This window comes from Paenibacillus sp. HW567 (assembly GCF_000374185.1).
In the GTDB taxonomy this organism is placed as follows: domain Bacteria; phylum Bacillota; class Bacilli; order Paenibacillales; family Paenibacillaceae; genus Paenibacillus_AQ.
The window spans coordinates 2199861-2257531 of the sequence record NZ_KB910518.1 but is presented as its reverse complement, the minus strand read 5'-3'; the positions used below and the strand labels follow the sequence as shown (position 1 = coordinate 2257531).

At 51.5% G+C, this 57671-nt stretch carries 47 protein-coding genes (2 of these 47 cut by a window edge); 12 read left to right on the top strand and 35 right to left on the bottom strand.

The features are described from left to right. Positions 1–25, top strand: partial view of a putative quinol monooxygenase gene (locus B212_RS0110150; RefSeq protein ID WP_019910549.1) — the end only. It extends 275 nt beyond the left edge of the window; only the last 25 of its 300 coding nucleotides appear in the window; its start codon lies beyond the left edge, outside the window; its stop codon occupies positions 23–25. A 65-nt stretch (positions 26–90) separates the two neighbouring features. On the opposite strand, the gene B212_RS35305 is transcribed toward B212_RS0110150, so the two are convergent. From B212_RS35305 to B212_RS0110135, 3 genes are all read right to left on the bottom strand, one after another. Then, on the bottom strand, positions 91–798 hold the full coding sequence (locus B212_RS35305; protein WP_019910548.1) for an N-acetylmuramoyl-L-alanine amidase: 708 nt from the start codon (positions 796–798) through the stop codon (positions 91–93). A 3-nt stretch (positions 799–801) separates the two neighbouring features. Beyond that, a complete protein-coding gene (locus B212_RS0110140) occupies positions 802–1071 on the bottom strand; it encodes a phage holin family protein (RefSeq protein WP_019910547.1) in 270 nt (89 codons plus the stop codon). 341 nt (positions 1072–1412) lie between these two features. Then, entirely contained in the window at positions 1413–3092 is a 1680-nt protein-coding gene (locus B212_RS0110135) for a hypothetical protein (RefSeq protein WP_019910546.1), read from the bottom strand. A 222-nt stretch (positions 3093–3314) separates the two neighbouring features. Here B212_RS0110135 and kduI point away from each other — a divergent pair, with 222 nt between their 5' ends. Genes kduI through kduD form a run of 3 tightly spaced genes read left to right on the top strand, consistent with a single transcriptional unit; the run spans position 3315 to position 5725 of the window. Next, positions 3315–4148 (top strand): 5-dehydro-4-deoxy-D-glucuronate isomerase, encoded by an 834-nt coding sequence (gene kduI, locus B212_RS0110130; RefSeq protein WP_019910545.1) that lies wholly within the window; start codon positions 3315–3317, stop codon positions 4146–4148. Between the two features lie 34 nt (positions 4149–4182). Next, the gene (locus B212_RS0110125; protein ID WP_019910544.1) at positions 4183–4953 is read left to right on the top strand and encodes a DeoR/GlpR family DNA-binding transcription regulator; all 771 of its coding nucleotides are present in this window, start codon (positions 4183–4185) and stop codon (positions 4951–4953) included. A 16-nt stretch (positions 4954–4969) separates the two neighbouring features. Beyond that, positions 4970–5725: a 2-dehydro-3-deoxy-D-gluconate 5-dehydrogenase KduD gene (kduD, locus tag B212_RS0110120; RefSeq protein WP_019910543.1), complete on the top strand. Its 756-nt coding sequence runs from the start codon at positions 4970–4972 to the stop codon at positions 5723–5725. Between the two features lie 154 nt (positions 5726–5879). Here the strand turns inward: kduD and B212_RS0110115 are convergent, their stop codons facing one another. Together B212_RS0110115 and B212_RS0110110 are read right to left on the bottom strand one after the other, a co-directional pair. After that, on the bottom strand, positions 5880–6686 hold the full coding sequence (locus B212_RS0110115) for an alpha/beta hydrolase family protein (RefSeq protein ID WP_028530726.1): 807 nt from the start codon (positions 6684–6686) through the stop codon (positions 5880–5882). A 94-nt stretch (positions 6687–6780) separates the two neighbouring features. Next, entirely contained in the window at positions 6781–7233 is a 453-nt protein-coding gene (locus B212_RS0110110; protein WP_156830104.1) for a hypothetical protein, read from the bottom strand. 275 nt (positions 7234–7508) lie between these two features. Here B212_RS0110110 and guaD point away from each other — a divergent pair, with 275 nt between their 5' ends. Next, positions 7509–8864, top strand: a complete 1356-nt coding sequence (gene guaD, locus B212_RS0110105; RefSeq protein ID WP_019910539.1) for a guanine deaminase — start codon at positions 7509–7511, stop codon at positions 8862–8864. Here the strand turns inward: guaD and B212_RS34975 are convergent, their stop codons facing one another. From B212_RS34975 to B212_RS0110080, 5 genes are all read right to left on the bottom strand, one after another. Next, entirely contained in the window at positions 8865–9275 is a 411-nt protein-coding gene (locus tag B212_RS34975) for a hypothetical protein (RefSeq protein WP_198015846.1), read from the bottom strand. Positions 9276–9492: 217 nt separating this feature from the next. After that, the gene (locus B212_RS0110095; protein ID WP_019910536.1) at positions 9493–11832 is read right to left on the bottom strand and encodes a glycoside hydrolase family 3 C-terminal domain-containing protein; all 2340 of its coding nucleotides are present in this window, start codon (positions 11830–11832) and stop codon (positions 9493–9495) included. A gap of 30 nt (positions 11833–11862) precedes the next feature. Then, positions 11863–13155, bottom strand: a complete 1293-nt coding sequence (locus B212_RS0110090; protein ID WP_019910535.1) for an ABC transporter substrate-binding protein — start codon at positions 13153–13155, stop codon at positions 11863–11865. 43 nt (positions 13156–13198) lie between these two features. Beyond that, complete coding sequence (locus tag B212_RS0110085; protein WP_019910534.1) at positions 13199–14026, bottom strand: carbohydrate ABC transporter permease; 828 nt, start codon at positions 14024–14026, stop codon at positions 13199–13201. Next, complete coding sequence (locus B212_RS0110080) at positions 14023–14925, bottom strand: carbohydrate ABC transporter permease (RefSeq protein ID WP_019910533.1); 903 nt, start codon at positions 14923–14925, stop codon at positions 14023–14025. Before B212_RS0110080 ends, B212_RS0110085 begins: the two co-directional genes overlap by 4 nt. 150 nt (positions 14926–15075) lie before the next feature. Here B212_RS0110080 and B212_RS0110075 point away from each other — a divergent pair, with 150 nt between their 5' ends. Together B212_RS0110075 and B212_RS0110070 are read left to right on the top strand one after the other, a co-directional pair. After that, on the top strand, positions 15076–15945 hold the full coding sequence (locus B212_RS0110075) for an AraC family transcriptional regulator (RefSeq protein ID WP_019910532.1): 870 nt from the start codon (positions 15076–15078) through the stop codon (positions 15943–15945). Between the two features lie 40 nt (positions 15946–15985). Then, positions 15986–16609, top strand: a complete 624-nt coding sequence (locus B212_RS0110070) for an NUDIX hydrolase (RefSeq protein ID WP_019910531.1) — start codon at positions 15986–15988, stop codon at positions 16607–16609. Positions 16610–16677: 68 nt separating this feature from the next. Here B212_RS0110070 and B212_RS0110065 read toward each other — a convergent pair whose 3' ends face one another. After that, positions 16678–18747, bottom strand: a complete 2070-nt coding sequence (locus tag B212_RS0110065) for a beta-galactosidase (RefSeq protein ID WP_019910530.1) — start codon at positions 18745–18747, stop codon at positions 16678–16680. 185 nt (positions 18748–18932) lie between these two features. On the opposite strand from B212_RS0110065, the gene B212_RS0110055 reads away from it, so the two are divergent. Beyond that, on the top strand, positions 18933–19793 hold the full coding sequence (locus tag B212_RS0110055) for an AraC family transcriptional regulator (RefSeq protein WP_332258145.1): 861 nt from the start codon (positions 18933–18935) through the stop codon (positions 19791–19793). Between the two features lie 96 nt (positions 19794–19889). On the opposite strand, the gene B212_RS0110050 is transcribed toward B212_RS0110055, so the two are convergent. The 6 genes from B212_RS0110050 to B212_RS0110025 all read right to left on the bottom strand — a co-directional run bounded on the left by B212_RS0110050 (position 19890) and on the right by B212_RS0110025 (position 29479). After that, positions 19890–21494, bottom strand: coding sequence for a DUF3502 domain-containing protein (locus tag B212_RS0110050; protein ID WP_019910527.1), 1605 nt, complete (start codon positions 21492–21494; stop codon positions 19890–19892). A gap of 87 nt (positions 21495–21581) precedes the next feature. After that, complete coding sequence (locus B212_RS0110045) at positions 21582–22466, bottom strand: carbohydrate ABC transporter permease (protein WP_019910525.1); 885 nt, start codon at positions 22464–22466, stop codon at positions 21582–21584. A gap of 28 nt (positions 22467–22494) precedes the next feature. After that, positions 22495–23460 (bottom strand): ABC transporter permease, encoded by a 966-nt coding sequence (locus tag B212_RS0110040; protein WP_019910523.1) that lies wholly within the window; start codon positions 23458–23460, stop codon positions 22495–22497. A 110-nt stretch (positions 23461–23570) separates the two neighbouring features. Next, positions 23571–25361: a cache domain-containing sensor histidine kinase gene (locus B212_RS0110035; RefSeq protein ID WP_019910522.1), complete on the bottom strand. Its 1791-nt coding sequence runs from the start codon at positions 25359–25361 to the stop codon at positions 23571–23573. Next, a complete protein-coding gene (locus B212_RS0110030) occupies positions 25358–26953 on the bottom strand; it encodes a response regulator (RefSeq protein ID WP_019910521.1) in 1596 nt (531 codons plus the stop codon). The genes B212_RS0110035 and B212_RS0110030 overlap by 4 nt, the downstream gene beginning before the upstream one ends. A 147-nt stretch (positions 26954–27100) precedes the next feature. Beyond that, complete coding sequence (locus B212_RS0110025; protein WP_084673268.1) at positions 27101–29479, bottom strand: beta-galactosidase; 2379 nt, start codon at positions 29477–29479, stop codon at positions 27101–27103. Positions 29480–29790: 311 nt separating this feature from the next. Here B212_RS0110025 and B212_RS0110020 point away from each other — a divergent pair, with 311 nt between their 5' ends. Then, on the top strand, positions 29791–30687 hold the full coding sequence (locus B212_RS0110020; protein WP_019910519.1) for an AraC family transcriptional regulator: 897 nt from the start codon (positions 29791–29793) through the stop codon (positions 30685–30687). 419 nt (positions 30688–31106) lie between these two features. On the opposite strand, the gene B212_RS0110015 is transcribed toward B212_RS0110020, so the two are convergent. The 4 genes from B212_RS0110015 to B212_RS0110000 form a co-directional block, all read right to left on the bottom strand. Beyond that, positions 31107–31481 (bottom strand): hypothetical protein, encoded by a 375-nt coding sequence (locus tag B212_RS0110015; RefSeq protein ID WP_019910518.1) that lies wholly within the window; start codon positions 31479–31481, stop codon positions 31107–31109. A gap of 2 nt (positions 31482–31483) precedes the next feature. Then, the gene (locus B212_RS0110010) at positions 31484–32044 is read right to left on the bottom strand and encodes a TetR/AcrR family transcriptional regulator (protein WP_028530720.1); all 561 of its coding nucleotides are present in this window, start codon (positions 32042–32044) and stop codon (positions 31484–31486) included. A gap of 171 nt (positions 32045–32215) precedes the next feature. Then, positions 32216–33955, bottom strand: coding sequence for an ABC transporter ATP-binding protein (locus tag B212_RS0110005; RefSeq protein WP_019910515.1), 1740 nt, complete (start codon positions 33953–33955; stop codon positions 32216–32218). Next, positions 33952–35691, bottom strand: coding sequence for an ABC transporter ATP-binding protein (locus B212_RS0110000; protein WP_019910513.1), 1740 nt, complete (start codon positions 35689–35691; stop codon positions 33952–33954). Before B212_RS0110000 ends, B212_RS0110005 begins: the two co-directional genes overlap by 4 nt. Before the next feature lie 159 nt (positions 35692–35850). Here B212_RS0110000 and B212_RS0109995 point away from each other — a divergent pair, with 159 nt between their 5' ends. Next, positions 35851–36717, top strand: coding sequence for a LysR family transcriptional regulator (locus B212_RS0109995; protein ID WP_019910512.1), 867 nt, complete (start codon positions 35851–35853; stop codon positions 36715–36717). A 74-nt stretch (positions 36718–36791) separates the two neighbouring features. Here the strand turns inward: B212_RS0109995 and htpG are convergent, their stop codons facing one another. Continuing rightward, entirely contained in the window at positions 36792–38672 is a 1881-nt protein-coding gene (gene htpG, locus B212_RS0109990) for a molecular chaperone HtpG (RefSeq protein ID WP_019910511.1), read from the bottom strand. Positions 38673–38896: 224 nt separating this feature from the next. On the opposite strand from htpG, the gene B212_RS0109985 reads away from it, so the two are divergent. After that, positions 38897–39361: an AraC family transcriptional regulator gene (locus tag B212_RS0109985; protein WP_019910510.1), complete on the top strand. Its 465-nt coding sequence runs from the start codon at positions 38897–38899 to the stop codon at positions 39359–39361. A gap of 59 nt (positions 39362–39420) precedes the next feature. Here the strand turns inward: B212_RS0109985 and B212_RS0109980 are convergent, their stop codons facing one another. Beyond that, positions 39421–40320 carry a LysR family transcriptional regulator gene (locus B212_RS0109980; protein WP_019910509.1) on the bottom strand — a complete coding sequence of 300 codons (900 nt, stop codon included), beginning with the start codon at positions 40318–40320 and terminating at the stop codon, positions 39421–39423. A 128-nt stretch (positions 40321–40448) separates the two neighbouring features. On the opposite strand from B212_RS0109980, the gene dapA reads away from it, so the two are divergent. After that, on the top strand, positions 40449–41324 hold the full coding sequence (gene dapA, locus B212_RS0109975; RefSeq protein WP_019910508.1) for a 4-hydroxy-tetrahydrodipicolinate synthase: 876 nt from the start codon (positions 40449–40451) through the stop codon (positions 41322–41324). Between the two features lie 54 nt (positions 41325–41378). Here dapA and B212_RS31180 read toward each other — a convergent pair whose 3' ends face one another. From B212_RS31180 to B212_RS0109910, 12 genes are all read right to left on the bottom strand, one after another. Next, a complete protein-coding gene (locus B212_RS31180) occupies positions 41379–42959 on the bottom strand; it encodes a DEAD/DEAH box helicase (RefSeq protein ID WP_019910507.1) in 1581 nt (526 codons plus the stop codon). A gap of 121 nt (positions 42960–43080) precedes the next feature. Beyond that, on the bottom strand, positions 43081–43953 hold the full coding sequence (locus tag B212_RS0109965) for an AraC family transcriptional regulator (protein WP_019910506.1): 873 nt from the start codon (positions 43951–43953) through the stop codon (positions 43081–43083). Positions 43954–43974: 21 nt separating this feature from the next. Further along, positions 43975–45090 (bottom strand): C45 family autoproteolytic acyltransferase/hydolase, encoded by a 1116-nt coding sequence (locus B212_RS0109960; protein ID WP_019910505.1) that lies wholly within the window; start codon positions 45088–45090, stop codon positions 43975–43977. 162 nt (positions 45091–45252) lie between these two features. Continuing rightward, positions 45253–50196 carry a rhamnogalacturonan lyase family protein gene (locus B212_RS35675; RefSeq protein WP_019910504.1) on the bottom strand — a complete coding sequence of 1648 codons (4944 nt, stop codon included), beginning with the start codon at positions 50194–50196 and terminating at the stop codon, positions 45253–45255. 260 nt (positions 50197–50456) lie between these two features. Continuing rightward, a complete protein-coding gene (locus B212_RS0109950) occupies positions 50457–51182 on the bottom strand; it encodes a hypothetical protein (protein WP_019910503.1) in 726 nt (241 codons plus the stop codon). A 126-nt stretch (positions 51183–51308) separates the two neighbouring features. Further along, positions 51309–52268: a helix-turn-helix domain-containing protein gene (locus tag B212_RS0109945; protein WP_019910501.1), complete on the bottom strand. Its 960-nt coding sequence runs from the start codon at positions 52266–52268 to the stop codon at positions 51309–51311. Positions 52269–52435: 167 nt separating this feature from the next. Further along, on the bottom strand, positions 52436–53008 hold the full coding sequence (locus B212_RS0109940; protein WP_019910499.1) for a phosphate propanoyltransferase: 573 nt from the start codon (positions 53006–53008) through the stop codon (positions 52436–52438). Between the two features lie 374 nt (positions 53009–53382). Next, on the bottom strand, positions 53383–54357 hold the full coding sequence (locus B212_RS0109930) for a dipeptidase (RefSeq protein ID WP_232231471.1): 975 nt from the start codon (positions 54355–54357) through the stop codon (positions 53383–53385). Positions 54358–54446: 89 nt separating this feature from the next. Beyond that, positions 54447–54707, bottom strand: a complete 261-nt coding sequence (locus B212_RS0109925; RefSeq protein WP_019910496.1) for a stage V sporulation protein S — start codon at positions 54705–54707, stop codon at positions 54447–54449. A gap of 198 nt (positions 54708–54905) precedes the next feature. Further along, positions 54906–55700 (bottom strand): TIGR00282 family metallophosphoesterase, encoded by a 795-nt coding sequence (locus tag B212_RS0109920; protein ID WP_028530719.1) that lies wholly within the window; start codon positions 55698–55700, stop codon positions 54906–54908. Positions 55701–55753: 53 nt separating this feature from the next. Then, positions 55754–57295: a ribonuclease Y gene (gene rny / locus B212_RS0109915; RefSeq protein WP_019910494.1), complete on the bottom strand. Its 1542-nt coding sequence runs from the start codon at positions 57293–57295 to the stop codon at positions 55754–55756. Positions 57296–57605: 310 nt separating this feature from the next. Continuing rightward, positions 57606–57671, bottom strand: partial view of a regulatory protein RecX gene (locus B212_RS0109910; RefSeq protein ID WP_019910493.1) — the 3' end only. It continues 669 nt past the right edge of the window; 66 of the gene's 735 nt are visible here — the last part of the coding sequence; its start codon lies beyond the right edge, outside the window; its stop codon occupies positions 57606–57608.

The following is a 57671-nucleotide window of genomic DNA, read 5'->3' as shown; positions in this document are numbered from 1 at the left end:
TCGACCAGCGGAGTATAAACGATAATAACAACGGATTCATTCAAAGAGAATATCAAAAAGCCCACCAGCCGAAGCCAGTGGGCATAATCGTTACTTGGTGATATTAACAGTATTGGTCTTAGCATCATACAACACAGTGGCCCCTAATGCCTCTGCTACCGCTCGTGCCGGGGTATAAGTAACGCCACCATCGAGCACTCCATCGGCTACCCTCTTGCCGTTAACTTTAACCGATACGATTACGTCTTTCTTCACTTCATCTACCTCCTTCGATTTGAAAATCGCATATAACCGGCTCCACGGGAATTTGAGACCTGGGCAATAAGGCTTGCGTACCGGATCAACCTGAAAATGCCCGATGACATGTTTCTCGTCAAGCGTAATAGGTTTGCCATACAGCCGCTGAATTTCAGCGCTGATATAGTTGTGCAGCCAGACCGTGGCGGCGAACTGTGCCTCTGTCAGCGTGCCGTCAGTGCCTTCGTGCTCGATACTTACTGTATACTTGTTCGGATTCGTGGGCGACTGCTCTTTGATCAGTGGCGCGGTTGCCTTTGCGATTGAAGCGACTGACAGGCCGTTCGCCCAGGCCATGCGGTCAATCGGCACATACTGATGGATCTCGCCTGTCTTGGATACGCCAAAATGAGCGCTGCTCTGTTCATTGCCTGACGATGTGAACCAGGCATCCATGCTCCCCATGGTCCCGCCGCTAATATGGTCTACAATAGCAATCGGAGCATGACCGTCCCGGCTGCTGCTGTTTGTATGTTGATTGCCTTTTTGGATGATCTGCATTACTTACTCTTCACCGCTTTTCTTGGTTGTCTGCTTAACCAGTTGATTCCCGTAGACCGCCACAGCTCCACACAGAACGCCCTGCAGGATACTGCCAGCCGTAAAGCCCTGAATAATGCATACAACGATGATTGCAACCACAGTAACAGCATAAACGATTGTCCAGTCCGGCACTCGCGGTGTCTGCTTCAAGACGTATCCGATTACCCAGCATACAGCCACCACAATCAATAATTCCGGCTTAATAAAATTAGCTACAGCACTCCATTCCATTCAAATCAGCTCCCCCAAAAAATATTCTTTTCACTCGTCGCTCCGATTGTGCATCAAACCGTTACGCCTGGTCTTTAAGGCCGAACCGCACATCATCAATACCACCCGTTGTAAGCTCCAGATAATCCCCCTTAAAAATAAGTAGTTCCCGGACCGCAAAACACAATCAGAGGGCAAAAAAAAACGCCCCTCTAGGCGTTCGTTCACGCTGATTCTGTTTTGTTGTACGTGCTGATGCCGAGCGTTACATTCATAAACCCCTTTTCTCAAGTTCAGACTTGGCGGCACAAAAAACCCCCATAGGCGCATATTGGCCTACGAGGGTTCTTGTTCAATCTCGATTATCCGCCAATAACAGAATAATGCTCCAAGGAGACCGGACTGCCGTTCAGCAAAGCTCGCGTAGAAGCATCGCCCTCGGCATGTAATTCCAGTAGTTGTCCATTGATAGTGCCGTAGTTAACCCTCAACTCAGCCCCAACATCAAAGGACGGGGCATGCTGCCCCCATTCCTCAGCAAAAGCTGCAAGTCCGCCAACGATTCCCCGCTCCGCAGCCTCCTTAACACTGACCGCCTCAACTGCGACACCTCCCGGCATCCCCTGCACGGAGACCTCCAGGTAATCCCCGCGTTCGAGCAGTTCATAGGAATGCGACAGGTATACTGCAAAATAAACGCCGCCCACATGGCCGAACAACGCGGAAGGCTGCTTAATCCACTTCCCTTTAGGCAGCACACCAATGATTGTATCCTTCTCCCCTTGAGGTACAGGGAATAAAGCAAGAATCGTGTTCTTGTGGTAAAGCACCTCCATATAACGGCTCTGATGGCGGGGATCGCCTTCCCGATAACCTTCCCCGGGGTGAAAAAAGTACAGCCGGTTCACAGCATACTCGGGAGATACCGGCAACGAAAAAGCCCAGCGGAGCTGTTCATTGTCGAATTCCTCAACCCGCTCCCAGATGCCGCCTGCTGCAAAGCTCCCGGTTATATAAGCATAGGTATGAAGCAGCGGTTGAGTCTCTGAAGCTTCAGGAACGACCTTCTGTGTAACCCTTGTGACTTCTACCGGCGACTGGCGGTTCAATGCGGCAGACCGCACCCGCTCCGGGGCTTCATAGAACAGAAATCCGGCATATTCGGTGCGCGGCATGCCTTCAGGAAGCTGGAAATCTCCAAACTGCACATAGTCGTGCAGCACATTGGCGTCCGATGGAACATCATGCGGCCAGCCCCGGGAATGCGCTCCCGCCCAGGCGCCCTGAAGATACCACTGTCCCCGCTCGTTCCACAGGTAATCCAGCATTTCCGCAAGCGTTGCTTTCAGACCGCTGTCCTCCTCCAGTTCCCAAGCGCAGGTGAACGCCTGCACCCAATGCCAGAACCACGGCAGGCTGCCGTACTCCGGCATCCCTTTTTCACGGATGTAAGCCAGTGTGTTCTCCAGGCTCTGCCGCCCGTCCGCAAGCAGCTCCTCGTCATCGAACAGGTTACCGAAGATCAGCTTGGCCGCCGTATATTTGGCTTCATGATGCCCGTAGTAAACCATCGGCTTGCGGAAGAAGCCGCTGCGGTAGATATGCCCGATAGCCGTATGAAAAGCAATCCGCAGTCCGGCACTACACCGGCCTCCGTAATGCTTGTTGAACCAGACGATCAGGCTGCCCATGATCTCCACTGGCAGCTCGTGCGGTGCGGCTTCGCGCGGCACAGGATTCAGCCCCAGCGGCCAATGGCCGTATAATTCCGTGCCGGGCTCCCGATTCTGGAGCAGCACGGTTTCCAGCAAGACTGCTTCTGCTTTGCGGCGGGCCGCCTCCCGCTCAAAAGGCGGCTCAAAATCCGGATCAACAGCAGCCGCAAACAGATAGGAAGCATAATAAAAATTATTGCGCACATCATCGTGGAACCACAGGCCGCTGTCCAGCAGCGGACGGCGTTCGGCTTCAACGGCTATATAATAGATGATTTCATTGTGGCGGGCCTGATAGGCACTCACCGCAGACTTCTGTTCCCCCACTTTCGTTCACCCTCCACCATTTATTGAATTCCAGCATGCTGGAAATTCATCCTCATTTCACCTCTATTGTGCACGCTTTCGGTTCATATAGCAACGTATAATCCCAATAAATAAACTAAAATAAACGCACTAAAAAAGATTATCTCTTGTCAAATGAACATATATGAATTAAATTGTACCTATACGAACAAAAATATGTTTGCGAAGGAGATTGAACATTCAATGGAAAGACGTTTCGCATCCCATCCTAATGAAGTGAAGCAATTTGACACCGCACGTCTGCGCAAGGAGTTCCACATTCCCGTCATTTTTGCTCCAGATGAATTGAAGCTTGTCCTGACTCATGAAGACCGAATGATCGTGGGCGGAGCCAATCCGGTAAAAGAAGACGTCGTGCTCACCACTGACCTGAAAGAGCTTGGAGTTACTTACTTCCTGGAACGCCGCGAGCTGGGTGTTATCAATGTCGGAGGCAAAGGCTCGGTTGTGGTTGACGGAACAGAATATGAAATAGATTTCAAAGAGTGTCTGTACGTAGGCCAAGGCGCCAAGGATGTTGTTTTCAAAAGCGCGGACAGCGCCAAGCCTGCGAAGTTCTACCTGAACTCAGCTCCTGCACATCAATCCTACCCTACTACGAAGACTACGTTGGCCGAGTCCGAATCCGGCGCAATGGGCGGCCTGGAGAACTCCAACGAACGTACCATTCACCGCTTCATTCATGCGAATGGCGTGCAAAGCGCGCAGCTCGTGATGGGGATGACCCAGCTCAAACCGGGCAGCATGTGGAATACAATGCCTTCCCATACGCACCCGCGCCGGATGGAAGCTTACTTCTACTTTGATCTGCCGGACGATTCCATTGTGTTCCACCTGATGGGCGAGCCTACCGAAACCCGCCACATCGTTATGCACAACGAGCAAGCGGTTATTTCCCCAAGCTGGTCCATCCACAGCGGTGTGGGTACGCACAACTATACCTTCATCTGGAGTATGGCCGGAGACAACAAACGTTATGATGATATGGACCCCGTAGGTATGAAGGAATTACAATAGAACAAAAACAACTACGGAAAGATGAGGCAGGCGGATGAACCCGATACGGCGGCACGAGATGATTATGGAAGTTATGCTCAACCAGAAGGATGTAACGGTGAATGAGCTGAGCGACAAGCTCCAGGTGACAGGAAAAACAATCCGTGAGGACTTAAGCAAGCTGGAGGAGCAGGGGCTGATTATGCGTGTCCACGGCGGAGCCGTGCTGGCACAAAGCGATCAGTTCGGTATTTTGCCCTTGAGGAACCCGCTGGTTAAATATTCCGATGAAAAAACGGAGATTGCGCAGCTCGCGCTGGCCCATATCGCAAAGGACGACATCATTGCGCTGGACGGCGGCAGCACCACGCTTGAAATTGCCCGGAGGCTGGACAATATGCCGCTGACGGTCATCACCAACGATGTGTACATCATCAGCGAGCTGGTTCAGAGAGACAACATCCGTCTCGTCGTTCCCGGGGGTTACCGTGTCCGCAATATGCTGGCCGGTCCCGAAGCCGTCTCCTATGTCCAAAAGCTAAATATAGAGAAAGCTTTTCTGTCGGCTACAGCCGTTCATATTGAACATGGGCTGTCGATTTACACCGGTGACTTCATTGAATACAAGCAAGCCCTGGTATCCACCGCCCGCACCGTATTCGCCGCCATTGACCACCACAAATTCGGGCATACTGCACTGCGCACGTTCGCTTCACTACAGGAGGTTGATGTGCTGCTGACCGACAGCGGGCTTGCGTCCGAGACGGTAGAGCAGTTCCGGAGTATAGGCGCAAATATCGAATGCGGAATTCAAATGAACAATTAAAAGGAGAGAATATCATATGTCATCTTTATTCAGTTTGGCAGGTAAAACAGCAATCGTAACGGGCGCTGCTCAAGGTCTTGGACAAGGGATCGCTCTTGCATTTGCAGAAGCAGGCGCAGACGTCATCTCCGCTTCCCTCAATCCAAGTGTTGAGACGGTAGCGGCTGCCGAGGCCTTTGGCGTAAAAGCACTGAGCATCGCTGGAGATCTGGGCGATCACACGAAGCTGCAAGGCATGTTCGACGAAGCGGTTGCCTTCACAGGCAAAGTAGATATTCTCGTGAACTGCGCAGGCATGATCCGCCGCACTCCAGCCAAAGACCATAGCGAAAAAGACTGGTTCGACGTTATCAACCTGAACCTGAACACAGTGTTCCTGTTGTCGCAAATCGCCGGCCGCCACTTCCTGGAAAGAGGAAACGGTAAAATCATCAACATCTGCTCCATGCTCTCCTACCAGGGCGGCATCAACGTACCTGGATACACTGCGAGTAAGCACGGTGTAGCGGGTCTGACCAAAGCTTTTGCCAATGAATGGGCTGGCTCCGGTCTGAACATCAACGCCATCGCTCCAGGCTACATGGCTACTGAGAACACTGCACCAATCCGTGCCGACCAGAACCGTTCCGACTCCATCCTCGACCGCATTCCTGCCGGACGCTGGGGAACTGCCGAAGATGTTAAAGGACCTGCTGTATTCCTGGCATCCGCTGCTTCCGACTACCTGAACGGCCACATTCTCAATGTGGATGGCGGATGGTTGGCTAGATAATAAAAGGCTAGCTTCCTCCTAGACCTACACATGCAAATAAGGCTGTGCCCTCCTTAACAAAGGACGGTGCAGCCTTTTTTTCAGCCCGAATGACATGATTGCAGGTGCATTTAGTTGAGCTCATTCCCGCTAGTACTCTGACTTGATTTTCAATTCATAATTTATTAGGACTGAAAATAGTTTCGAGTGAACCGGTGACTGAAATCCATGCGGATGAGGTCGGGTTAATTATCTGAAAATGCTCAACCTCCGGGAGAACTACCAAACTAACCTCATCACCCAGTCCGATAGCTCTACGATGGTACTCACTACTCAATTCTATTGGAACATGGCGGTCCAGCTCACCGTGTATTAATATTTGCTCGACGCCCAAGGGCAGCAATTCAACCGGTGAGGCCGAGCAATAACGATCAGGTACTTCTTGAGGTGTTCCGCCAATAAATAATGCCACGGGACTGCAAATCCCCTTGTCGGCATGGATTTTCCACATTTCTCGCAAATCTGAAATTCCCGCTAAACTTATTACGCCCTTTATAGGTACAATCAGAGGATCACCCAGCTCGTCTGTTTGGACTTTGTTAATTCGGGAGGCCAGCCAGAGAGCCAAATGTCCACCTGCTGAGTGCCCCAGGATGACCACACGAGACAGGTCCAGGTGAAAGCGTTCCTCAAGCTGAGACAACTGATTTACAGCATCTATAACATCATCAAATGTCCCTGACCAACCTCCTCCATCTTCTCCGGCTCGGCGATACTCAATATTCCAAGTGGCGTAACCACGACGTGTCAAATCTTCGTCAAGCGGGTCAAGTTCTTCAAGTCCATATTCTGATTTCCAAAACCCCCCGTGAATAGTAACAACCACAGGGCAAGATCGGCCTAACAAATCCGGCATACGCAATACACCGAATTGTGAGGGGTGGTCTCCATAGGCTATACGGATAGAAGAATTAGCTGTCAATTAGTAAACCCCTTTTCTATGTAATGTTTAACCATTTTCGGATATCAATCCATACTGTTCTTTCACTTTCTTACGACTTATCACTGTCCGCAATTTAACCGCTAATTTCTACAAACTCTTCCGGGTGGGCACGGATATAATCAGCGATAAGACTCAGGCTATGCGGTGCAATCTGCTGAAAATGGACGTACAAGCCGGTAACCATCTCCAGCAATTTTTCATCAGCCCCGATATCCATAAGTCCCGCATCACCCCAGCCCACGCCCAAACTGACGTTTCTCGCAGCCAGTCTCTCCCGCGTCTGTTCCAGCAGTTCCAACATCGCAGTGTCTGCAAAAAAACGCACACCCTCCAGCACCCCGCTCCAATAACCCGGCTGATCCAGCAGATAAGAGATCCAAGCGTAATATTCCGCCGCTGACTTATAGCTGTGATCATACATGATGCGGAACATGCAAAGTGCCCTCTGTCCCTCGCCGAGTGCTGAGATCGCCGCCGCTTTTAGCGCGGGAGATTTCCCGCGGATCAGCATGAAGGTCGGCTCCATGCAAGCCCACCCTAGTCTTTCATCACTTAAAGAATAGAAGGTTTCCCTTCCAATTGCTGCAAGCATCCTCTCACCCCTCTCCCATATTATACTAGTTCATGTAATGCATGCCGAGAGCTGTCTTTTTGGCGGAGGCTCACTTGCAACAATAACAAAGAAAAATCAGCGCCGGGCACAAAACTCTCTATGTCACCGCGGCAGGAGGCCCTTCGATATAGACTTAACTTTAGTGATTTTTTATAATTTGAATAAAAAGAATGGTGCGGTGATACGAGTTGAAGACTTATGCACATGTGTTTCAGGGAACTGCTTTTACAAGCCATACTCCCAAGGAGCTGCAAATTCTTAAGGATCATCTGTTTTGCATAAATGAAGACGGCATCATTGAACGGGTGGCCGCTCCGGGGGAAGATGGCTATGACGATATCCTGACCACCAATCGCGTTCACCGCCTGTCTCCGGGGCAATATTTGCTCCCGGGATTTATCGACCTTCATGTTCATGCGCCGCAATGGGCGCAGGCCGGAGGCGCTCTTGATGTCCCGCTGTACGATTGGCTGCACACCTACACCTTTCCACTGGAATCCAGGTTCGCGGATATAGACTTTGCAGCGGAGATATACAATGATATGGTCGGCACCCTGCTTGCAAACGGCACGACCACGGTGCTTTATTTTGCTACTATTCACAAGGAAGCGAGTCTGCTGCTGGCTGAGATTTGTGCAAAAAAGGGCCAGCGTGGCCTCGTCGGCAAGGTCGTCATGGATGATCCGGCTCAGAACCCGGTCGCTTACCGCGATCAGGACACCCCCACGGCACTGGAGGATACCGAACAATTCATTCTTGCCGTCAAGCAGCTCGCACCATCCGTCAAGCAAGGAGTATACCCGGTTGTAACTCCCCGCTTCATTCCAAGCTGCACCGACGGGGCGCTCAAGGGGCTGGGCGAGCTTGCCGCGAAGTATGATGTTCATATTCAGTCCCATTGCAGCGAGAGCGATTGGGCTCATGGACATGTTAAGGAGAGGTTCGGCAAGCATGATGCGTTCGCACTCCATGACTTCGGACTGCTCGGAGACAAATCCGTTATGGCGCATTGCAATTTCCTCAGCGAAGAGGACGTGTCTCTGTTTGCGAAGACAGGGACAGCGATTAGCCACTGCCCAATCTCCAACGCCTACTTCGCGAACAGCGTTATCCCGATTGCCCGCTGGATGGACAAGGGTGTTGAGATCGGCCTCGGTTCGGATATCTCAGGCGGATTCTCGCCGAGCCTGTTCGACAACGCCCGGCAAGCCGTTATCTCCTCCCGGATGCTGGAGGACGGCGTGAATACCGAGCTCCCGGCCAATGAACGCGGTGTGTCCCAGTCGCGGTTAACAATCGACGAGGCGTTCTATCTGGCCACAGCGGGCGGAGGCGAGAGCCTGAGTCTGCCGATTGGCCGTCTGGCCGAGGGGTATGCCTGGGACGTCCAGATCATTGACACGGTCATCCCGTCTGCGAAGCTGCCCATCTATGGAGATGAGCCCCTGCATAGTATCTTTCAGAAAATCATGTACCTCAGCCGCCCGGAGAACATCCGGGAGGTCTGGGTCCAGGGCGACAAGGTCCACACCCGGCAATCATAATCATTGCGGAGGAGTTGCTAGGGATAACCCGGCTTGTGCGGACTCCAACAACGGCAGTTCTGCCGTTGTTCCCGGGCAAACCAGCCGCTGGGCTCCAACAACGGCAGTTTTACCGTTGTTCCGGGGCAAACCAGCCGCTGGGCCTCCAACAACGGCAGTTTTACCGTTGTTCCCGGGCAAAGCAGCCGCGCGGCCTCCAACAACGGCAGTTCTGCCGTTGTTCCTGGGCAAACCAGCCGCGCGGCCTCCAACAACGGCAGTTCTGCCGTTGTTCCTGGGCAAATCGGCCGCCCGTACTTCAACAACGGCAGTTTTACCGTTGTTCCCGGGCAAAGCAGCCGCGCGGCCTCCAACAACGGCAGTTCTGCCGTTGCCGGAGGAACATTCCAGAGTGAAGTCCTCCTTCTGCAACTACTTTCATCAACTACAACGGCACCAAGCTCGGCAGCGAAACCAAGCCTTAAAGTTTCTTCCTGGCAAGCCGCAATAGATTTGCAGATAGATAAACGGCTGTCCCAGCCACCTATCGGCTCACGGACAGCCCCATTCGGACAAAGACAAAAAGGACCTCAAACCCGTTGCTCCGCCCGGGAATGAGGTCCTTCCTTCATTTCTTACAACAAGTTCACTATTGCCTGCCGGGAGCGGCTTCCTCAAGCAGGGCATTGATCCGCTGAATTACGTCGTTCATCTTCTCATAAGTGATCACACCCGCTGAGTGCATATCCATGAAGGACAGGATGCCCCAGAAGGAGCCTGCCAGAAGCTCGTCCAGCTTGTTATCCACCTGCTCGGGAGTAACCAGCCCGTTCTCGATCATAAATTGGTAAAAAATCTGCCGGGCCGTCTCGTTCTGTAGCAATTCCGGGAACCCGCTGTCGGTTCTGAACTTCGCTACCGGCTCCGCCGGATTGCTCACCTGAACCTCAGCCGTAAGCCGAATGTCGCGGCTGGAAGCTCCAACGCGGAAGGTATAGCTGCCGCTCGCCGCACTCCACTCCCCGCATTCGGGATTGTAGCAGGCGAAATCCCGTTCCTCCAGCAGGAACTCCACAGATTTGGTCTCGCCCGGGTGCAGAGCCACCTTCGCGAACCCTTTCAATTCCTGAGGCGGCCGGGGCAACTTCGAATGAGGCTGGGCAAGATAGAGCTGAACAACCTCCTTGCCGTACACCTCACCGGTATTGGTAATGTCCACAGTAAGCTTAAGGACTGAAGGTAAATGGACCTCCGGTTCGGACAGCGTCAGGTTGCTGTACGCAAATTGCGTGTAAGAGAGCCCGTGGCCGAACGGATAACGGGGAGCGATCCCCTTCATATCGTAATAACGGTAGCCGACATAGATTCCTTCGCTGTAATGCAGCTCAGTCAGATTGCCGGGGAAGCTAAGAAAGGCTGGCGTATCGCTCAATTTCTCTGGAATGGTCGCAGAGAGCTTGCCGGAAGGATTCACGTGGCCGAAGAGAATTGTGGCGAGCGCTTCCCCCATGCCCTCTCCGCTGAACCAGGTCTCAAGCACAGCTTTTGCCTGATCGGCCCAGGGCATCATTACCGATTCTCCGTTAGCCAGAATCAGCACCGTATTCGGATTAGCCGCACAGATCGCAGCTATCAACTGTTCGTGCCCCGGCTCAATGTCCATGTCCTTCCGGTTGTAATCGTCGCTCTCCTCCGGCAGGAACGCCCCGGCAAAGACCAGAACCACATCCGCCTCACGGGCGAGAAGATCAGCTTCTTCCAGCAGTGCCGCATCGGTGCTGCCGTCCGCATGGTAGCCGGGAGCATACCGCACCTCCATTCCCTCCGGGCACAGCTTGCGGATGTGCTCCAGAGGAATGTCCACCTCCTTGGCATTGACGATGGCGCAGCCTGTCCCCTGATACAAAGGCTCGGCAGCCAACCGTCCAACGACTGCGAGCTTCTTGGCCTTGCCCGGTGCGAGCGGCAACACCCCCTGCTCATTCTTGAGCAGAACGATGGATTCCGCCGCTGCCGCGCGGGCAAGCCGGTGATGCTCCGTGAAATCCACTTCCGCAAGCGGTTCATAGTTCTCTGTCAATCTGAAGATTAGCTGCACAATATTCTTGACTCTGAGGTCAATCAGCTCTTCATCCAGCTCCCCATTCCGCACAGCGTTCTCCAGATAGGCTGATGAGCTTAAGGACAAGGGCATCTGCAGATCAAGCCCTGCCCGCGTGGCGGCGGCAGCATCCTTAACTGCCCCCCAATCGCTGACCACCACGCCGTCAAATCCCCACTCTCCGCGCAGAATCCCGTTCAGCAGCTCCGGGTCCTCACTGGTCTGCACCCCGTTGATCTTATTGTACGCGCTCATTATGGTAGCCGGACGCGCTTTGCGGACCACGCGTTCGAAGCCGGCCAAGTAAATCTCCCGCAGCGCTCTCTCCTCTACGGTCACATTCACCCGGGTTCTTTTCGTATCCGAATTATGGCAGGCGAAATGCTTCGGAGATGCCCCTACTCCGCCATCCTGTACGCCCTTCACCATCGCTGCCGCGATCTCGCCCGTCAGACATGGATCTTCGGAGTAATATTCAAAATTCCGGGCCGTCAGGGGATGCCTGCGGATGTTCATGCCCGGCCCCAGCAGCAGATGGATGCCGAGACGCCGGCATTCTCTGGCAATCGCCTGACCAATCTCATAGACCAGCTCCGGGTTCCATGAGCAAGAGACAGTAGAGTTGGATGGAAAGCAGGTTGCCTCATGGGTATTTGCCACCGCCTCCGCACTATCGAAGCTCCCGCTGATGGATTCATAAAAGGAGATGTCTCCGCTGACATCGGAGTTTTTTTGAAAACGGACACCGCTTGAACCGTCGCTCATCAGAATGGATGGGATACCCAGATGCTCATAGGCTTTCGTCTTCCACATGTTGTCTCCGGTGCATAACATGACCTTCTCATGCAAGGTCATTTGACTGATAAGCTTATCTATATCGTTGACCATGATTACCCTCATCTCCGCTATAATATCGTATTAGTTCGCCAGCCGGTCCCACTCGTTCTGCAGCTCCTGCAGGAAGCCGTCTGTATCCACCTTGCCGCCGACAAGCTTCTGGACAGCTTCACCGAAAGCCTGGGCAACGCCATCCGGGTAATACGAATTGAAGGAGCCATAGATTTTGCCTGCCTTCACATAACGGGACAGATCCGCTCCCAGCGCTCCAATATCCGTATCGTCCGCAGAGAAGCTGTTAAACGCCGGAATCATCTGCATGTCCTTGGTGACATGGGCTTGTCCCTCCGGAGTCGTGGCGAGCCAGTTCAGGAAATCCTTAGCCTCCTGCTTCACTTCAGAATCCTTGCTGATTCCCCAGTAACCGGTGACGCCCACATACAGCTTGTCGTTCTCTTCCGGGTTGTCATTGACAGGCAGCGGCATCAGTCCCATGCTGAGATCCGGGTTCCCGCTGATGCTTGGCTGCAGCCAGTTGCCGCCGAGGGTCATAGCCGCTTGCCCGGCGAACAGAGCAGTGGTCTGGGAGTTGAAATTGGTGCTGAGCCCGTTCTTACCCTGACTGAAGTCGTATTTGATAAATTCGGCTACCTGCTTGAAAATATCATTGCCTACAAATGTGGAGGTTCCGTCATATAAGCCTTTGATAAAAGCCTGCGGGTCCGGCTGGCGGGCAATTCCCATATTGACAAGGAAGTTTCCTGACTGGTACCAGTCCATATATGCACCGATCAGCGGCTGTATTCCGGCAGACTTCAATTTCAGGGCATCTTCCTTTAGCGCTGTAAGCGTGGTAGGCACTTCGGAAATCCCGGCCTGATCAAAAAGCTTCTTGTTATACACATACCCGTACCCCTCAACCGATACCGGCCATCCGTACACTTTACCGTCGTCACCGGTAATCCCCTGCTTCGCGAGGTCAATCATGTCTTTGGTCCACGCCTGATCCGACAAATCCTCAAGCTGGGACTGCCACAGCTTCAAATCCTGGTTGCCCATAACTGTAAAAATATCGGGCATTTCCCCGCTCGCCTGCTTCGTCTTAAGCCCGGTGCTGTAATTGTCGCTGACAGAGTCAATGACAAACTGAACATCAGGATGAAGCGCTGTATAGGCGGCAGCAGTTTTTTTCAGAGCCTCGTCAATCTCGATCTTCGTTTGATAAATATGAATCGTTTTGACGTTGTTTGCGGAAGCACCCTTCGCTGTATTTCCTTGCGCTTCCTTCGTCCCGCCGCCGCATGCTGTGAGCAGCACCGACATTCCCACAAATACCGATACAACCGTGCTTGCCTTTAGGTTTCTCTCCATCATTTCAGTTCCTCCCGGTTTGTACCTGGTACATTTTTTTATTCCCTTAACCTTTTACAGAACCCGCCAACACGCCGCCGACAATCTTTCTTTGGAACAGAATAAAGACAATAATTATTGGAAGCATGCTCATGGTTAGAGCAGGCAGAGCCACATCCCAACGGCTGTTATACATTCCGAATAAGCGGTTGACCGCCAGTTGAACGGTACTGAGCTTCTCATTATTCAGCAGCACCAGCGGAATCATAAAATCGTTCCAGACCCAGAACATGTCCATGATAAACACACTAAATACCGTCGGACCAAGGAGCGGGAACACAATTCTGAAAAAGATGTATACCCTGCCACAGCCGTCAATTTGCGCAGCCTCCTCAAGCTCATAAGGAAGAGTCTTCACCCCGCTGCGGATTAAAAAGAAAGCAAAGGCAAACCCAATTCCCCAATAAGCCAGCACTGCTCCGCCGATGGTATTGTTGAGGTGCAGGAACTTCATCACCCTCACCAGGGGGAGCATGATCGTTGCGAAGGGGATAAGCACCGACAGCATAATCAGATAGCCGAAGATGCGGGAGATAACTGTAGGATGCCGCTCCGACCAATAAGCTGTCATTGTGGCGAACAGGAGGATGCCGCTGACCGCCCCCAGGGAGAGGATTGCCGTATTCCTCACCACTCCCGGGATATCAAGCACCTGCCAGGCTTCCCGGTAGTTATCTAAGCTCCATGTGGCCGGAAGCCGGAGCGGATCAGCGAGAATGTCGCTAAGCGGCTTGAAGGAGTTCATGAACATAATCCACAGCGGAGCGATAAAGAGCACTGCTCCGGCCAATGCAAGGATGAATCCGGCAAGTAGACCTACGCGGAGCTTTTTCATAAGAGCTGGTTCTCCTTTCGCTTGCCGAGATACATCTGAACAGAAGTGATCATCATGATAATGACGAAGAACACCAGCGCTTCGGCTGTAGCCAGCCCGTATTTATTATTCGCAAAAGCATCGGTGTAGATATTAAGTGTCATCGAGGTGGTCGAGCCGTACGGGCCGCCCTTGGTCAGCGCCAGGTTAATTTCGAACATCTTCAGGGCGCTGGACAAGGTCCAGAATAAAGCTACGGTAATATACGGAATGCATAGGGGCAGCTTGATCCTGAGCAGGGTATGAAGCGCACCCGAGCCTTCCACCTTAGCGGATTCCAGCAGCTCCGAGGAAATACCGGCCAGGCCGGCAATCATAATGACCATCACATACCCCGCATTCTGCCATACATTGACGATGACCAGGGCTGCGAAAGCCGTGTTCTCTGTCCCGAGCCATTGCTGTGCAAGAAAGTCCAGATTCAGCCTCTCGCCGATCACCGGCAAACCCGACACGAAGATGAACTGCCAAATGAAGCCGAGAATAAGCCCGCCCATCGTCTGCGGCAAATAATAAGCGGCCCGCAGCGGGCTGCGGAGCGGAATACGGGAGGTCAAGGCGACGGCAAGAACGAGACCCAGCAGATTGATAAACAACACACAGACTGCGGTCATCCGCAAGGTGAACCAGAGCGAATCCAGAAACCTGGCTTTCCCGGAGAAAATATCCCGGAAATTGTCCAGCCCCACAAATTGAACCTCCCCGGAGATACCGTTCCAATTACTGAAGGAATAGATCAGGCTGATTGCAAAGGGAATGACCACCACAATGATAAAAATCAGGATGGAGGGTCCCAGGAACAGCAGATGGCCCCACAGCTTGCTGTAATTTTTCCTCTTCCTTAAATCCATGTCCGCCATGTTCAGATCCCTTCATTTCAATCAAATGTAATGTTTATTAACATATACTTTACTTGTTATTATTAATTATATAAAATATGATTCATAATTCTTCGCTTTTTTTAGCTGATTTATAGCGGAAAATTGATATTTTTCAAGGGGAGAAGAGCTATGAATTATGTGCATGAGAATATTATGGTTCCCGATGGTTTTTTAGCCTGGATTTACCTGCATTCCGAAAACAAAATCACCTCAGTCGAAGCACATTGGCACCGCAGCCTGGAACTAACCTTGATGCTTCAAGGTGAGAGTATATACCACATTGATGGCAACAAAACTATCTTCACAGAGGATGAGATGATTCTGATCAACAGCGGAGTGCTGCATAGCTGCCAGGTGAACGAAGAGATGCCCTACGATGCCTTAACGATCATTTTTCCATTTGAACTGCTGAAAGCAGCCAATCCGGACATTGAAAAATATGCCTATAGCATAAACACCAGCTCGCCCGAATATGCCAAGCTCGTAGCCTTATTCAAGGAAATTCATCCCTTATTCAAAAAGCGTAGCTCCCAGCCCTACTATCAGCTAAAATTAAACAGCGTATTCTACGAAATCTTATACATTCTGATGTTCAGTTTCATGATCGAAAAAAAACCGTCGCTGACGGTCAAATCACAAAAATACTGGGACCGCTGCCAAACGATTATCCAGTACATTGACGATCACTATAATGAGCAGTTAACGCTTGACTCGGTATCGCGGGAATACGGCATCTCCAAGGAGCATCTGTCCAGAACGTTCAAGGAATATATGGGGACCACCTTCAAAAAACATCTGACGCGCGTCCGTCTGTTCTACGTGTATCAACTGCTCGTCTACACCGATTTCTCCCTGCTGGAGATCGCCATGCAGGCGGGCTTTACCGACAGCCGTTCTTTGATCAACTGCTTCAAGGAGCTGTACGGCATTACACCGCAGAAATACCGGAAGACGCTGGCAGACCATCATCTGCTCCGGCACAAAAAATATTTGCTCTAGCGCTACGCTAGCAGGAATCAGACCTTAAGGAGCGATCTCCATGAACGAAGAAATTCTTACTACATTCGATGTGCAGGGCAACGTGACGGGCACGGCCCCGCGCGATGAAGTACACCGGAAGGGGCTCTGGCATGAGACCTTTCACTGCTGGTTCGTCCAGCAGCGTGACAATGATCTCTATATCTATCTTCAGCTTCGCAGCAAGGACAAGCGGGATGATGCCGGGCTGCTCGATATTACCGCGGCAGGACATCTGCTGGCGGATGAGACCGCGATGGACGGCATCCGCGAGGTGGAGGAGGAGCTGGGGCTGCGGATTTCTTATGACGATCTGATCCCGCTGGGGATCATCCCCTACACCATGACGAAGGACGGGATGATCGACAATGAGAGGGCGAATGTCTTTCTGTACAGCAACCCGTATCCCCTGGAGCAATTCCGGCTCCAGCGGGAGGAGGTTGCCGGAATCGTCCTGGCTGAGTTCAGCGCCTTCCGCAGATTCTGGGAGGGCGGGCTGCACCAGCTTGATGTATCAGGCTTTCGTATAACGGACAGCGGTGAGCGCATTGCCATTCACGAAACGGTGGACATGACTCATTTTGTGCCGCATGATGCAGACTACTACCGGCAGGTTATCGCCGGAGTCGAGGCGGCGTTCGGCTAAGGTTATAGCAAAAAGGCAGGAGCCTTGAACTTCGGGGCCCTGCCTTTTTGCGTATTATGAAGCCTGATTTAGTGTGCCCGCTTCAGGATAGCCAGGCCATGAACCGGAAGCGTGAGCACCGCCGGAACGGTCTCCCCCGACTCCAGAACGGTATAACTTCTGCCGTCCATAACAACGGATTGCTCCACTCCGCTGAAATTCTGCACAAATACATAATCACTGACGCCATCCGTCCGAAGCTGGGCTGTTACGCCAACCGGCAGCTCGGTGTCGATCGTGCGGATGATGCCTGCTTTCTTCGCAATCGCCGCATACAGCTCCACATAGAATGCGGCATCCTTCACGCGTGTTGCCAGATGGTACGCCAATCCTCCGCCCAGCCGGTTCACCGTGAGAGCCGGCTGGCCTGCGTAGAAATCCGTACGGTATGTGCCCAGCGTTTCTGCGCCTTCCAGATGGATCAGCTCGGCAATCTCATGGGCATCATAATCGCCGTTAAGGTTCAGTGCATTGCCGGCCTCCATAACCAGACCGTTCAGATCACGGCTGTGCAAGCCTTCTGTCTCCTCGGCCCAGATGCCAAGCGTACGGCGCAGCGGGCCTGGGAATCCGCCCAGATGGCACAGGTCCGTCTCTCCAACCACTCCCGACCAGTAGGTACCGAGGAAGGTTCCGCCCTGCTCCACATACTTCTCAATCCGTTTGCCGTTCTCTTCGCTGATCAGGTACAGCATAGGGGCAATTACCAGCTTGTAGGCTGACAGATCCTCTTCCGGCCCGATAATATCAACAGGAATACCCAGCTCCCACAGCGCACGGTGATGCTGACCCACAGTTTCTTCGTACTTCAGCCCGGAGTTGCGGATACCCTGCGCATCCTTAATCGCCCAGCGGTTGTCCCAGTCATAGATAATCGCTGTCTGCACAGGTGTAGTAGTACCTACAACCTCTTGAAGCTCCGCTAGCGTGCGGCCGACTTCCGCAACGTCGCGGAAGACACGGGTCTCCGCGTGGCCGCTGTGGTCAATTACAGCGCCGTGGAACTTCTCGCTGGAGCCGCGGCTCTTGCGCCACTGGAAGTACTGCACGGAATCTGAGCCGTGGGCAATCGCCTGCAGGGAGGACAGCTTGTGCATGCCCGGGCGCTTCAGCTTGCTGACAATCTGCCAGTTCGTGAGCGAAGGTGTGCTCTCCATCAGCAGGAACGGCTTATGCTTGAAGGTGCGGTACATATCGTGGTGCATCGCCGTCCATGCTGCCAGACGGGCATCGTCGTTGTCTTCGGTATAATGCCAATCCGGGTAGGCATCCCAGGACACGACATCAAGAATTTTGGCCAGCTTGCGGTAATCCACGCCGTCAATATTGTGCATGTTGGTCGTTACCGGCAGCTCTGTGTTGTAATTGCGCACCGAGTCAATTTCGTGCTGGCAGAAATCAATCGTCGATTCGCTGACGAAGCGGCGCCAGTCCAGATTCAGTCCATGAACCTGTGTCTCTCCGTGCGGGGCAGGCGATTCTACCTGCTCCCAGGAGGTGTACGTGTGGCTCCAGAAGGTCGCCCACCAGGCATGGTTCAGCTCATCCAGGCTGTTGTTGTACTTCACCTTAAGCCACTCCCGGAAGCTCGCCTGGCAAAGATCACAGTGGCATTCACCGCCGTATTCATTCGAGATATGCCAGCCGATAACCGCCGGGTGATGCGCATACCGTTCAGCCAGCTTGCCGTTAATGATAGCTGTCTTCTCCCGGTAGACCGGCGAGGTATAGCAGTGATTATGGCGGACGCCGTGCAAATTGCGCACCCGGTTCCGTTCTATACGCAGCACCTCGGGATATTTGTCCGACATCCAGGCCGGGCGCGAACCGCTTGGAGTAGCCAGGAACGCGTAAATGCCGTTCTCAGCGAACGTATCGAGAATACTATCGAGCCACTCGAAGGTGAAGACGCCTTCCTCCGGCTCAAGCGACACCCAGGAGAAGATGCCGACAGACATTACATTCGCATTCGCCAGCTTCATCATGCGGATATCCTCGCGGAGCACCTCAGGGTATTTCAGCCATTGCTCGGGATTATAATCGGCGCCGTGCAGCATCACTGGAATTTTGCTGCTGACCGGGGGTAATTTCATATTCATTGTCAGGTTCATCCTTTCGGTGTGTTGTTCATGTCTGGATGAGACTATTCTCTGATGAAACCTTTGGTCTAGCTCTGTCCATTTCATGAATCATCCTTTATACTGTTTATCATATAGGATAATTCGATTCAGGCAGTAGGAATATACTCTCTATTTACTAGCACAAAATGAATATGAGGTGAAGCATCATTCTCCCTTTCTCTCTGATTGAACTGCCGCGAGAACTGAACAGGTACCCTCTGTACCCTTATTCCGTTGGCCGGCATATCCAATACCACCATGTACGCCCCGGCGGCTTTCCCGTATATCAGGTCTTTCTGATCCGCAGCGGCAGAGGCCTGTTCCGGGACCTTGTCACCGGCAATGAAACGATTCTGGAACCGGGAATGGCCTTCGCTTATCCGCCGGACAGAGGCCATGAATATTATCCGCTGTCGCATGATCCTTGGCATGTGGGGTTCATCGGCTTCCACGGCGAGCTGTCGCATAATCTGCTGGAAGGCATCGGCTACCTCCCCTCCGCCCCGTTTCACCCGGAGAACTTCGGAGAATGCTGGGAGCAGCTCGGCAGCATCTGGCATACGGTGAACCAGCAGACAAGCCGCCAGGATGAGCGGACCATGCTGGAGCTGTCCGCTACACTCTACCGGCTGCTGCTCCTGCTGCGGCACACGGCTCAGACAACCGGTTCCGCTAACCGGCTCGAATTCGAAGCCGTGCGCAACGAGGCGCTGCAGAAGGCGCTCGGCCTGATCAACGAGCATTTTACCGAGCCGCTGCTGGTTTCCAATCTCGCGGCTGCCGTTGGCTACTCCGTACAGCATTTCCAGCGCCTGTTCGTTCAGGAGTATGGCATTACGCCGCACAAATATTTACAGAATCTGCGTCTGGAACGGGCACTGCAGATGATGACGGAGAATGGCGATACTCCGGTTCAGGATATCGCGCTGCACCTGGGCATGGAGACCAACTATTTCATCCGCGTCTTCCGGGCGGCCTACGGCTGCACACCGGGAATGATGCGCAAGCGGCTGCATGAATCCTAAGCCTAAGGTCCGCAAAAAACCGTCAAAGCGCAGCTTATTCAGCGTTGCTTTGGCGGTTTTTATAACCTGTCTTATTTTAACCTGAAATTGCAGAGCTTATTTTTTCTTGCCCGCCAGATAGACATCCGCCTGGGCCTGCACTTCTGCCTTCACCTTGTCCAGACCGGCGCTGTTCAGGTTTTTGGCCAGATCGTCAAAGGCTTTGTCAACATCCTTGACCGCACCGATATAGATCGGATTGGCGTACTGTGTCGAGGCATTCGCGAGGTTCGAAATCTGAGTCTTCACTTTGTCTGAGTTAAAGGTGAAGCCGTTATACGTAAAGTCGGTCAGGAAATCCTTCACCTTCTCCTGATGGTCAATATAGGCTTGCGGCCAGTTCTGCATCGGCTTGAACAGGTCCTTGTTCACGAACCAGAAGCCGGCAGCGTCAGGAGGATACGTGTTGTTCTCGGAGGTGACACCCTCAGGAAGACCGATTTTACCATCTGCCGTCATGGCATAGTTCTTGCCTTCCAGACCGAAATAAGTGAGATATACGTAGGACGGATCTTCCATAATGAGGTCGAAGGCCTGCATTACGCGCTCAGGATTTTTGGAATTGGCCGCGATGGAGATCCCGTTGTTGGTCCACGAGTTCTGCGGCGCTTTGCCGTCAGCCGTCAATGACGAAACCACATAGGTTTCAATGCCTTTGGCCTGGGCAGCTTCCATAATGGAAGCTACGTCAATCGTATTGCCAAGCGCAATCGCAGATTTACCTTCCGCAAAATTATCCTTGGAGCGGATTTTGTTCGAATACGGGTTTTTGTTGACATAGCCTTTATCGTACCAGTCTTTCATAATCCCGGCAGCATATTTCTGTGCACTCAGGTAAGGCTCTTCCACCATGCTGTAGAGCTTGCCTGTAGGATCTTCGAAGTCATAAGCTATGCCTTGGGCCATAGGGTTGCCGGAATCAATTGGAGCGCCCGGATAACCGATTTTGTCACGCAGCAGATATTGGTAAGGAGTCGGCAGGTCGAATTGCGAATCCAGATTCAGACCGATCATATCCGGGTGATTTTTCTTCACCGCTTCCAGATAAGGTCCAAGCTCGGAGAATCGCTTCACCTCGGTGAGGCCCGCTTCCTTCATAATATCCTTGCGCAGGACAGCCACACTGACCTTGCGGTCCGGGGTAGTCGTTGGAATCATGAATATTTTGCCTTCAATTTTGGCGGCATCCCAGGCAGCCGGATTGATGGCAGCCGATTTCTTCGGCATATATTTCGCGATATCCTCCGGCTTCAGCTCATAGAAAGCGCCTTTGGTCGCCTGCTGAACATAATAGTTCCAGTCCGCAGAGAAAATAAAGTCCACATCTTCGCCGGAGGCCAGCACCAGCGGATATTTCGATTGCACGTCGCCCCAGCCGATATAGTTCAGCTCGATGGTGGCATTGATGTCTTTCTTCAGCTTTTCGTTGAGTGCGGCCAGCACCTCCGGCATACCCTTCGGAGCTTCTCCGAGCAGGTAACCCTTCAGCACAACCTCCTTCTGATCTGCACCCTTGTCAGACGATGTGTTGCCGCCTGCGTTTGCAGTGCTTTCCGCTTCCGTGTTTGACTTGTTGTTGCTGCCGGAACAGGCAGCTAGCAGCATGGACAGCGACAGCAGCAGCGTCAGGATGAACACGACGTTTTTCTTTGCTTTTCTCACTCTTATACCCCCTTAAGTGATGGCAATTCTATATAAATCCCCGGGCTTGCAGGATTCATAACGAAGCAGGACCGGACCGGCCGGTCATCAGCCTTTTACAGCGCCGATGGTAATACCTTTAACAAAATACTGCTGAAGGAACGGGAACAGGATGACGATGGGTCCGGTAGCAATTACGGTCATGGCCAGCTTGAACGTTTCCTTCGGTGTGTCGATGTTCGACACATGCTGGGCCATCGCCGCGGACATGTTTATCGAGGACAGCATTTTATAGAGCAGGTATTGCAGCGGAACGTACTGGTCCTTATCCGTGAACATCATCGGGGTCCACCAGTCATTCCAATAGGCCAGAATGGTGAACAGGCCGATGGAGGCAAGCGCGGGCTTGCAGAGCGGCATTACCATTTGCCAGAAGATGCGGAAGTCCCCCGCTCCATCAATTTTGGCTGATTCAATCAGCGGCTCCGGTACGGAGCCTTGAATGAAGCTGCGCAGAATGAGGACGTACATGACGTTGAACATTGGGACCAGAATCAGCACCGCAAGTGTGTTTTTCAGATGCAGATAGCTGGTAATCCAGATGAAATAGGGGGCCAGTCCCCCGTTAAACAGGGTTGTAAAGAACAGGAAGAACGCTAGCTGATTGCGGTACTTCACTTCCTTGCGGTACATCACATAGGCAGCCATCGTAGATATTAGCAGTGACAGCGTTGTCCCGACTATAGCCACGATCAGCGATACCCGGTAGCCGGAGAGCACATCGGCGGGATTGCGGAAGATAAATGCATAGGCATCCAGCGAGAAGCCGCGCGGCAGAAAGGAATATCCCTTGGCAAGCACCTGGCTCTCATCCGAGATGGAACCGGATATCAGGACGATAAAGGGCAGCAGACATACCAGCGCAATCAACGAGACAACCGTGTACGAGAAGGCCTGAAAGACAGGCGCGGAATTGAGTTTATTTTTCTCCATGATTATTCACCCCTTACTTGCGATTTAATTAGAACAGCGCATTATCCTTGTCATAGCGGCGCACCAGATAGTTGGCGATCAGGATAATGATCAGCGTCAGCACGGATTGGTACAGACCCACAGAGGAGGCCATTCCGAAGTCCTGTGTACCCACAAGCGACCGGAACACCAATGTATCAATGATATCCGTGGCATTCATCAGCGCACCGTTGTTGCCTATGAGCTGATAGAACATGTCGAACTCGCCGCGCATGATCCGTCCAAGACCGAGCAGAACCAGTACCACCACTGTCGGCTTAAGCAAGGGCAGGGTGATTCTCATGATTTTCTGGAACCGTGTTGCACCGTCGATGGTCGCCGCTTCGTAAATCTCCTGGTCAATGCCGACAATCGCCGCCAGATACAAAACACTCCCGAAGCCGACCCATTTCCAGATATAGAGGAACGGCAGCAGCAGATACCAGTATCCGGTGTTCGAATAAATATCAATCGCCTCAAGCCCGATATTCCGCAGGAACACGTTGACAATCCCGAACTCATAATTCAGAAAATTGTAGACGAATGCGGATACGGTAACCCATGAGATAAAGTAGGGCAGAAACATAAACGTCTGTGTAGCTTTTTTGAAAAATTTGTTATACGTCTCCGAGATCAGCACAGCGGCCAGAATCGAGAAAAACGTATAGGCTCCCAGAAACACGAGATTGTACATCATCGTATTCTTCGTCACCAGCCAGGCTTTGCCGGACTGAAAGAAATAATCGAAGTTCTCCCACCCGTTCCAAGGACTCATAAAGATGCCGTCCCTGTAGTTGAATTCCTTGAACGCCATGATTACGCCGGTCATCGGGATGTAGGCAAAAATGATAAAGAAAATGGCAATCGGCAAAAACATCGCATACAGCACCCAGTTTTTTCGCAACTCCTGCAGCGGCGACCGGTTCTTGGCTGTCTTTTTTTTCTTAACAGCAATTTGTTCCACCTTGGTACCCATAAGCAGCCCCCTCAGTTTGGTTTCTCTTCCTCCTCTTTTATTGTAAAATGTCCGGGAACACGCACCTACGGGGCAAAGTTTCGATCTTCTTCGAAAATCTGTGTTAGCGCTTACTTTTCATTTAATTTGGGAAGCCGGATGCGCACAGAGGTTCCTTCACCCGGCCGGCTCACAAAAGACAAGCCATACATCGGTCCATAGTTGAGCTGAAGCCGCTCCTGGATGTTCCGTATGCCGAAGCCGCCGGTTCTCTTGCTGGCCGTCTTGGTCAGAATTGTCGCCAGCGTCTCCCCGTCCATTCCGATGCCGTCATCGCTGACATCCACCACAAGATCGCCCTTCTCTTCGGCGGCGGACACCCGAATTGCGCCTGTCTCCGAATCCTTTTCCATAATGCCGTGCAGGATTGCGTTCTCGATCAGGGGCTGGAGCATGATTTTGGGCACCTCACAGTTCAGCAGCAGCGGCGGAACCTCAAGCGTAAGCGTAATCGCGTTGCCAAACCGCATATTCTGAATCGACACATAAGACTCCACATGCCGCAGCTCACTGTCCAGAGTGACGGTCTCACTGCCGTTCGACAAGCTAAGCCGGTAGAATAACGCCAGCCTGTCCACGACTTTGGAAATATCCCCATTCCCCGATTCAATCGCCATAATATTAATCAGATCCAGCGTGTTATACAGAAAATGCGGATTGATCTGCGCCTGAAGCGCTTTCAGCTCCTTGTTCTTCACTTCCCGTCCCAGAGTGTAGGTCTCCTCCATTAACTGCGATACATTCTCCACCATCACATTGAAATTGTAGGTCAGCTCGCCGATCTCATCATGGTTGGCCGGGAGCGGAGCAATGCGGAAATTGCCGTTCTTGACCTTGCGCACATGCAGAATCAGCCGCCGCAGACGTTTGGTAGCGGAGCCGGCCGCAATGAAGGAGAGCGCGAAGGTGACTGGAACAATGAGTGAAAAAATGAGAATAAGCCGGTTGCGCATCTTGTTGCTGGATTTCAGAATATCGGAATACGGGACAATCATCGCCACGCTCATATCAGTCTCGGGAATCGCCTGCAGTCCGAACAATATGCGCTCTCCGCCAAATTCCAGGCGGTCTGTCCAGTAGTTGCCCGTGTCGCCATCCGCCGAAGCACGGGACACCATGTCCGTAAAATCCTTTGCCGTATAAGGAAATCCGCCGGAGGTGCTGAGAATATCGCCGTGGTCATTGAACAGCGCAACGGAGGTAGACGGAGTGGCAATGGCATGATTCAGCACAGAGCGCAGCGTGCTCTGGGAGATCTGGGCGCGTACGATGCCGTCAGTCTGCTGAATATTGTGGGCATTTGGAATTACGCGCAGTACAGATACCTTGTCACTCTGACCATCCTGGGCGAAGGCGGACGAAGGCAGCCAGGCAAAGGCTGAATGCGAAGCCATGAAGTCCTTGAACCAGTCGCTGTTCTCCACATTGCCCAAATTCATATAGTCGGGATTTTCCGTGGCCGATGCCAGCCCTTGCTTCATGTAGAGCTGCACAGTTTCAATATCCGAATTGTAGCGGAATTGTCCGAGCACACGGGCGAGCTTGTTGGCGTCCGTTCCCCATACATTGACATCCTCATACCGGCTCGGGTCCTCTGCTACCAGCGTCTGAACCGTATCATTGAAGGAAATAAAGTTCAGCACCTCTCTGACCGTTTCCGCGCGGTATTGCAGATAGGATTTGGTCTCCTCCAGCATTTTGCGGGCCGAATACAGCGCCTGCTTCTCATTTTCATTTGCGGTCAATTCCAGATGGATACAGAGCAGCAGCACCAATGGAATGATGATTACCAGCATATAAGTGGCGAACAGCTTATAGCGGATGCTGTAATCGGCGAAGGGCTTCCGGGGTCTCCATCTCATTTCGCCATCCTCTCCCGGTATTCCGTGGGCGTGCAGCCCGCATATTTTTTGAAGAAGGTTGTGAAATAGTTCGCATCGGCAAAGCCGAGCCGCACCGCCACCTCGTACAGCTTCATCTCCTTGTCAAGCAGCAGCTCCTTGGCCTTCTCGGTACGCAGCGAGGTGATATATTCTTTGACCGTCCCGCCGCGCTGCTTCTTGAACAGGGAGCACAGATAAGTCTCGCTCAGCGCCACATGATCGGCAATTTCAATAATTGTGAAACCCTTTTCATGAAAATGCTTGTGAATATACTGCAGGATTTCCCGCATCTTGGCGGATGTGCCTTCCGGGCCGGGGGTGATCAGGAACAAGTCCAGAAAGGAGAGAATATACTTCTCCATGCTTGCCAAATCGGGAATCCGGTCGATCTCCTTCCAGATATACCGGCGTTCCGTATCTTCATCCGTATCTGTGAAGCCTAGCTGGACGGCCACATCGAGAATGACCAGCAGGAACTGGAAATAGGAATCATTCAGCCGCGTTATGTCGAGATCACGGGCTTGTCTTGCTTGCTCCGTCCAGTTCCGGATCAGGCTGCGGGCTTCCTCCAGCTCGCCCCGCTTCAGCAGCTCACGCAGATTCCGCACCACATTCCAGTCCGTCGCCAGCTCCCGGTTGCCCCCAAGCGAACCTGGAAAGATCAGCCTGCTGCCCTCACTGTAATAATGCAGACTGCAAGCATCCAGCGCTGTCTGGTAGGACTCCGGAATCTCCATCCGCTGCTCCGCCGGTTCTCCGGCACCCATGCGGAAACGAATGCCGCCGCCTATGATCCCGGCCACTTCGGCATATAATTCCTCCAGCACATTCCGCTGATCCCGGTAGCTGCTGCCGTAGGCCCCGGGCAGAATAATAATCAGAAAATGGCGGGTATCGAACCCGCAGATCCCCCGCAGCGAGGCCAGCAGACCGTTCATGTTCAGCGCCCGGAGCACCGCCTCCTGCACCAGCTTGGGATCTTCGGGATATTGCGGCGGCTGCCAATACAGCGACGAGGCAATCACGGTGTACGGCCCCTCCGGCGTGAGCAGAAAGGTCTCCCGGCTCTCCAAAGCCTTCGGCACATTCGGCGATTCAGGAGCCGTAATCAGCTTGCGGACCATCTCCTGTCTCAGATAGGGCAGGCCTTCATCATACGCATCCTGAAGCTGGCGCTCCTCCTGCCGCTTCTTATCGTCCTGCTTCCTCGACTCCACCGCGGCTTGGACCGCTTTTTGCACCTTATCCGGGTTGATTGGCTTCTCAATATAATCCAGCGCATGCAGCCGGATTGCCGACATCAGATACTCTTTGTCCGAGAAGCCGCTCAGGAATACCAGCTTGCAGGAATCGTCGCTCTCCCGGAGACGCTGCGCGAATTCAATTCCGTCCATCTTGGGCATACGGACATCACAGAGCACAATATCGGGCCGGAAGCTCCCGCACATTTCCAACGCTACCAGACCGTTCCGCGCCGTTTCCACCTCATGAATCCCCAGTTCCCCCCAGTTGATATGCTTGCGCAGCATTTCCCGGGTTCTCTCTTCATCGTCTACGATAAGCAGCTTCATCTTGCTCCCCCTTTGCTATGTCTCTTGTGCAGGCTGATCTTGACTCTCCAGAAAAAATAGCAAAAGCAGACCGCCTTGGCGGACTGCGATTGGTTCTTAGCGGACTGCAATTGAAGCATAATAGAATACAGTTAATTCAACCAGGTATTATTTGGATAGCGGTTTCACAGAGATTCTCCATTCAGGAATCAGCTTCGTTTCGCGAATCTCGGCGATCTCCTGGCCAATAAAGGCAATCTGAACCGCCATCGCGGAATCGCTGCGCACCAGTTGGCCTCTCCGGTCAGGCGCGATATAGAGATCCAGCGAATGCTCCTTCAGTTCCTTCTGATGCTGAAGCAGTCCCAGCTCCCAAATATCGCCATTCCAGAAATGGTCACCGGTCAGCCTCCCGTTAATTGACGCGTTGCCGACATCACCATCATAGTCAACGGCAAGGAAAAGCTCATGCAGGTGGGGATGCTCCCACACTTCCGCCGGAAGAGTCAGCGCAGCCTTACTGTTGCCGCTCATCTGGCGTTGTAACTCGAAGGAAGCATCCGGCAGCTCCAGCTCATATTGCGTAAACCCGTGAACATCGGCCTCCTGACCCGGACGGATCTTGCCGAAGCTGGAGGACAGCTCTTGCTGCGGCGCGGGATACATCGCAAATGCGGTGCTTCCGCTGCCGCGGCTGTAAAAGATCAGCTCACCGTCATTAACTGTAAAGGGGGTTTCCGACAGGACCAGCCTCCGCTCTCCGCACAGCTCTACCTCCCACAAATTCAGCGCCTGCTCACGTGTAAGCAAATGCACAATCACTGTCTCGCCGGCCAGGGTAACCACTTTCATGACTCCGCCCTTCTCCTCTTCAAAAGCTGCAAAAGCGCAGCCCTCCTCATACCGGATGTCCCCCTGCTCCGCAGTGATCCCCGCCAGCCCGCTTTCATCAAAGCAAAACTCGGAGGACATTCCTTCAGGCGTAAAAAAGAAATACTCGGCAATACCCTCTCGTACGATGCAGGTGATCGGCTGGGCTGTTGCATATTTCAGTAAAAGGCCGCCCATACGGAAATTAAAGGGCAGAATTGCTGACACGCCTTTTTTCAAGCTAAATCCGCCGGATGCGGGCAGTCGCAGGGGACCCTTGTCCAATTCGAGCTTCAGGGAAACGCCTTCATGATCCTTCATTTCTGCATGGTCCTGCACATTGTTCAGGAAGACATACCCTGAGCCATTCCGCACCCGCACGGCGTAACGCACTTGCCCAGTATCTGCCGGATGCAGCCTTGCCGCACTATCCGGCAGCACCGTAGCCATCCCGCACAGGTTCTCGCCAAAGGTGCGCGCGAAGGAAAAGATCAGTTTCAGCCGCCGGTACGATTCCCGGACCTGGCCAAATTCACCAATTGGCGCCTGATAATCATACGATATCCGCGGATTGGTTCTTTCATTCATATAGGCATGCTTGCCGACAGGCTGAGAGCCGCCGTGGAATACATAATAGCCGATGAAATTGCAGCCTCCGGCAATCTTTTGAATACTCATCGCCTCTACCGTCTCCGGCGCTACCTGGAACCGGGCCAGATACCAGGCCTGCATTCCTCCCCCCATCTCGCAGCAGGCATAAGGGTAGTCCTCAGGTGCATAAGGAGGCACTTCAAATGCAGGGACAGGCGTAGTGTTGCTGTGATAGTCCTGGAACAAAAATTCAGTCGTTGGCGGCTGCTGCGGCTGCTCTGCAGTCACATTCCACGGTGTGTAGGCGTACCCGCCAAATAGCGGCAGCACCTCATCCTTAAGCACCGCTGCGCCTCCCCAGCCTGTGGAGGTATACACCGGAGCTACGAGACCAGCTTCCACAGCCAGTTCTTTTAGCCGCCGCATATGCTCCTCTCCATCCCTCCCGGAAGGAATGAACTCATTAGACTGGCCGCTTGTCATTTCCCACGGCGCACCCGCATGCATATACTCATTCTCCAACTGGATGCCGATAACCGGCCCCCCGTCTTTGAACATCAATCCCGCTGTCTCTGCACCGATCTGCTGATAAAGCGCCTTCACTACTTTCAGATAGCCGTCATCATTCGAGCGGACCTCGAACGCACGGCCATACAGCCAGTCAGGCAGGCCTCCATTGCGGCACTCCCCATGACAGAACGGCCCTACCCGCAGAATCACCTTCAGGTCATGTTTGGCGCATAGCTGGACAAATCTCCGCACATTCAGGTCTCCGTCCCAGCGGAATTCCCCCTGCTCCTCCTCATGATGAATCCAGAAAATATAGCTGGCCACTATGTTAATCCCTGCCGCTTTCATCTTCAGCAAGGCTTCTTCCCACCTGTCATGGGCAAGCCGCGAGAAGTGAAGCTCTCCGCAAATCCCAAAAAACGGGCGCCGGTTCCACTCCATATAAAAGTTCGTAAATGAGATTTCATTCCCCTGGGGGTTATGCCCGCCAAGCTTCAGCGTCCCCGGCCGGATATCCTTGGATATCCCCCGCAGATCAATGCCGGGCTGGTGATTGTCTGCCGTCCTTGTCATCATTCTCCGCTCCTTTGATGTGATCCATTTCTCTCTATGATAGAACGGGTTCTCCCCATTGACCTACCTTCAAAACTTACGTTTTTCTCTAAAAAGCTAAGGTTGGCTGGAATCGTTCAACTGTCATCGTTCAGCGGTCAGCTATGGCACAGCCTGCGGTGAACCGCCGGTTGTCCCAACTTCGCCCTGATACTCCTAATATACCCGGGAGCAATTGCTGACCCAATTGACGAAATGCGGATTATGATGGATTATATTCGTATCTGTAACCGTGAAGAAACATCAGATTGCCGGATCACAAGGAGGTACACTTTATGGAACAGGAATCCTTCCCGAAAAAAGATGGCTTTGCCCAGGAGAAGCTGTTCGTGCTGCCCGAATCACAGCTTAAGGCACTGGGCGAGCATGAGCTGACCGCTCCGCTCTTTGTTAGCGATATCGGCTATTTCCCCCGCGCCGAGCATCATCTGCGTGAGCGCCCGGAGGGCTGCGATTCCCATATTTTTATCTATTGCGCCGCAGGGGAGGGCTGGATTCAGCTAGATCATGACCGGCTCATAGCGGTTAAGGAGCATCAGCTCATGGTGATCCCGGCTGGGACACCGCACCGTTATGGAGCCTCCGACTCTGAGCCCTGGAGTATATACTGGTTCCACCTCAAAGGCGTCCATGTCCTGTCCCTCATTCAAATGTACGGGCTCAATCAAGGGCCGCTTGCGCTGCCCGTCAGCAGCTCCAGCCGTCTCATTGAAGAGTTCGGCAGCGTCTTCAATTTACTGATGGACCGGACCTACCAGCTCCCGGCACATGTCCACGTCTCCCAGACTATGCGCCATCTGTTGTCCGGCATCGGGCTGCATACCGGACTTGCTGCCGGGGATAAGAAACGCGGGCGTTATCTGGAGCAGGCCATCGAATATATGCAAGAGCGTCTGAACAGCCCGGTCAAGCTCCCGGAGATCGCCAGGCATACCGGACTATCCCAGCAGCATTTAATCCATTTATTCAAGCAGGAGAGCGGACTGCCGCCGATTGAATATTTCCTGCGGATGAAGATGCAGCGGGCCGGACAGTTGCTGGACCTCACCGACCTCAGCATCAAGGAGATCAGCAGCGCTGTCGGCATTGCCGACCCGTATTATTTCTCCAGGCTGTTCAAGAAGATCACCGGGTACTCCCCTTCCCGGTATAGGGGGATTCCTAAGGGGTAGTTCAAGCCTGGCCTCCTCTCCAGAATTAACGTAAGATCACTAAAGAAGATGTTCTATAACGTGGTAATACTCGCTATTCTTTTCGTCTCGACGGCTGAACTGAATATTTTCTTTTCGGCGTTTGGGTGGTATTTACGTTATGGCTGGATGGTACAAGGTGATTCTGAGCCCAGCGGTGCTCGGCAATGCTCCTAAAGGAAAGCGCAAATAAAAACAGCTATCAGCTCTGGACAAAAGTCTCAAGTCCAGACTGACGCTGTTTTTATTTTCAAATCCTAATCAATTAAAGCTACATCGCCGCAAATTGGCTATTATAGAGCCGGGCATAATGGTTTTCCTTCCCCCATAAACCACGAATAAGTATGATCACCAAAAGAATAATTGATATGATCCCCATTATTTCCATAAATACATTTCTTTTATTTTCCCACAGTATAACGATATTTGTTAGCTGCTATTTGATTTAAAGTAATACCCAAACATATCATTACAGCCATTATCCAAAACCCTAAATTATTTGCATATTTATTTCCATAAATCAACCCAATTGGCGATTGTATAAATAGTATTAAAGAAAATATATTAAGTATTTTGTTTTTCCGGTAATTATTAAGTGGAGATACAACTGAAACCGGAAATTTCAATCGTGTAATCTGGTCTAAAATTAATCCAATTGTTAGGAAGATAAACATTACCAGAATCCCATATCCTTTGTAATACCAATCGGAAATAATTAGAGAAGGTATAGCCATTACAAATGCCATAATTGAGAGCTTTCTTAAATTGTTCTTCATTGTTAACTTCCTCCTAACAGCATATCTACCTGATTATCAATAAGCTCTTTTAATTGAATTTCATTAAATATATTCACACCAGAATATTTGTAAAAATCTTCTGCTCGATAGAAAATAAGCTGTAAAAAACTAATTACTTCATAAGCAAGTATTTTGCAAAATTGTTCATTTCTCGTATCATGAAAATGTTCTTTTATATAAGGCAAAATTTCATCAGGAATTTCTATAGGAGCATCAAGCAATACATACGGCACGGAAAGCCTTGTAATATTGGCGTACTTAATGGTGACTTCACAAATATGATACAACACTTTTTTTAGCTTCTCTTTCGGGCTATGACTAATATCTGTGATTGCATATTGTTTGAATTCAGAAGCAATGATGCTGTCAATTGCAATTTTCAACAATTCGTCTTTTGAACCAAAGCAATAATTTATCATAGCCAAATTGACATTTGCTTCACTTGAAATTTGCCTTGCGGTAATTTTTTTGGGGGCCTTAGAGGACAAAAGCAATTTTTTTGTTGCTTCAATTAGCTTATCTTTCGTATCACCTGTCATCATGAATTCTCCTTTACAATAATTAAACATGTTTAATACGTGTTTAATTATACATTACTGCTTTTCTTTGTCAATAAGGTGATGCCGCTTCGAGCCAAAATAAAAAAAGCCTCAACCAAAGACATCAGATGTCTTGGCTGAAGCTTTTTTCTTGTGACAAACATACTCTAAAACTTACACCGCCGCAAACTGGCTGTTATACAGCCGGGCGTAATGGCCGCCGCTCTTCAGGAGCTGCTCATGTGTGCCGCTCTCGACGATATCGCCGTCCTTCATGTAGAGAATCACATCCGCCTCACGGATCGTGGACAGCCGGTGGGCAATCACAAAGCTGGTACGCCCGGAGATCATCGTGAGAAAAGCCTTCTGGATACGGGCCTCGGTCAGGGTGTCGATACTGCTGGTGGCTTCGTCCAGGATCAGCATCGGCGGATCGACAAGCATGACGCGTGCGATAGTAAGCAGTTGCTTCTGCCCTTGGGACAGGTTGTCCCCTGAACCGGAAATCTTCGTGGCATAACCTTCGGGCAGCCGCTTGATGAAGCTGTGGGCGTTCGCAGCCTTGGCAGCGGCGATCACTTCCTCCTCTGTCGCCTCCGGCTTGCCGTAAGCGATGTTGTCGCGGATCGACCCGCCGTACAGCCAGGTTTCCTGCAGCACCATCCCGAAATTGCGGCGCAGGCTGTCGCGGGTAATGGAGGTGATGTCTACGCCATCAATCTTGATCGTGCCGCTGTCCACATCATAGAAGCGCATCAGCAGGTTGACCAGCGTTGTTTTCCCGGCTCCGGTCTGTCCGACAATTGCCACACGTGTCCCCGGCTTCACTTCCAGACTGAAGTTCTTGATTAGCGGACGCTCAGGGGTGTATGCGAAGCTCACCTTATCAAAGGTGATGGTTCCTTGGCTTACGCCCAGTACATGTGCACCTTCGGCGTCCGGCGTTTCCGGCTTCATGTCCAGAATCGCAAAGATCCGCTGCGCCGAAGCCGTGGCCGACTGGAGCTGGGTGATCACGCCGGTAATTTCGTTGAACGGCTTCGCGAACAGGTTCGAATAGATCAGGAAGCTGGAGAGATCCCCTACTGAGAAATGTCCCCCGATCACCAGTGCGCTGCCGATCATCGCAATCACCGAGAAGGTAATGTTGTTCACCAGCCGTGTGGTTGGATTGGACAGCGAGCCGTAGAACTGAGATTTGACGCCGGTTTGATACAGCTCGTTATTCCGTTCGGAGAAACGTGCAAAGCTGCGCTCCTCATAACGGTACGCTTGAACCACCTTTTGTCCGCCAACGATTTCCTCCACATAGCCGTTCAGTCCGCCCAGAATTTTGGCCTGCTCCCGGAACAGCTTCTGGGAACGTGTAGTAATGAAGCGGGCAACATAAAAGGTTGCCGGTGCCGAGAGCAGCACAACAATTGTCATTACCGGACTGATATAGAGCATCAGGCCGATGGCTCCGGCAATGGTCACAATTCCGGTCAGCAGCGTGGAGAAGCCTTGCAGCAGTCCATCCGAGACGGCATCCATATCGTTAACGAAACGGCTGATGCTGTCTCCCTGGGGATGGTTGTCATGGAATTTCAGCGGCAGTACGTTCAGCTTGTCGAACAGTTCACGCCGCAAATCATAGACCGTCCGGTAAGCGATCCGGTTCGTATAATAGGTCAGCACCCAGCCGAAGAAGCCGCCGACAATGTAGACTACAGCCAGAATCAGCAGCAGCCAGAGAATTCCATCAAAATCCACTTGCCCTCGGCCGAGCATCTTATCCACAGCGCGGCCAATCAGAAGCGGGCCAATCAGACTGGCGATTACGCTCAGTATGGCGCAGAATACAGCGACAATAGCGATGTTCCTATGTTGCTTGGTATACCCAATAATTCTCTTCCAGGTTGCTCCGGCATTCATCGCGCCCCCACCTCCTCACTAGATAGCTGGGACTGACAGATGTCCTGGTACACTCCGCAGCTCTTCAATAATTCTTCATGTGTGCCGATGCCCGCGATCCGCCCTTCCTCGAAGACGATGATCTGCTCCGCCTGGCGCACAGTGCTTACCCGCTGGGAGACGAGCAGGACGGTTGTATCCCGGCTGTTCTCTTTGAGTTCCCGGCGCAGCGCTGCATCGGTGGCGAAATCAAGTGCACTGGAAGAATCGTCCAGAATGAGAATCTGCGGGCGCATGGCGATGGCGCGGGCGATGGTCAGACGCTGCTTCTGTCCGCCGGAGAGGTTCATGCCTCCCCGCGCAACCGGAGTAGCCAGCCCTTCGGGCAGCTTCTGGATGAACTCCTCAGCCTGGGCGACAGCAGCGGCTTCCATCAGCTCTCCAGACGAGGCATCCTGCTTGCCCCAGCGGATATTGTCTGCAATCGTACCGCTAAATAACGTCGCCTTCTGCGGCACGATGCCGATTCTGCTCCGAAGCTGCTCCAGCCCGTATTCCTTGACATTTATGCCCTCTACCCGGATCTCGCCTTCTACTGCGTCATAGAAGCGGGGGATAAGATTTACGAAGGTTGACTTCCCGGAGCCTGTGCTGCCGATCAGCCCGATCGTCTCCCCGCGCCGGATGGTTACCGAAATATCGTGCAGCGCCAGCTCACCCGTGGTGTTGTAGCCGAATGAGACATGGTCAAAAACAATCGCCGGTGCCTGCCCATCTGCGGGTGGAAGCTCCAGATTCCCTGTATCCACAACGGAAGATTGCACAGCCAGCACCTCATTCACACGGTTAGCAGAAGAGGCTGCTTTGGTGAAAAGAATGACCAGATTGGAGACCACAATGAGCGCCAGCAATATCTGGGTGACATAATTGATAAAAGCGATAATTTCGCCCTGGGACAGCCGTCCGGCATCTATATGGATGCCGCCTGCCCAGAGAATGGCGATAATCGCCGCATTGACCACAAGCGTAGTCATTGGCCCCAGCCAGGCAGAAATGCGGCCGACGCGGATAGCCGTTGCCGTCAAATCCTCTGAAGCGGCGTCGAAGCGCTGCTTCTCCCTGCGGCTCTCGGCAAAGGCACGGATCACGCGAATGCCCGATAGATTCTCGCTGAGCACCAGCGCCAGATGATCCAGCTTCTGCTGGTATTTGCGGTACAGGGGCGAGCTGCGCGTGATAATGAAATACAGGATCACGCCAATAACTGGAGTCGCCGCGAGCAGAATCAGGGACAAACGGAAGTCGAGAATCATCGACATGATGATCGCCCCGATACAGATGAACGGCGCACGGATGACGAGACGGATCAGCATCGCTACCGCGAGCTGAAGCTGGTTCACATCATTCGTGATCCGGTTGATCAGCGACGGCGTTCCGAAGATGTCCAGCTCGGCATAAGACAGCGACGAAATATGCTTGAACATCTTATTGCGCAGCGAAGTCCCGAACCCCTGCGAAGCACGGGCGGCATAATATTGGCAGACCATCGAACAGCCGAAGCCGAGCACAGCCATCACCACCATCAGTCCGCCCATCCGGTACACATAGCCGCTGTCATGCCGGCCAATCCCGTTGTTGACGATCAGCGCCACAATTGTCGGCAGCAGCAGCTCCAGGATTGCCTCCAGCAGCTTGAAGATCGGCCCGATAATCACTTCTTTTCGGTACGGCTTAAGAAATGCAGCAATTTTGTACACAGTAATCCTCACCTAACATAAGTAGTATGTAAAAAGCTTTGAAAAACAGATAAGACCCGTTATGATTATGTCATACCTGCTTACATATTAATAATATTGGTTTCGTATCTATGCGATATCTTTATCATATGTCAATCTATCACAACCGGAGGTTAGTCTATGGATATCCGCCAGCTTAAATATTTCCTGGCTATTGCCGAGGAGGGACAAATTACATCAGCAGCAAGAAAGCTGCAAATGGCTCAGCCCCCGCTCAGCCAGCAGCTCAAGCTGCTGGAGGATGAGCTGGGAGTCAAGCTCGTGGAACGCGGGCCGCGCAGTATACAGCTAACGGAAGCCGGGATGATTCTGCGGGAGCGGGCACAGCAAATTCTGGATTTGACCGATTCCACCACCCGGGAGCTTAAGGATTTTGTGAAAGGCATCTATGGCACACTCTCCATCGGCACCGTCTCCTCTTCTGCGGCAACACTGCTTCAGGAACGGCTGCTTGAATTCCACCAGGTCTACTCCGGGGTCAAATTTGAGATTCATGAAGGTAATACCTACCGGGTGCTCGACCTGCTGAACAAAGGCATCGTCGAAGTCGGCATCGTGCGGACCCCGTTCAGCAGCAGTGGCCTGGAGTGTGTCTACACCGCCTCTGAACCTATGATTGCCGTCATGACGCCTGATTATGACTGGACCGGCGGAGAGCCGGCAATTGATATCGGGGAACTGAGGAACAGACCGCTTATCATCTACCGCCGGTTCGAGCAGTTGATCCGCGAGACCTGTCTTGAGAATGGCTTCGATCCGCTGGTGTTCTGCATGAACGACGACGCCCGCACCACCCTGCTCTGGGCCAACGCCGGCCTGGGCATCGGCATCATCCCAAGGTCCGCCTTCACCCTTGCCAACAACAGCAGCCTGATCGTCAAAGAAATTGCCAGCGATTCGCTGAATACCCGCGTAGCCGCAGTCTGGATGAAGGACAAATACCTGTCCTCCCTGGCTGAGAAGTTTATCGAGAACTTTCAGAAATAACCGCGCAAAAAACCCGCCCCGGTCAGCACCGGAGGCGGGTTAATCTTCCTATTACGGGGCGCAGCAGCCGCGCATTAGACCATGATTTTGCAAATATCATTCGTGAACTGCACCGGATCACTTACCTGCAGGCCTTCGATCAGCAGTGCCTGGTTGTATAGCAGGTTCGTGTACAGGCCCAGCTTCTCCTTATCGCCTTCAGAGGCAGCCTTCAGGGATTGGAAGACATCATGGTGAATGTTGATTTCCAGCACCTTGTCTGCCTGCACTTCCTGGCCGTTAGGCATCGCTTTGAGGATTTTCTCCATCTCAATCGTCAGTTCGCCTTCCGTGGAAAGGCACACCGGATGGGACTTCAGGCGTTTGGAGGCCTTGACGTCCTTCACTTTGCCGGAGAGGAATCCCTTCATGGCTTCGAACAATTCCTTGTTCTCATTTTCTTCCGCTTCCGAGGGCTTGTCCTCGGCATTCTCTTCAATGCCCAGATCGCCGCTGGAGACGTTTTTGAATTCTTTTTCCTTGTAGGACATGATCATCTTGATCGCAAATTCGTCAATGTCGTCGGTGAAATAGAGCATTTCATATCCCTTGTCCGATACGAGCTCGGTCTGCGGCAGCTTCTCGATCCGTTCAACCGATTCCCCGGAAGCATAGTAGATATACTTCTGGTCTTCCGGCATTCTGTCCACATATTCAGCCAGCGTCACCTGTTTCTTCTCCTTGGAGGAGTAGAACATCAGCAGATCCTGAAGGGTTTCTTTTTCCATGCCATAGTCATTGTAGACCCCGAACTTCAACTGTCTGCCAAAAGAGGTGTAGAACTTCTCATATTTCTCTCTCTCATCCTTCAGCAGGCTCAGGAGCTGGCTCTTGATCTTGCTCTTGATGTTCTTGGCAATCAGTGTCAACTGGCGGTCATGCTGCAGCAGCTCGCGGGAAATGTTCAGGGACAGATCCTCGGAATCGACCATCCCTTTGACGAAGCTGAAATAATCCGGCAGCAGGTCGCCGCATTTGTTCATGATCAGCACGCCGTTGGAATATAGCTCCAGGCCCTTTTCATATTCCTTGGTGTAATAGTCGAACGGTGTGTTCTCTGGAATGAACAGGATCGCGTTGTAGACCACCGCACCGTCGGCACTGATGTGGATATGCTTCAGCGGCTGGTCAAAGCCATAACGTTTCTCTGCGTAAAAGTTGCTGTAGTCCTCTTCGGTCAGCTCGCTTTTGTTCTTGCGCCAGATCGGCACCATGCTGTTGACGGTTTGCTCTTCCTTGGTTTCCTCGAACTCGCCTTCGCTGCCTTCCTTCGGCTTGCTGCCGGTGATGTCCATCTTGATTGGAAAACGGATGAAGTCGGAATATTTCTTGATGATGGATTTCAGGCGGTATTCTTCCAGAAATTCATCGTAGTTGTCTTCCTCGGTGTTGGGCTTGATCTTCAGCGTAATTTCGGTACCCACACTGTCCTTCTCTGTCTGCTCAATGGTGTAGCCGTCCGCACCCTGGGATTCCCATTTGAAGGCCTGGTCGCTGCCCAGCGCCTTGCTGACTACCGTCACATCGTCTGCCACCATAAACGCGGAATAGAAGCCGACCCCGAACTGTCCGATGATGTTGTGGCCGTCCTTGGCTTCATTATCCTTCTTAAAAGCAAACGAGCCGCTGTTCGCGATGATCCCCAGATTGTTCTCCAGCTCCTCCTGAGTCATCCCGATCCCCGTATCGGTAATGGTCAGCGTACGGCTCTCCTTGTCGGCAGCAACTTTAACATAATAATCCTCTTTATTGAACACCAGCGTTTCATCGGCGAGTGCTTTGTAATAGATTTTGTCAATGGCATCGCTTGCATTCGAAATCAGTTCCCGCAGAAAAATCTCACGCTGCGTATAAATGGAGTTAATCATCATTTCCAGCAATCTTTTGGATTCGGCTTTAAACTCTTTTTTGGCCATGAATAAGTAAATCTCCTTTCAAAAATAACTTCTGGTCATTTCCGGATGATTAGCACTCCACTCTAATGAGTGCTAACACTTCCTTTTATATACCATATTTCCGTTTTTGATGTCAATATATTGCTGCATACAGAGCCCCTTTTAAAAAAAAGAATGAATCTATTTTTATATCATGTTAGCATTCGACATGCAGTGAATATTGTTAAAGAAAGGAAAATGAAACTATGAAAATGAAGCTCGAAGCTCTGCCAAATTATCGCATTGCCTATGTGCGGCAGGTTGGTCCATATGGACCGGCCAATGCACAAGCCATGGAGCAGCTAAAAAAATGGGCTAAGGAGCACAATCTGCTGACTGAATCAGCCATCCTGTTCGGAATTCCACAAGACAACCCTGCAACAACACTTCCTGAAAACTGTAGATATGATGTATGTATTGTCATTTCAGGAGATTATCAGGTGGATGATTCCATTGATGAAGGTGAATTTTCCGGCGGGAATTATGTCTGCTTCCTAATCAAACATACCGCAGAAGATATTCAAAGGGCATGGACGGAAATTTTCCCGGCTATCCAGAGCAGCGGCTATCAAATGGACACCGGCAAACCAATCGTAGAGAGATACACCGTTCAAATGATAAACAATCATCTCTGTGAAATATGTGTGCCTGTTATAGGTTCAGATAATTAATTATGGAAAAAGAAGAACAAGAGCGTTCTCAGCGGCGATAACCTCTTGTTCTTCTTTCCTTATAATACCGCTTCAGCCTTGGCCCTCGCGTCCGCCAGCAGCATTTGAATCAGCGACTGCAGCGGCAGCGATTTCCATTTCTTCGGGTGGATCAAGAGCTGCAGATCGAAATGGATCTCCGGGTGTCCAAAAGACAGCTCCGCCAAATTCCCGCGCTCAATCTCCTCTTCGGCTACGATTCTTGGAAGCAGGGCGATGCCCAGCCCATTCCGCACACAGCGCTTAATCGCCTCCAGGTTGGACAGCTCAAAGCCGATGCGGAAAATAATTCCGTGCTCGCGCAGCAGATTCTCGAACATGCTGCGGTAGATGCAGCTCTCCTCGGATACAATCAGCTCGCAGTTGTTCAGGTCCTGCAGCGTCACACGGTCCAGCTTGGCCAGCGGATGCCCCTTCGGTGCCACCAGCACCAGCGGCTCGTCCCTGATGATCATACGCTCGAGCTGTGAATCTGTCGTGCTGCGGTCAAGCATCAGGCCGATGTCGACCTCGCCGTCCCTGATCTTGGTAATCAGATTGGCCTCCTGCTCGGTCTGCAGATGGATATTCAGCCCTGGAAACGTCGTCCGCAATTGCTGCAGGAAAGGCGGTAAATAAAACGCCGCGAGCGAATCAATCGTCCCTATCGTCAAGGTTCCCCCGATCTGCTGGGCAATGGTTTCTTTTGAACGGTCATATAAGTCCAGAATCTCCACGAACAGCTTCAGCAGCTCTTCCCCTGGAGGGGTCAGGCGTAGTGCGCGTCCATGCCGCTCCATGAGCGGAACCCCGTATTCCTTCTCGATCTTCTGGATCTGCATCGTTACGCTGGACTGTGCATAACCCAGCTCTTCCGCCGCACGCGTGAAGCTCTGCCGCTTCGCCACCTCACGAAAGGTGCGCATATATGTTAAGTCCATATCCTCGCCCTCCTCACCCTGACATCAAAATTATTGATAACCCACATCACTTATTATAGCTAACGCCGATGCAATATTCCATGCTACAGTAAGATAAAAGGATTTTACATTGTTGGAGGACGATATTCATGTTAACAGAAGAACAGATTTATGGAGTCTATGTTCCCGTGGTAACCCCGTTTACAGAAGCTGGCGAAATTGACCTGGAATCGTATCAGCGTTATGTGAACAACATCATCAAGAACAATATTCATGGTCTGGTCGTTAATGGAACAACAGGAGAATCGCCGACAGTCAACATACAGGAATTGCAGACACTCGTGAACGCTTCACGGGAAATCTTGAAATCCAGCAGCATTCCGCTGGTCATCGGCACCGGCACTAACGATACGGCTTCCACTGTAGCCCGCACAGAGCTTGCTGCCAATTCGGGCGCAGACGCTGCACTGGTGGTTGTTCCTTATTACAGCCGCCCTTCGCAGCAAGGAATTATCGAGCATTTCCGCAAAGCCGCAGAGGTCGGCATTCCGGTTATGGCCTACGACATCCCGGGACGCGCCGGAGTCGGCATGACCGTCGATACGGCACGTACTATTCTTGAAATGAACAATGTCGTAGGCTTAAAAGACTGCTCCGGCTCGCCGCTGCTCGTCTCCGAGCTGTCCCGCCTCGGATCCAAGCCGGTGCTGTGCGGCGATGATCTGCAGTTCCTGCATATGCTGGGCTGCGGAGCCGCCGGAGGCATGCTGGCCTCCGCCAACGTGCATACCGCAAAATTCCTCAGCATCTACGGGCAATTCAAAGCCGGACAGCTTGAGGAAGCCACAGCAGCGTTCAACGAGCTGGTGCCGCTGATGAAGCTGCTCTTCAAGGAGTCCAATCCGGCTCCGATCAAATGGCTGCTAAGCGCCTACGGAGAGATTGCCTCGGATACGCTCCGCCTGCCGATGACTTCGATCAGCTCCGGGCTGCGTGAGGAACTTGGGGCTTATCTCGCCGGGTAAATCTTAATGCCCTATTTATTTGAAAGAAGCCTCCCATGACCGGGAGGCTTCTTTTTATTGCGATCTGCCAGCCTTAGCGGCAGGACGGTTGACCGGACGGCCGCTTGTATTGCTGCCTTGTCCTTTGCCCGGATGGCCGCCGGTACGGCTGGCCGCTCTCTCGCCAAGTCTGCCGCCATTGCCGCCGGAGCGGCTGCTTGCAGTTGCTCCGGCGCCGTTCCCTCCGCTTGCTCTACCGCCAGCAGCGGTACCGCTGGCTCCAGTACCTCCGCTGACGGCGGCACCTCCGGGTCTTGCGCCTGCTCCTGCCTTGCGGGCTGATTCACCGCCACCTCTGCTGCCCGCGCTGCCGCTCTTGCTTCCGCCGGAGCCGCTGCCCGGACGGTTGCCCTGTGTGAACCACTCCTGCTTCGGCTTGCGTGCCGGGTTGGCCTTCGCTTTGGCCGGCTTCGCCGGCGCCTTTGCCGGGCGTTCATTCAGCAGCGCCAGAGCGCTCTGCGCCATCGGGTACGGATGGTCCTTGACCTCCGGGATCGTCTTGCCAATCAGCTTCTGGATATCCTTGAGGAACGGAAGCTCGTCCGCTTCGCATAGGGAGATGGCGATTCCGCTCATTCCGGCACGGCCGGTACGGCCGATACGGTGAACATAGGTTTCGGGAATGTTCGGCAGGTTGAAATTGATGACATGCGACAGCTCGTCAATATCAATCCCTCTGGCGGCGATATCCGTAGCAACGAGCACGCGGGTAGCTCCGCTTTTGAAGTTGCGCAGCGCATTTTGCCGCTCATTCTGTGATTTGTTGCCGTGAATCGCCTGAGCGGTAATATTGATTTTGCCCAGGTCGCGGGCGACCCGGTCTGCGCCGCGTTTGGTGCGGGTGAAGACCAGCGCGGAGGCAATGGATTTGTCCTGCAGCAGACGGTTCAACTGCTTCTGCTTGTTGCCGTTCTCCAGCAAATAGATGGATTGCTCAATTCTGTCCACGGTGGAGGAGACAGGGGTAATCTCGATTTTCACCGGATTGACCAGCAGAGTTTTGACCAGATTTGATATCTCTGCCGGCATCGTAGCCGAGAAGAATAACGTTTGTTTTTTGCTTGGCATCTTGGCGATGATCCGCTTCACATCATGAATGAAACCCATGTCCAGCATGCGGTCCGCCTCATCCAGCACAAGGAACTGCACATACTGCAGATCGGCAAACTTCTGGCTGATCAGGTCGATCAGGCGGCCGGGAGTCGCAATCAGAATATCCACACCCTGGGCTAAAGCCCGCTCTTGCGGTTTTTGCGATACGCCGCCGACAATAGCCGCCGAACGGATGTTAGTGAATTTGGTGTAAGCCTGGATATTTTCCAGAATTTGCAGAGCCAGCTCTCTTGTCGGCGTGAGAATCAGCGAACGGATGCGTCGTTTCCCTCCGGTAACGGAAGGCTGCTGGCTCAGGAGCTGAATAATGGGCAGCGAAAAAGCAGCCGTTTTACCGGTTCCGGTCTGCGCACAGCCAAGCACGTCCCTGCCGGACAGAGCTGCGGGTATAGCTTCCTCCTGGATCGGGGTCGGTGATGTATAATTTTCCTGGCTGAGCGCCTTGAGGATCGCTGGGTTTAGCTTCAAATCATTAAAAGTCATGTGGTCTCCTTCATCTACGATACATATATTTTGATCTCATGTGGCGATTATAGCTATGAAAAGTCATAACGCATAATGATACCACAGATTCGCATATATGTGGAAACAACTTCACCGCTGTTTATTCAATTGGAATATATATATCTGTTTCAGAAGTTTCATCCACAGCACCTTTAAATCTTTCAGTGAAGCATTCTATATCATCTCTCTCCGCGAGTTCAATTTTATTATACGGTATCCAGGAACCCCATATATATTGGTAAGTGTACAGAAGCGAAGCGGTTGTGCCGGTATGGATAAAATGTGCATACTTGCCGCCTCGAAATTTTTTCAACACCATGCCATCTGGTATAGAATCATGTAGTGTTACCGCTACACCAATAAAGGCGGTAGTTGCAGCTTGGGCATCCAAAGAATCATAATCACATTTTCCATGCGCTTCATAAATGCAATACCGCGCCGAGTTAAGAACCCGATTTCTAATTTCATGTATCCTGTTATTGAAAAGAGGCCACATTTCTATACTGCTATTCTCTTCAATACTCACTGGAAAACGTGTGCCTACAAGGTGCATATCAGGAACCATTACAATTTCGGATTGCAATGAAACTCTCTGGCGGTGTAAAAGAGCGTCATAGCTCAATGCGGATTTTCGTCCTATAATGGTGTCTGTTCTGTTTATGCGATACTGCATAGGTGTTACCCTGTAGAGCTTTTTAAAAGCACGGCCAAATGCTTCGTGAGACTCAAATCTAAATGAGAGCGCAATATCTATTATGCGTTTGTCAGTATACAATAGCTCCTCTGCGGCTTTGGATAAGCGGCGGGAGCGGATATACCCGCCTACCGTTTCACCCACTGCCGTTTCAAACACCCGATGAAAGTGGGAATAGGAATAAGCCGCCGCACCAGCAACGTCAGGAGCCGTAATCTCATTTTTGAGATTCTGCTCAATAAATTCCAGAGCATGCTCTATTTGCTCAAAATACTCCACGACGGCACCTCCTCTCCAACGTTACAGGTTAATCATAGTATAGAAGCCTTCCGGCACTTCTTCATAAGGCAAAACAGCATGGAAAACACGGTTCTCACAAAACTGATTTATTTTGAATTTCCTCCAAGGGTTATTTTGCGGAGAGCCAAACACTATTTCTGCCGTTCTGTCCTCAACATCAAAAATAACAGCATGAAGCAGACCGAAAAAACCTTGATAGTAATGACAGCATAAACCATCCGGATAGCTTTTTGTAAGCAGCGTTCTAATCTTTTCTTTTGTCATTTTTTCATTACACGAAAAAGCACTCTGAATGAGGCTGTACCGGTGTATCGAATTTTCAAGACGGACTTGCTCTTGTGATGTCAATTCCGGCAACACAGTGTGGTTTGTAGCGCATATGTAAGCATCCTTGTCTGCCGCAGTTACTATCTTGGAAGATTTGTTTCCATTAAAGCACTCAAAAAGTGCGATCTTTCCGGTTGCATCTGCCAACAGCAGATTCAGATTATAACCAATAGGCATCTCTTCAAGGCTTACAAGGGCCTGTTCAATATTAATGCAATTTTCCAAAAGACTACGAATAATTGACCAGAAGGTTAGACCGGAAACAGCCGCCTTCAATCCTCCCTCGAAATTTCCTACAGGCATCCCGTTTGAAGACTGACAGACTGCCAAACCATGCTCATTCATACCATTTGTGCGCCCGAAAATATTACCTAATGTACTTGTATGGGCATACCTGCCATTGACCCGGGTTGAGGTAAGACATAAATCTTCCATTTCATCATTAAAGTCAAACGTACAAGCCATAAGGGTATGACCATCCTCATTTTTCTCCGGCAATGAAGCCATAAGACTGCAGCCACGTTCAAGATAGCTCATTGCATAAAACAACACCTGCCCCGGCGCAATCCCCAGTTTGTCGGCAAACCCCTCGATTTCATCATTGACACCTGGGCAATATTGATTAAATAAATTCATGATTTCAAAAAGCTTATCTTTTGGAAATGTGTCAGGTGGGAGCAATAGCTTTTTTATCATCTCCGGCCGTGTGGAAACCCATGCTGCAAGCTGCTCACCTACTTGATAATTTGTACCTGAAAAGTTCATATAAAATGCATCGGCTGTTTTCATTCGATTGTCCTCCTTTTTTTCATAAGTATAGCCAGGAGCAACATTCCAGGCTTGATATTTACTGCTATCCTCACAAAAAAGAGACCCCGCATCCCCCATTCGGAATGCTGAAGGTCTCTTTCCCCCACTTGCAGCACATGCTGCAACCATTAGCCTGACAGGCTATTTTACCGTAACCTTCATCACTGTGCTTTCGCTTGTGCCTGCGCTGTTCACCAGCTCTGCACGGTACTCATAGACCCCCGCCTTCCGCTTCCTGATGGACGTAACGGCAGTTTGAGCCTTTGGCGTATCGACCGTTAAGGTCTGCGTATCAACCAGCACTCCATTTTCATAGAGCCGGTACGTTGTGGCATTGGTTCCCCACCATAGATTCATGGTTACGTTATATGTCCCGTCGCCATCCCAGTTGTCATGTGATAATACCGGAACAGCCGGGGCCGCATTCTCCACGGTAACAACAAGCGGACTGGAGATTGCCGTTCCATAAGAATTACTCAGCTCCGCTGTATAGGTGTACGTTCCGTTCGCCTTCCCTGACAGATTGGTCAGCAGTGTCTGCGCCGCTGGAGACTCATCGCTCAGTGCGCGGCTGTCAATCAGCTTGCCGTTCTCGAACAGCTTGTAGCTGGTGCCGTTATTGCCCCACCACAGATTCATTGTAATCTGGTAACTGCCATCCAGAAGTCCGGTATCATGGCCGTTGTTGCTGGACAGAACCGGCTTCCCGGGAACTCCGGTTGCCTTCTTCTCGCTCCCTACGATCTGAATAGCCGGTGCCGGAGGCGCTTCCATACCCGTGCCGAGATAAAAGCTTGGATGCGGCGGCTGATTGTAGCCCACGTTCTGCCAGGCCACCGCCAGACGGTAGACCGGATCATGCATCAGCGTGCGGATGCGGGTATCGGTCAGATCCGTTGTTGTGTAAATCCGCAGCTCAGTGCTGTCGGTGGAGCGCCACATAATTTCCTCGCGCCAGTCTCCGAACAGATCAGCCTGCAGGCTGGGATTGGCTTTTGTCCCGTTGTTCGAAGCCGCTCCTTCCGCCGTCAGCAGATTAACAGTTGTCTGGTTCACATAATCCCATTTATCCACCCGGTTCGCATCCATCAGCTCCCGCAGCAGGTCGCCGTCCCACCATACGCCGAAGTTCGTCGAGGTTGGAAGCTTCTTGGTAATCAGTTCCCCCTTCGCGCTGTAGATGCCGGTAACCGGTATTTGCTGTCCATTGGTAATTGTCGCGGCCCAGACCTCTTCGCCCAGGTAATTCGGATCAATATCCGCCGACATGCCCCGGCCGGTATCAATGCCCGTGAATACGCCCCAGAGCGCTTCTCCTGTCGCCGCATCCCGCATTTCAATGCCATACTTGGAATCTATATGCTCATGCACATCAAAGACCTCCAGGCCCGGTCTTGCCGGGTCCAAATCACCGAAGTGAATCGCATCGCCGTGGCCCAGCTTCGTATTGTAGAGCGGCAGGCCGTCATCATCAATCGCCATCGCCCCGAAGGTAATTTCATCCTTGCCGTCACGGTCCACGTCGCCTACCGACAGATTATGGTTGCCCTGTCCGGCATACTCCCCATATCCTTCGTCATTGGAGTCAAACCGCCATACCTTGCTCAGCTTGCCATCCCGGTAGTTATATGCCGCCAGTACAGTTCTTGTGTAATAGCCCCGGCTGAAAATAACACTGGGATGCTCGCCGTCCAGATAAGCCACCGCTGCCAGAAAACGGTCCACGCGGTTGCCGTAGCCGTCTCCCCATGCGTTTACATCGCCGCGCGGCGGATCGTAATCAACGGTGTCCACAGCGCGGCCGCTCAGGCCGTCAAACACGGTCAAATATTCTTTGCCCAGCAGCACATAACCGGAGCTGTTCCGGTAATCCGCCTTGGCGTCGCCAATCACCGTACCCTTACCGTCAACTGTGCCGTCTGCGGTTTTGATCACAACCTCCGCACGTCCGTCACTGTCGAGATCATAGACCAGGAACGGTGAGTAATGGGCGCCCGCACGGATGTTAGGGCCCATATTAATCCGCCACAGGCGTGTTCCGTCCATTTTATAAGCATCCATATAGACGATTCCGGTGTAGCCTGCTTGCGAGTTGTCCTTACTGATCGAAGGAGACCACAGCATGACTATTTCATATTGTCCATCGCCGTCCAGATCCCCTACACTGGCATCTCCGGCACTGTAGGTATAGGGCTGCCCGTCTTTCGTATAATCATCCGCAGGCTTCTGCAGCGGTACAGACAAATATTGCTGCTGCCATACGCCGAATTCCCCGGATGCGGATTGCTCCACACCGCCAAGCACTGTCTTCAGTGTATATTTCGAAGCCTTCGTGCCTGCGGCATCCAGATAATTCGTGCTGCCTGTCAGAACCGAAGCATTTAGCTTCTTTCCGTCCCGATACAGATTGAAGCCGATCCCGTCAGGATCAAGGCCCAGCAGCCGCCAGCCGATATAGTTCCCGGCATCCGTCTTAACCGCCACTGGCGCACGGTCCAGCTTCTCCATGTCGCGGTATAGTGCCGTTACGACTGGAGTTTCCAGCACGGCTGACATTTCAGAAATCCCGCCCGCATTGACCGAAGCCACCTTGTAATAATATGGAATAGTGCTGAGAATGGTTGTATCCGTATAGGAGGCAGTTTTTGATTTACCTGTCAGAACGTACTCTCCGGCTGCCGATTTTGAACGATACACATTGTACATTTTTGCCGCAGGGACTCCGTTCCAACTGAAGCTGACAGCATTTTTATCCGCCGATAACAGCTTCAGTCCGTCAGGCACGGCAGCCTTCGCTACCGAGGGGTCAATTGTGGATACCGGCAGCACATTTGATGCGACTGATTCCAGTCCGGTGTTATCCACCGCTGTGACCGTGTAACGATATTCAAGCCCTATATCTGCTGTCATATCGGCATAGCTTAGTCCAGTGGTTTCGCCCAGCAGCTCAGAGCTCTGAGCATCAGCCGCCTGCCGGTATATCCGGTATTTCGCCGCTCCATCAATGCCGCTCCAGGACAGGGAAACTGCAACCGGGTCACTCTCCAAATCCAGATGATCCAGCTTGAGTTCCCCCGGAGCCAGCATCAGCGGTGTAATCTCCAGCCCGTTGAGGTGGGCGGTAGTGCCGCTGAATACCAGATTCATCTGCCCGTCCTTCACGGAAATCTGGCTGTGTTCCTTCTCTGCTATGCTGCCTTTGCCGGAAGAGACGGTTCCATAATCCTTGCCTTCAATGGCCACATTCGTTTTGGTTGACCCCGTCCAGTCACCGGTATAGGTCTTAACGGAATAATAGCCGTTTGGCAGATCCACCTTAAATTCATAGGAGCCGCCAAAATAAATCACAAAATCCCTGCGCAGAGCATCCGTCACAGCTCCCCGGTCACGGTCGCTCATCCCTGCACTTGAAACCAGACCATATCCCAGCTCAGGGGTATAGATCACATTCCGGTTTACTTCAGTGTAGCCCTCGGCAACCGGTGCGCCTGCTGGGCCAAAATCATAGCGGTACTGCGACAGCTTGGTGACAATCGTTGCCGGATCAGACGGCTCTGATTCCCCGCGCCCGTTGACAGCGGTCACCCGCACCGTGTAGCTCTGGCCTTCGGTCATTCCGCCAAGCGTAATAGCTGGAATTGTTGATGTGCCAACCAGGACGTAGGCAGCTTCAGCGTCTGCAGCCGGCTTGCGGTAGATTCTGTAGATATCCGCCTCCGCCACCTCATTCCATTTCAGCGTTGCCCCTGCATTGCTGATGCTCCCGGCCAGCAGGCCCATCGGCTTCGCCGGAACCACATCAGGCGGTGCGATTTCCTTCACTGCGCCGGCAAGTGGAATGTCCAGGCCGGCAATGCCTCCAGCGATCAGACGGGCCATTTGAATAGCCCCATATTCCTGGAAATGGGTATTGTCGCTTGAGCCTTTTGGAAAAGCCGCATACACACCAGGATCAACGTACAGAAAGACAGCACGAGTCGCTTCAAAACCGATGGAATTATAATAAGCCACACTCCGTGCGCTCAGATCGACCAGTTCTACCTTCAGCTCGCTGGCCACCTCTTTCATAGCCTGCACATACTCAGGGAAGCTGACATTAAATTTGCCGCTCTCCGTATTGAAATCTCTGCGTCCCATCGGTGTTATCAGAATCGGCGTTGCTCCCCGCTGCCTTGCTCCCTCCACATAGCTCTTCAGATAATTCTTGTAATCGGCCGGTGAAGCATAGCGTTCAGGCACACTGATCGTTGCATCGTTATGACCGAACTGCACCAGGAAATAATCTCCCGGCCTAATCTCCCGGAGAATAGTGTCCAGCCTGCCTTCTACGATGAAAGACTTGGAGCTGCGGCCCCCAATCGCCTGATTGTTGAAATTTACCGCCGTACTGAAAAATTTCCCGATCATCTGCCCCCAGCCGGCCTGCGGCTTCCAATACGGGTCATACGTCTGCACCGTTGAATCCCCCGCCAGATAGACGGTCGGCTTCTCACCGGCGGTACGTTCCGGCTGTTTTTTGATCATAAGCGCATTTAAGACAGGTCTTGTTCCGCTGAATACGAAATTCATCTGACCATCCACCAGCGCAATATCGAAGTTCATCTCCAGGTACTGTCCTGCCGTCTTGCTCGTCTGCTGCACCTTCTGCATGGATTCGGCTTGGATCGCTATGTCCGTATCCCCGCTGCTGTCACCGGCAATCAGTGATACCGTATAATCCCCATTCGGCAAGTCGATAGCAAAAGCTGCATCCTTAACGGCTACAAAATCAGACCTCAAAGCATCCGCCGTGCCTCTGTCCTCCCCGCTTACTTTTGACGGATCAATGAATCCGTACTTGCTCTCGGGAGTGTATGCTGCCCAAGCCTCGACCTTTGTATAGCCCTCCGCAACAGCCCCGGGTCCAAAATCAAAAGCAATCGTCTCCCCATCCGGCAGAGGGGCTTGCGGCGTATAGACTGCATCTGTCACCGTGCCGGAGTGAAGAGGAGCTTGCGGGGCACTATCCCCCTCCGCCCGCTGTTCCCCATACGCAACCGCCGGAATCAAGGATGAACAAATCATCAGCCACGCCAGCAGAACCATTGCCATTCGCTTTCCAGCTCTATTCCTTCTCATATTCTATTGATTCACCCGCTTTCTTATTATTAAAAGCTTCCGCGCTTCTTGTAACCGCTTACCAAAGATCAATCGGCAATATGCCTTCACCCCCGATACCTGGATTGTAACCTTGTGAATAGTTTTCCATAAATATACAGCTTCGGATCAATACTAACATCTGCCCTCTAAACTGAACATGCAAAAAACCGATCTTTTCATACACAAAACCGATCACTTCGCTTGATTTACACTATTTTCCGCCCGATGGTTTTGAAGAGCATTGTTCTGATTTCCTTGAGCCTGGCAAAATTGTCTTCGAACGAAATGTGGTTTGCCAGCTCCAGCCCTTTTGCAAAGTCTTTCTTGTAACGGAAAATAGCCTCCAAATATAATCCGATGACATGAATCTGATTCCAAGCCGGATAGTTCGGGTTGTGGTAGAATACCGTAACCGTCTCCAGGGCGTAAAAGTGGTGGCACCATTTTGCATGCTGCATGATGTACTTCATCGCCGGGCCATTGCCCGAGATCATAATGGATTGAAATTCCTGCAGGAACTGCTCTTGAACATCCACATACTCCACCGCATAAAAAGGCTTTGTCCGCCTGCTTAGCGCCCCTTCGCCGGGAATCGGATAGGTGCTCTCCGGTGTCGTTACCAGCAATTCCATACGGATCGTTTCCGGCAGAAACGGCAAATTCATTTGCTTCAAGTAAGGAAGAATGGTCTTGGCGCAGCTAGCCTCCTTAATCTGAATCAAGAGGAGCGCATCCCATGCGGGAAAGCCGCCGTGCTTCTCCGCTGTTTTATTGTGACTGTATACCGAAATAGCTTGAACCCTCCCTTCATTCACCAGGGGTTTCATGGCTTGGGTGAGCTGATGTTTGATTTCTTTTTTAAAAATCGGAACATCTTTCTTGTCCAGCTTTACGCTTAAAGCGATATAATACGTGTCATTTTGTGCTTTCATGGTGCTTCCTCCATTAGTGAAAAAATAAAAAGCCGCAGCTAGTGAATCTAACTGTGGCTTCATTTTATAAACTGCCCTTCCTCTCAGCAACTCCATTTCCTCTCCCAGTAATCCAAAAATGCAAACTCAGCACAAATATTTTGCTTTTCGGTGCTCCTTAGGAGCTAAGCCATACCTTTGTTTGAAGGCAGCGGAGAATTTACTGGGGTTCTGCCAGCCTGCCAGCCCTGCTATGTCTATTACCGGCATTTCGGTCTGCTCCAGCAGGTCTTTAGCCCTTTGAAGCCTTAGAGTCTTCAGATAAGCGTAGGCCGTCATGCTGGTGTATTCGTGCAAACACTCATTTAACTGCCTTTCAGAACACCCTATAGCATTGGCGATATCCTGTATGGTTAGAGGTGCGGACATATGCAATTCCATATAGCTTACCGCTTTCTCAAATAAATTCCGCTGGCGCATACTTTTCTTGCTGTCACTACGCTGCTGCGGTCCCTTCTTTAAGCTTTGGATGCTGACCAGAACCAGCTCCAAAGCCTTTAACAGCAGGTAGTCTCGCTCGTAGCCAAACGGATTGTCTGCGATGTCAAGAAATACAGACCTTAAATTCTGATGGTCAAAAGCAAGAAATAACGGCTGCCGCTCCGATATCCTCTCCCGCATTTGTGAAATATCCAGATGATTGTCCACAAAATGCTTCCTGACCGCACTTTCTGCTGAATCTGTGTTCAATAACAGGCTGATTCCCTTTACTGTTCCCTTTTCAAAAATCACCTTTTGCGGACAACTGTTAAAGTCATAAATTCCGATCATGTTCATCTTTAACCAAGCCTTCGTGCCCTCATACTCCATAGAAATATCTCCGCTAAGGCAGTAAAATATTTCGATTAATCCCCCTTGTTCAAAGCCGCCAAAACATTGCCGCTCCTTCATCTCATAATCGAAAAAAACCATCTCCACGCCCTGCTCCAGCTCACAGCGAATGATGGTCCCTTCCGCGTACTCCTTGTTAAGCCGGTATTGGGAGATTCCATTTTTTAATTTTCCGTCTTGTGTATAATAGTCCATATATTTTTGATGAGCATTCATTGTAGGGTATCCTTCAACATAATTTTTGTATTAGGAAGAGCCCCTTCATTTTAACATATTGGACTGAGAACAACTATCAATTAGGACGGAGATACCGGGTATCCAGAGGAACAACAAAAAGACGGAGGATTGCTCCCCCGCCCCTTCATTACTAATAAGTATAAATACTAATCCACGATTTCAGCAGTATCGCCGTTATTAGCACCCGCAGCATTGGCTTCGTCGGTGTCGATGTGCATATCGAGTTTGAAATTGTCGGATACGCGGGCAATCACATTTTCCAGCACCAGGCCGCGTTCGCCGCCCAGACGTACCTTCAGCATTTGCTTGTCGGCAATGCCCCAAGCTTTAGCTTCGGAGGTATGGAAGTGGATGTGGCGGGCTGCCACGATAACACCTGTCTCCAGCTCAATTTCGCCGGCAGGTCCTTTAAGCGTAATTCCTGGTGTTCCTTCAATGTGGCCGGATTCACGGACAGGCGCTTTCACGCCGAGGCTGAATGCATCTGTGCGGGAAACTTCAAGCTGCGATGCCGCACGGACAGGTCCAAGAATTCTTACTTTGTCAAATTTTCCTTTGGTGCCGATTACAGCGACTTGCTCATTTGCTGCAAATTGTCCAGGTTGGGAGAGCGGTTTGAACTCAGTCAATTGATATCCTGCGCCAAACAACGCTTCCACATGCTCTTGCGTAAGGTGTATATGTCGGGCCGACACACCTACGGGTACAGTCTTGCTCATTGTAATGTCACTCCTTGAATTTTCTCTAGTATCTGTACAAGCCACAGACCATTATACATCTATTTGTTCAAAAATAAAAAGCCCATCGTCACATCGCGGGTCCTATTTTTCGACATTTTGTGATTTTGGAACAGGATTGTCATGAAATTGCCACTTACTTGATCCGGCAATTCAATAAGTCGAACCTTAAATTTTCAAAGTGGGGCTTAGTCGTAGCTGGGTGAAATGTTTGGACTTCCGGCCGCTGTTGTTCACAAATTTCTTGATTTAAGACCGCTTTTTGCAGTTGATATCCGTGAACAAAGGCGGACGTTACCGCTCCGTAAGTATCCAAACTTCCCCTCCCTCACTTCTGCCATTTTATTTTTTTAAGTTCAACTTAAATAGATATTAGCTGTCTTGGCAGGTAGATGGCTTGCCAAAAAGCTCTGCGCATTGCCGTACAGCCATCCCTTCACCTCATCTTCCGGGTAATGGCGGAGCAGCAGCTCGGCGAATTCGGCATATTTTCCCGGATGCTCCAGTCCCTCCACCCACGATTCAATCCCGTCAAAATCCGAGCCGAACATGATCTGCCGGGAACCGCCGAGAGTACAGACATGCTCAATATGACGCAGGACATCCGCTGCCTTCGCATCCCCTCCCGCGGTGACGAACCAGGGCACAAAGGTCAGTCCTATTCTTCCGTCCATAGCCACCAGCGCCCCGATCTGCTCGTCGCTCAGGTTGCGCGGGTGTCCGCAGACAGCGGCAGCATTGGAGTGAGAGGCAATAAACGGACGGCTGCTCCGCTCGGCAAGCTCCCAGAACCCCGCAGGTGCCAGATGGGACACATCCAGCAGCATGCCGCTGTCGTTGCACCACTCGATCAGCTTCCGGCCCTGCTCCGTAAAACCGCCGTTCCGCTGCTCCAGCACTCCATCCGCTGCCCAATTGGCATAATTCCAGGTTAATCCAAGGAACCGCACTCCCAGCTCGAAGATTAATTCCGCGTAGAACAGATTCCCCTCCAGACCGTCCACACCTTCCAGAGAGAGCATTCCCCAAGCAGAGGGTGTAACGGCCATCCCTGCCGCTTCTTCCTTCCAGCGCAGACACTGCAGGCCTCCTGTGCCCACCACATTGTGCCTGTAAGCTTCAATCTGTCCCAGAATCCGCTCAAAGCTAAGTTTTCCCTGTGCAGCCGACAGGTAGATCGCAAAAACCTGCAGTTCGACACCTCCCGCCATTAGACGCTCTGAAGTTACGTCCAGACGGGCATCTTTCCGGAAATCAATATTCGGAGCAGACTGCAGCTTGCTCAGCACATCACAATGAAAATCCGCCACCCGCATTTTCCCAGTCCCCATTCCCTGATCAGCCCCGCTTTCGTTTGACTTGAAACCAAGCAAAAAACCTGTTTACCGAAGTAAACAGGCTCATCCTGAAAGGTTATCTGTCATCTAGGCTCTACAATAAGCTTAATTGCGGTCCGATCCTCCCCATCAATCACTATGTCTGTAAAAGCTGGGATGCAGATCAAATCGACACCGCTAGGTGCAACAAATCCCCGGGCGATGGCAACGGCTTTTACTGCTTGGTTCAATGCTCCGGCTCCAATAGCTTGCAGCTCGGCCGATCCACGTTCACGAAGAACACCCGCTAGTGCGCCGGCAACGGAATTAGGATTGGATTTAGCTGATACTTTTAATACATCCATAGTAAGTACCTCCCCTGGGAAAATGATGGTGTTCTTCTACTACTGTAGATGTTATTCGCGAGCGAAGAAATAATTCCTTCTTTTTGCGGACCATTCCAGAGAAATTTGTGCAAAAGATACTCTTTTTCGATATAAAAAAAATCACACTTTACCCAAAACTAACGATTTCCTCAAAAAATCCTGTATACTCCCTCTAACCTAATCCATCACCCATTCATCTTCGCGCAGCCGAACCTTCTCCATACGTGTTGCTTTACCTGTAGCTTCATCAAGCTCGACGAACAAACCGTTCAACTGCCATTTGCCTTCATCCACCACAAATCTTGCCGGAAGCTGAGTGGTAAATTTGTAGATCACTGCATCCTTTTCCATACCCAAAATTCCTTCTCTTGAACCAACCATCCCGGCATCCGTCAAATATGCGGTTCCTCCCGGCAGAATAACCTCATCATTGCTCTGCACATGGGTGTGCGTTCCTACTACGATCGAAGCTAACCCATCCATAAAGTAACCCATGGCAATCTTCTCGGAGGTTGCCTCTGCATGAAAATCCACAAGAATACACTTATGTGTCTGCTTCAGCTCTTGGGCAATCTCTTCACCAATACGGAAAGGATCATCAATTGCCGGCAAAAAAGTGCGGCCCTGCAAGTTGACAATCGCCAGTTGCTTGCCGTTCGCCTTGATCACCGTATACCCGCGGCCTGGCGTTCCCGGAGGAAAATTGGCCGGACGAATGAGCCGTGGCTCGTCGTCGATGAACTCAAAAATATCCTTGTTGTCCCAGGTATGGTTGCCCATTGTAATGCCATGAACACCCCAATTGAAAAATTCATTGGCAATGGCCGAGGTAATCCCTCTGCCGGCAGCAGCGTTCTCCCCATTGGCGATAATAATATGCGGCTGATATTTATTTTTCAGAGAAGGCAGCATCTCCCGCAGCGCTTTTCTGCCTGTATTCCCACAAATGTCACCAATAAATAGTACTTTAATGATATTCTCCTCCTGAAAGAAAAAAGGCCCCGCAGAGGGGCCGATTTCCTTAGTTATTTAGCATATTCAACTGCCCGTGTCTCGCGGATTACAGTGACCTTGATATGACCCGGATAATCCAGCTCACTCTCGATCATCTTCGTAATGTCGCGGGCCAGACGGAATGCCTCAGCATCATCAATCTTCTCAGGCTGCACCATTACACGAACCTCGCGGCCCGCTTGAATCGCATAAGATTTCTCTACGCCTTCGAAGGATTCGGAAATCTCCTCGAGCTTCTCCAAACGCTTGATGTACGTTTCCAGAGTTTCGCGGCGAGCGCCCGGGCGTGCGGCCGACAAAGCATCGGCTGCTCCAACCAGCATTGCGATAACCGAGGTAGCTTCGCAGTCTCCATGATGGGACGCGATACTGTTGATAACCACTGGATGCTCCTTGTACTTCTTCGCCAGTTCGACGCCGATTTCTACGTGCGAACCTTCCACTTCATGATCCAGCGCCTTGCCGATATCATGCAGCAGTCCGGCACGTTTTGCAAGCACGATGTCTTCCCCAAGCTCACCGGCCATAAGTCCAGTCAAATAAGCAACCTCCATGGAGTGCTTGAGTACGTTTTGACCGTAGCTCGTGCGGAATTTCAGACGGCCCAGAATCTTGATCAGATCCGGATGCAAGCCGTGAACGCCAACCTCAAAGGTAGCCTGTTCCCCGTACTCGCGAATCCGCTCATCCACTTCCTTGCGGGATTTCTCAACCATTTCTTCGATGCGAGCCGGATGGATACGCCCATCGGCAACAAGCTTCTCAAGTGCCGTACGGGCCACTTCCCGGCGAATCGGATCAAAGCCTGACAGAATAACGGCTTCCGGCGTATCATCAATAATGAGATCAATACCAGTAAGAGTTTCCAGCGCACGAATATTGCGGCCTTCACGGCCGATAATCCGGCCCTTCATCTCTTCATTAGGCAGAGTGACCACGGATACAGTTGTTTCTGCAACATGATCAGCCGCACAGCGCTGAATAGCCAGCGTAATGATTTCACGGGCCTTCTTGTCCGCTTCCTCTTTGGCCTGCTGTTCAATTTCCTTGATCATCTGAGCGGTTTCATGGCGAACTTCCTGCTCTACATTGCTGAGGATGATACTTCTGGCATCATCAATGCTCAAATTGGAGATACGCTCCAGTTCAGTAACTTGGTTCTTGTAAATAACATCAATTTGCTGTTGTGTTTCGTCAATTCGTTTCTCTTTGTTAGCTACTTGTTCTTCTTTTCGTTCAAGCGATTCCATTTTTTTATCCAAAGACTCTTCCTTTTGCAGCAAACGTCTCTCTTGCCGTTGGATTTCATTCCGACGTTCACGAGTTTCTTTCTCGGCTTCGGTACGGATTCTATGGACTTCATCCTTAGCCTCAAGTACCGTCTCCTTCTTCAGCGCTTCCGCCTCTTTCTTCGCGTTCTCCACGATGACTACGGCTTCCTTCTCAGCGCTGGAAATTTTAGCTTCTGCAAGGGATTTACGAATAAAATAACCGAATCCAAAGAATAATGCAGCTACAACGAGAACGATTATGACCCAGATCGCAGTATGCATCTGTTCACCTCCTCGTTGGTTCCTCCAAGGACTATCCTTGGGAATTTGTGCAGTTGTTAAACTAATCCGTTCATCACCATACAAAAAACCGGTAATACACCGATTGCCATACTGCACATGCTGCACATGCACATTGCCCGCCTTATACGGCGATTACATTTCATATGAGTTGTACGCGAACCGCATGGGTAAGATTCTGCTTTTTGGGAAGGAAAAAGGATTCTTATTCTTATGCAGATTCATGTTATATTTTATTATTTATAAAAAGACATTGTCAAGAGAGTCGATATGCGCATTAAAGTCAAGAGAATCAGTCAAGGAAGTAAATCTCTTCCTCTTCCCCTTCAGAATCCTCTTCCTCACGCAAAATATTTAG

What these genes read in the sequence shown, in the direction of transcription:
- B212_RS0110075 (WP_019910532.1), top strand. Translation starts at nt 15,076, where the DNA reads ATGAATTATGTGCATGAGAATATTATGGTTCCCGATGGTTTTTTAGCC.
- B212_RS0110035 (WP_019910522.1), bottom strand. Translation starts at nt 25,361, where the DNA reads ATGAGATGGAGACCCCGGAAGCCCTTCGCCGATTACAGCATCCGCTAT.
- B212_RS0110010 (WP_028530720.1), bottom strand. Translation starts at nt 32,044, where the DNA reads ATGATGACAGGTGATACGAAAGATAAGCTAATTGAAGCAACAAAAAAA.
- dapA (WP_019910508.1), top strand. Translation starts at nt 40,449, where the DNA reads ATGTTAACAGAAGAACAGATTTATGGAGTCTATGTTCCCGTGGTAACC.
- B212_RS0110005 (WP_019910515.1), bottom strand. Translation starts at nt 33,955, where the DNA reads ATGAATGCCGGAGCAACCTGGAAGAGAATTATTGGGTATACCAAGCAA.
- B212_RS0110025 (WP_084673268.1), bottom strand. Translation starts at nt 29,479, where the DNA reads ATGATGACAAGGACGGCAGACAATCACCAGCCCGGCATTGATCTGCGG.
- B212_RS0110080 (WP_019910533.1), bottom strand. Translation starts at nt 14,925, where the DNA reads ATGGCGGACATGGATTTAAGGAAGAGGAAAAATTACAGCAAGCTGTGG.
- B212_RS0109940 (WP_019910499.1), bottom strand. Translation starts at nt 53,008, where the DNA reads ATGAGCAAGACTGTACCCGTAGGTGTGTCGGCCCGACATATACACCTT.
- B212_RS0110065 (WP_019910530.1), bottom strand. Translation starts at nt 18,747, where the DNA reads ATGAATATGAAATTACCCCCGGTCAGCAGCAAAATTCCAGTGATGCTG.
- B212_RS0109925 (WP_019910496.1), bottom strand. Translation starts at nt 54,707, where the DNA reads ATGGATGTATTAAAAGTATCAGCTAAATCCAATCCTAATTCCGTTGCC.
- B212_RS0110030 (WP_019910521.1), bottom strand. Translation starts at nt 26,953, where the DNA reads ATGAAGCTGCTTATCGTAGACGATGAAGAGAGAACCCGGGAAATGCTG.
- htpG (WP_019910511.1), bottom strand. Translation starts at nt 38,672, where the DNA reads ATGGCCAAAAAAGAGTTTAAAGCCGAATCCAAAAGATTGCTGGAAATG.
- B212_RS0110125 (WP_019910544.1), top strand. Translation starts at nt 4,183, where the DNA reads ATGAACCCGATACGGCGGCACGAGATGATTATGGAAGTTATGCTCAAC.
- B212_RS0109980 (WP_019910509.1), bottom strand. Translation starts at nt 40,320, where the DNA reads ATGGACTTAACATATATGCGCACCTTTCGTGAGGTGGCGAAGCGGCAG.
- B212_RS0110110 (WP_156830104.1), bottom strand. Translation starts at nt 7,233, where the DNA reads ATGGAGCCGACCTTCATGCTGATCCGCGGGAAATCTCCCGCGCTAAAA.
- B212_RS35675 (WP_019910504.1), bottom strand. Translation starts at nt 50,196, where the DNA reads ATGGTTCTGCTGGCGTGGCTGATGATTTGTTCATCCTTGATTCCGGCG.
- B212_RS0110045 (WP_019910525.1), bottom strand. Translation starts at nt 22,466, where the DNA reads ATGGAGAAAAATAAACTCAATTCCGCGCCTGTCTTTCAGGCCTTCTCG.
- B212_RS0110090 (WP_019910535.1), bottom strand. Translation starts at nt 13,155, where the DNA reads ATGATGGAGAGAAACCTAAAGGCAAGCACGGTTGTATCGGTATTTGTG.
- B212_RS0110085 (WP_019910534.1), bottom strand. Translation starts at nt 14,026, where the DNA reads ATGAAAAAGCTCCGCGTAGGTCTACTTGCCGGATTCATCCTTGCATTG.
- kduD (WP_019910543.1), top strand. Translation starts at nt 4,970, where the DNA reads ATGTCATCTTTATTCAGTTTGGCAGGTAAAACAGCAATCGTAACGGGC.
- B212_RS0109985 (WP_019910510.1), top strand. Translation starts at nt 38,897, where the DNA reads ATGAAAATGAAGCTCGAAGCTCTGCCAAATTATCGCATTGCCTATGTG.
- B212_RS0110015 (WP_019910518.1), bottom strand. Translation starts at nt 31,481, where the DNA reads ATGAAGAACAATTTAAGAAAGCTCTCAATTATGGCATTTGTAATGGCT.
- B212_RS0109930 (WP_232231471.1), bottom strand. Translation starts at nt 54,357, where the DNA reads ATGGGGACTGGGAAAATGCGGGTGGCGGATTTTCATTGTGATGTGCTG.
- B212_RS31180 (WP_019910507.1), bottom strand. Translation starts at nt 42,959, where the DNA reads ATGACTTTTAATGATTTGAAGCTAAACCCAGCGATCCTCAAGGCGCTC.
- B212_RS35305 (WP_019910548.1), bottom strand. Translation starts at nt 798, where the DNA reads ATGCAGATCATCCAAAAAGGCAATCAACATACAAACAGCAGCAGCCGG.
- B212_RS0109995 (WP_019910512.1), top strand. Translation starts at nt 35,851, where the DNA reads ATGGATATCCGCCAGCTTAAATATTTCCTGGCTATTGCCGAGGAGGGA.
- B212_RS0110020 (WP_019910519.1), top strand. Translation starts at nt 29,791, where the DNA reads ATGGAACAGGAATCCTTCCCGAAAAAAGATGGCTTTGCCCAGGAGAAG.
- B212_RS0109960 (WP_019910505.1), bottom strand. Translation starts at nt 45,090, where the DNA reads ATGAAAACAGCCGATGCATTTTATATGAACTTTTCAGGTACAAATTAT.
- B212_RS0109945 (WP_019910501.1), bottom strand. Translation starts at nt 52,268, where the DNA reads ATGAATGCTCATCAAAAATATATGGACTATTATACACAAGACGGAAAA.
- B212_RS0110140 (WP_019910547.1), bottom strand. Translation starts at nt 1,071, where the DNA reads ATGGAATGGAGTGCTGTAGCTAATTTTATTAAGCCGGAATTATTGATT.
- B212_RS0110070 (WP_019910531.1), top strand. Translation starts at nt 15,986, where the DNA reads ATGAACGAAGAAATTCTTACTACATTCGATGTGCAGGGCAACGTGACG.
- kduI (WP_019910545.1), top strand. Translation starts at nt 3,315, where the DNA reads ATGGAAAGACGTTTCGCATCCCATCCTAATGAAGTGAAGCAATTTGAC.
- rny (WP_019910494.1), bottom strand. Translation starts at nt 57,295, where the DNA reads ATGCATACTGCGATCTGGGTCATAATCGTTCTCGTTGTAGCTGCATTA.
- B212_RS0110095 (WP_019910536.1), bottom strand. Translation starts at nt 11,832, where the DNA reads ATGGTCAACGATATAGATAAGCTTATCAGTCAAATGACCTTGCATGAG.
- B212_RS0109950 (WP_019910503.1), bottom strand. Translation starts at nt 51,182, where the DNA reads ATGAAAGCACAAAATGACACGTATTATATCGCTTTAAGCGTAAAGCTG.
- B212_RS0110040 (WP_019910523.1), bottom strand. Translation starts at nt 23,460, where the DNA reads ATGGGTACCAAGGTGGAACAAATTGCTGTTAAGAAAAAAAAGACAGCC.